The following is a 55,856-nucleotide window of genomic DNA, read 5'->3' as shown; positions in this document are numbered from 1 at the left end:
GCTTGGCCTTGTTGAAGCGCCGGGGACCGGCGAAGCGGGCGGCGGCCACGGAGAACAGCGAGAACCCCGCGGCGAGGGCGAACAGCCCGATGATCGGTGCGTAAGGCGAGAGCGTCATCGTTATCTCCTGCTCGTCCTTCCCTGCCTCGGTGGTTGGCGAAAATCACACTATTCACGTCCCTCCCGACCTCGGCCGGCGGGGGTCGATCTTTGTCGGGACCCGGCCGTCGCCGGCCGGGAACCGTTGTCAGACGGTGCCGTCTTCGCTCGCGACTGCGGGGCTCGCAAGCTCACTCCTCGCGCTCACACGGCGGGCGCGACCTTCGTCATCGCGTTGATGACCCGGTCCATCGAGTCGCCGCCGCGCGGGTCGGTCAGGTTGGCCAGCAGCTTGAGCACGAAGCGCATCAGCGTCGGGTGCGGCATGCCGTGCTTGGTGGCCATCCGCATGATCTCCGGACGGCCGATCAGCTTGACGAAGATGCCGCCGAGCCGGTAATAGCCCCCGAGGCGGGCCTTGAGCTCCTGCGGGTACGCCATCAGCGCCCGCTCCCGCTCGGCGCCGGCCGGCCGGGCGAGCGCCTGCACCGCGACCTCGGCGGCCAGCTCACCGGACTCCATCGCGTACGCGATGCCCTCGCCGTTGAACGGGTTGACCATGCCGCCCGAGTCACCGACCAGCAGCACGCCGCGGGTGTAGTGCGGAACCCGGTTGAAGCCCATCGGCAGGGCGGCGCCCAGGATCGGCCCCTCGGCATTGGCCTCGTCGGTCATCCCCCAGTCCTCGGGGGTGTTGGCCAGCCAGTCGGTGAGCAGCCGCCGGTAGTTGGTCTTGCCGAAGGCGGAGGAGGAGTTCAGCACGCCCAGGCCGACGTTGACCCGCCCGTCACCGAGGCCGAAGATCCAGCCGTACCCGGGGAGCAGGTTGTCGCCGCTGTCCTTGCTGCGCAGCTCCAGCCACGACTCCAGGTAGTTGTCGTCGTGCTTGGCGGGCGAGCGGTAGTAGCGCCGGACGGCGACCCCGATCGGCCGGTCCTCCCGCTTGGCGAGCCCGAGGGCGAGCGGGAAGCGGCCGGAGACGCCGTCCGCGGCGACCACCAGGGGCGCGTGGAAGGTGGCCGGCTCATTGTCCGGGCCGACCTCGGCCTGCACGCCGATCACCCGGTCGTCGGCGTCGAGCACCGGGCCGATGACGTTCACGCTGGTCTGCAGCTTCGCCCCGGCCGAGACGGCACGCTGGGCGAGCAGGTCGTCGAAGTCGAGCCGGGTGCGGACCAGGCCGTAGTTGGGGAAGCTGGCCAGGTCGGGCCAGTCCAGTTCGAGGCGTACCCCGCCGCCGATCACCCGCAGGCCCTTGTTGTGCAGCCAACCGGCCTCGGGCGAGGTGTCGACGCCCATCCGGATGAGCTGCCGCACGGCGCGCGGGGTGAGCCCGTCGCCGCAGACCTTCTCCCGGGGGAACTCGGTCTTCTCCAGCAGCAGCACGCGTACGCCGTGCCGCGCCAGGTGGTACGCGGTTGCCGATCCTCCGGGACCGGCGCCCACGACGATCACGTCGGCGTCGTTCTCCACCGCGGTCATCTGCGCCTCCTCCCGCATGCTCGTGAAATGCTTCACAAGCCGATCGGGTTGGAGTCTATGACCGGCGTTACACCCGTAGCCGGTGGGGGGTACCTAACTTCCTGGAAACCCGCCGGTCGGGGTCCACTTCGACGTCACGGACGGGTGCGGACGGCGGCGCCCAGACCGGCGTCGACCCGGATCGTCTCGGGCAGGTGGTCCCGCAGCGCACCCCCGGCGGCGCGGTCGAGCGCGGCGAGCACCTCGGCGACCACCTGACGCACGTCGGCGGGATCGGCGCCAGCCAGCTCCTTGAGCTGCGCGATGAGTTCCGCGGCGTCGTCGTCGGTGGCCGTCGGCGCGGCCGCCTGGTCTGGTCCCGTCATGCGGCGAGCATACGGGGCGAAATGGGACTAAGGCGGATATTCACGAAATAGCCGCTTGTCGCCATACCCCGTCTCGCGCACCGCGCCGCGGTCAGTCGCGGATCGCGCGGTGCAGCGCCACCACACCGCCGGTGAGGTTGCGCCAGGCCACCCGGCCCCAGCCGGCCGCGCCGATCCGCGCCCCCAGCGCCGCCTGGTCGGGCCAGGCCCGGATCGACTCGGCCAGATAGACGTACGCGTCGGGGTTGCTGGAGACCGCGCGCGCCACCGCCGGCAGGGACCGCATCAGGTACGACAGGTAGACCGTACGGAAGGCCGGGTTCACCGGGGTGCTGAACTCGCAGACCACCAGCCGGCCGCCCGGCCTGGTCACCCGGGCCAGCTCGCGCAGCGCGGCATCGGTGTCGTTGACGTTGCGCAGGGCGAAGGAGATGGTCACCGCGTCGAAGCTGGCGTCGGCGAAGGGCAGCCGGAGCGCGTCCCCGGCCAGCAGCGGCACCTGCGGACGGGTCCGCTTGCCGGCGTGCAGCATGCCCAGCGACAGGTCCGCGCCCACCGCGTACGCCCCGGAGTGGGCCAGTTCCTCGGTCGAGACGCCGGTGCCCGCGCCCACGTCGAGCACCCGCTCGCCGGAACGCAGGCCGAGCGCGGCCCGGGTGGCCCGCCGCCAGGACCGGTCCTGCCCGAAGGAGAGCACCGTGTTGGTCAGGTCGTAGCGGGCCGCCACGCCGTCGAACATCGCGGCGACCTCGTGCGGCTGCTTGTCCAGGCTGGCGCGCTGGCCCTGCGGGGTACGGCTCACCCCTCCACTCTGCCAGCCGACCCCGGCCGGACGGTCGACGGGTGCCGGTCGTCCCCGCCGAGGCGCCGAGAGACAGCAGGGGCGGGATGGTGACCCATCCCGCCCCTGCTGCCGTGCGTTATGTGGACGGCCCTCGCGGGCCGATGGAGGACGACCGTCAGGCGGTCGGCTTCTCGTCGCCCGGGGTCACCAGGACCACCCGGCGCCGACGGGCGACCAGGAACATCGCCCCACCCGCGGCCAGCACCGCCACGCCGACCCCGCCGAGCAGACCGGCGTTGGCGCCGGTCACCGGCAGGCCACCGCCGCCGTTGCCGTTGCTGTCCCCGCCGCCGGCGCCGCCCTGGGCGGCCACGACGACAGCGTAGCCGTCGGTGTTGTCGCTGGCGTCGAGGTCGTCGCCCTGGACCGGGGTCATGTTCGCCGGCATGGTCTTGATCTTCGTCGACTGCGGGGCGACGCCCTCCTTCGGCAGGATCGGCTCGACCTCGACGGTGCCACCGCTCAGGGCGCCCGCCTTGACGTCCTTGCCCACCGTCAGGATGTGGTAGAAGCGACCACCGGCGGTGACGTTGTCGCCGTCCTTCGTGTCCTGCTCCTGCGGGACGAACGGAAGGTTGTCGTAGGTGCAGAGGAGCTCGGCCAGGTCGGCGGTGTAGCCGCACTCCGACTCGAGCGGCTCGGCGAAGGTCACGCCCTTGGGCAGCTTGACCTTGACCTTGAGTCCGGCGGTCGGCAGGTCGCCCTGGTTCCACACCGTGTAGATGAGCCGCGCGGTGTCCCCGGCGTGCAGGTCACCGGCGAGCTCGATCTTGCCGCTCTTGACCGTGACGGCGTTCTTCACGTCGTCGGCCAGCACGGTGAGGTCGGCGCCGCTCTGCTTGGTGAACTCGACGGTGGTCGACCTGGTGTTGTTGCCCGCGTTGGTGTCGTCCTTGGACGCGATAGTGATGCTCACCGGGGCGCTGTACGCCTCGTCCAGCGAGTCGACCAGCTTGATCAGGAAGATCGGCACGTCGAGGGTCTCGCCCGCGCCCGGCAGGTCGGCCTGGGGGACGGAGCAGGTGATGGCCGTCGGCTGGTCGCCGTCGCCCTCGGCGGTGCAGTCGTCGCCGTTGACGGCGGGGATGACGCCGACCTTGCTCCAGTCGACCTTGGCGAACTCGGCGCGGACGGTCAGCTCGGACGGGGTGTTCTCGCCCTTGTTGGTCACCTTGGCAAAGGCGACCTTGTAGGCGGCGTTGTCAGCGACCCGGGTGCCCACCACGTCGAGCGAGAGGTCCGTCGCGGTGCCTGCGGCCTGGGCCGGCGCGCCGAGCGCGGTGAACGCGCCGGAGGCGAGCAGCGCGGCGGCGCCGAGCCGCACCAGCGGCCGGTTACGGAAGATCATGGGAAGGAGCCCCCCGTGGGGTGAAGGAAAGGTACGAGCGGGCACGTTAGCGGTACCCGATCACCCCCGCCACCCCGCGCGCCGAGGCTTCACCACCTGCACGACTAAGAGTCACTTAAGGATTGTCCGGATTGATGACTATTGTTGCGCGTAACCCCGGGCACCCCTCGGCTGAAGAGGCAGCACGAACAGCCCCTCCGGCAACCACACACTGACCGTTCGGCCGATCGCTCCTCAGCTCGGGACGGTCACCGACGGGCAGCGGGGCGTCGCGGGACGTCGATGGAAGGGTCAGTTGACCTCAACGAGGGGCAGCGACTTCCCGGCCCCGCCGCCCGGCAGGGCGATCGAGGAGAAGTGCGAGACCACCCGGTCGTCGCTCGGGTCGTCGGCCGGCGTCCGGTGCACGGCGAGACGGTGGTAGAGGGTGTCACGCTGCGCCGGGATCCGGCCGGCAGAACGGATCATCCCGATCAGCTCGTGCAGGTTGGAGCGGTGCCGGGCGCCCGCCGAGGAGATGACGTTCTCCTCCAGCATGATCGAGCCGAGGTCGTCCACGCCCATGTGCAGGGCGAGCTGGCCGGCGTCCTTGCCGGTGGTCAGCCAGGAGGCCTGCAGGTGCGGCACCGTCTCGAAGAAGAGCCGGGCCACCGCGACCAGCCGCAGGTATTCCAGCGTGGTGGCCTGGGTGCGGCCCTTGAGGTGGTTGTTCTCCGGCTGGTACGTCCACGGGATGAAGGCGCGGAAGCCCTTGGTGCGGTCCTGCACGTCGCGGATCATCCGCAGGTGCTCGATCCGCTCGGCGTTGGTCTCGCCGGTGCCCATCATCATGGTCGCGGTGGACTCGATGCCCTGCCGGTGCGCCAGCTCCATCACCTCGAGCCAGCGCGCCCCGGACTCCTTCAGCGGGGCGATCGCCTTGCGCGGGCGGTCCGGCAGCATCTCCGCGCCGGCCCCGGCGATCGAGTCCAGCCCGGCCACCTTGATCCGGGCGATGGCCTCGTCCAGGCCGACCCCGGAGACCTTGGCCATGTGCAGGATCTCGCTCGGCCCGATGGAGTGGATGGCGAGCTGCGGATAGGCCTGCTTGACCGAGGAGAAGAGCTCCTCGTAGTACTCGACGCCGTAGTCCGGGTGGTGGCCACCCTGAAGCATGACCTGGGTGGCGCCCAGCTCGACCGCCTCGCCGCACCGGCGCAGGATCTCCTCGGTCGGGTGGGTCCACCCTTCCTTGTGCTTGGGGGCCCGATAGAACGCGCAGAACTTGCACGCCGTCACGCAGACGTTCGTGTAGTTGATGTTGCGGTCGATCAGGTACGTGACGATGCCGTCCGGGTAGCGCCGACGCCGCACCGCGTCCGCCGCCTCGCCGAGGGCGTGGAAGGGCGCCTCGGTGTAGAGCAGCAGGGCCTCCTCGGGCGTGATCCGCCCGCCGTCCGCGCCGCGCTGCAGGATGTCGTCGATCTCCCGGCTCACCGTCACGCCCCGAGCCTACGTCGCCCGTCCGGGCGCCGACACGCCCCTCCGCTCCGGGTGACAATCGCCCCAGCACGGTTCAGTCCATCCCGAGCTCACATGTCACGCGTCGTAGTCGACCGTCAACTGGTCGGTCACCGGACTCGACTGGCAGGTGAGGACGTACCCGGCGGCCACCTCGTCCGGTTCCAGCGCGTAGTTGCGGGCCATGGTGACCGCACCGGAGACGATCTTCGCCTTGCAGGTCGAGCAGACCCCGCCCTTGCAGGCGTACGGCAGCTCGCCGCGGACCTTCAGCGCCGCGTCCAGCACCCGCTCGTCGCGGCCCATGGTGAAGGCCGACGAGCGGCCGTCCAGCACGATCGTCACCTCGGCGCCCGCGCCGGGCTCGTCGCCGGGACGGCGCACCGGCTCCGGCGGCGCGTCGACGTGGAACAGCTCGGTGTGCACCGCCGACTCCGGCAGCCCGCGGGCCGTCAGCACCGCCTTCGCGTCGACCACCATCTGGTACGGGCCGCAGAGGAACCACTCCTCGATGGCGTCCCCCGGCACGATGGTGTCGAGCAGCCGGCCCAGCCGGCCGGCGTCGATCCGCCCCGACAGCAGCGGCGACTCGCCCTGCTCGCGGGAGAGCACGTGCACCAGGTGCAGCCGGGTCGGGTAGCGGTCCTTCAGGTCGGCCAGCTCCTCGGCGAACATCACCGTGTTCGCCGTGCGGTTGCCGTACACCAGGGTGAAGGTGCTGGCCGGCTCGACGGCCAGCGCGGTCGCGACCAGCGCGAGCACCGGGGTGATGCCGGAACCGGCGACCACCGCGCCGTAGTGGCGGACCCGGTCCGGGGCGAACGCGGTGGTGAAGTGACCGAGCGGGGGCAGCACCTCGACGGTGTCGCCGTGCCGCAGCGCGCCGCAGGCGTAGGCCGAGAAGGCGCCGCCGGGGATCTCCCGCACCCCGATCCGCAGCCGGCCGTGCCGCGCCAGGTCGTCCGGCATGGAGCAGATCGAGTACGACCGCCGCACGTCCTCGCCGTGCTCTCCCGTGGAGCCGATCGGGCGCCGCACGGTCAGGTGCTGGCCGGCGGAGAACGCGAAGGTCTCCCGCAGCGCCTCCGGCACGGCGAAGGTGATCGCCACGGCGTCGTCGGTGAGCCGGTCGACGGCGGCCACGGGCAGCGGGTGGAAGGCCGGCCGGCGACGGACCGGTCGGGTGATGGTGACAGTCACAGCGCCTTCAGGTGGTCGAAGGGTTCGGAGCAGGAGCGGCAGCGCCACAACGCCTTGCACGCGGTGGAGCCGAACCGGCTGACCTGCTCGGTCTCCGGGGAGCCGCAGCGCGGGCAGCGCACGGCGAGGGTCAGCGGCACGACGGTGCCGGTCCGGACCGGCGCGGGCGGGGCGATGCCGGCGGCGGCGAGCTTCGCCCGGCCGCTGTCGGAGATCCAGTCGGTGCTCCAGGCCGGGCTGTAGACCGTCCGGACCTCGACGTCCGGGTGGCCGGCGGCGGTGAGCGCCCGGCGGACGTCCGCGCGGATCACGTCCATCGCCGGGCAGCCGGTGTAGGTGGGGGTGATGGTGACGACGACCCGGCCGGTGGCCGGATCCTCCTCGACCGCCCGCAGGATGCCCAGCTCGTCGATGGTGATGACCCGGATCTCCGGATCCACCACCGCCGCCGCGGCCGCCCTCGGGTCAGTCACCACTTCGCCCCCGGGTGCGCCCGGTGCAGCACCTGCATCTCCGCGAGCAGGTACGACAGCTGCTCGGTGTGCACGCCGTCCCGCCCACCGGCCGGCGCCCAGCCGTCCGCCGGCCTGGTCAGCGTCGCCTCGTCGAGCACGGCGGAGACGACGGTGTCGAAGTCGGCCCGCAGGGTGGCCTGGTCGACCGGCGCCGCCGGGTCCCCCGTGAACAGCTCGTGGGTGTACGGCCAGACCTGGTCGACCGCCGCCTGCATCCGGCGGTGCGACTCCTCGGTGCCGTCGCCGAGCCGCCGCACCCAGAGCGAGGCGTGATCCAGGTGGTACGCCGACTCCTTGCGCGCCTTGGCGCCGATCGCGGCCAGCCGCTCGTCGGCGCACCCGGCCAGCGCGGTGTACAGCGGCAACTGGTACGCGGACAGGAAGAACAGCTTCGCCATGGTCACCGCGAAGTCGCCGTTGGGCAGCTCGACCAGAAGGCAGTTGCGGAACTCCCGGTCGTCGCGGAGGTACGCCAGCGCGTCCTCGTCCCGTCCCGCGCCCTCCAGCTCACCCGCGTACGTCAGCAGCAGGCGGGCCGCGCCGAGCTGGTCGAGGGCGATGTTGGCCAGCGCGATGTCCTCCTCCATCTCGGGCGCGCGGGTGGCCCACTCGCCGAGCCGCTGCGCCGCGATCAGCGCGTCGTCGCCGAGCCGGAGAGCGAAGTCGAAGGGGCCGGTCACAGGTGAGCCACCCCGTCCGGCACCTCGTAGAAGGTGGGGTGGCGGTAGACCTTGTCGGCGGCCGGGTCGAAGAAGGCATCCTTCTCGTCCGGGCTGGACGCGGTGATCGCGCCGGCCGGCACCACCCAGATGGAGACGCCCTCCTGGCGGCGGGTGTAGAGGTCCCGCGCGTTGTGCAGGGCCAGCTCGGCGTCGGGGGCGTGCAGGCTGCCGACGTGGGTGTGCGACAGCCCGCGGCGGGCCCGCACGAAGACCTCCCACAGAGGCGAAGGATTCCCCGCGCTGAGCCGACCGGTTCGCTCGCTACGCTCGCTCACGCCGCCACCTTCTCCCTGTTCTCCGCCCGCTTGGCGGCGTACGCCGTGGCGGCCTCGCGTACCCAGGCACCGTCGTCGTGGGCGGCCCGGCGGTGGTCCATCCGCTGCCGGTTGCACGGCCCGTTGCCCTTGATCACCTGCATCAGCTCGTCGTAGTCGGGCTGGGTGTAGTCGTACGCCTGCCGCTCGTCGTTCCAGCGCAGGTCCGGGTCGGGGATGGTGAGGCCGAGGATCTCGGCCTGCTGCACGCACATGTCCACGAAGCGCTGGCGCAGCTCGTCGTTGGAGAACCGCTTGATCTTCCAGGCCATGGACTGGGCGGAGTGGGTGGAGTCGCCGTCCGGCGGGCCGAACATCGCCAGCGATGGGTACCACCAGCGGTCCACGGCGTCCTGGGCCATCGCCTTCTGCCCGGGGGTGCCGTGCGCCAGCACGTGCAGGATCTCGTACCCCTGGCGCTGGTGGAAGGACTCCTCCTTGCAGACCCGGATCATCGCCCGCGCGTACGGCCCGTAGGAGCAGCGGCAGAGCGGGACCTGGTTGACGATCGCCGCGCCGTCCACCAGCCAGCCGATCGCGCCCACGTCGGCCCAGGTCAGCGTCGGGTAGTTGAAGATCGAGCTGTACTTCTGCCTGCCATTCAGCAGCAGCTCGACCAGCTCGTCCCGGCTGATGCCGAGGGTCTCCGCGGCGGCGTAGAGGTAGAGGCCGTGGCCGGCCTCGTCCTGCACCTTGGCCAGCAGGATCGCCTTGCGCTTGAGCGAGGGGGCGCGGCTGATCCAGTTCCCCTCGGGCTGCATCCCGATGATCTCGGAGTGCGCGTGCTGGGCGATCTGCCGGATCAGCGTCTTCCGGTACGCCTCCGGCATCCAGTCGCGCGGTTCGATCTTCTGATCGGCCTCGACCACGTCGGTGAAGTACGCCTCGAGGTCCTCGCCGGGGGCCGGTCCGCCGCGCCGGGCCCGGGCGGCGGCCTCCCGCAGCGCCGTCTCCGCCGCCTCCACCTCGCCGAGCAGGCCACCGCCGGGCGCGTCCTCCGGGGCGGGGAAGTCGTTGCCATACATGGGGCCAGTGTTACAGCTTCCAGCGGAAGACACCAGAGGGTGTAACAGAAATCCGTACGCACCTTGCGTCACCGGTTGACCGCTTCGGGTAAGCCCCGCTGAGCTGCGTAAACCTGTGACATCGACCACCCACGGAACACGAATCCTCTCAAGCGCGGCATAGCGGCCGATTGCCCCGTCTCCACGGCGAGTTGAGAGGCGTCAGGTTCTGGCGTCCGGCCTGTCCAGAAGTAGACTTCCCCCGGCACACCGATCGGCTGCTGACGATCGCCACCGGCTCAAGGCCACTCCCCCGGCCTCGGCGATCAGGCCGAACCCATTCGGACATGCCGGTCCCCCCGGCCAGACATCTGGAGCTCATCCACTCATGCGACCTCGCGTGGCCATGGTGCTCGCCATCGTGGCGGTCCTCATCGGTGGCGTCATGCTGGTGCCCGCCGCGTACGCCCGCCTCTCCGGCGGCGACAGCATCGGCGGCATCGGCGGCGGGGAGAATGTGCCCGCCCCCGCGCCCACCACGCCGCCCCCGCCGACCCTGGCCGCCGGCCCGGTCTCGGTGAACTTCAAGGGGCAGTTCTTCTCCTGGGCGCTGATGGACCGGACGACCGGGGAGATCAGCGGTGCCCCCAACATGACCGCGACCAACTCGACCGAGTCGATGATCAAGATCTGGTTTGCCTCGGACTACCTCGAGCAGCTCGGCGACAAGCCCGTCCCGGCCGAGAAGCGCAAGCAGATCACCGCCGCGATCCGGGACAGCAACGACATCGCCGCCAACGCGCTCTACAAGGCGGCCGGTAGCGCGGCCTCGATCAAGCGGATGGTCAGCACCTGCGGGCTCACCGACACCAAGCCGGGCAACGTCCCCGGCTACAGCGGCTGGTGGAGCTTCACCCGGATGTCTCCCCGGGACGCGACCCGGCTCGGCGACTGCGTCGCCGACGGCAAGGCCGCCGGACCGAAGTGGACCAAGCTCGTGCTGGACGAGATGAGCAAGGTTCGCGGCAGCGTCGACGTCCAGCAGGCCAAGTCCGGCGGTGGCAAGTGGGGCATCGTCGACGGCCTGCCCGACGAGATCAAGGCCCAGGGCCCGGTGAGCATCAAGAACGGCTGGACGTCGCTCCTCTACGACGGGAACTGGCACGTCAACTGCTTGGCCGTCACCGACAAGTGGAGCCTCGCGGTGATGATGCGCTACCCCGACGGCAGCGGCCTGAAGTACGGCGCGAAGGTCTGCGCCAGCGTCGCCACCCAGCTGGTGACCCCGCAGCCCGGCGCCGCCCTGAAGGTGCCCCAGCAGCCGGTCGGGAAGCTCTGATGGCCGGCAGCCGGCGCCGTCCGGGCAACCATCACCGGCCCCTGATGTTCAGCGCGGTCGCCGTCGTCCTGGTCGGCCTGGTGCTGGTCTCGCTCCGCCTGGTCCCCGGCTCCCCGCTGCGCCCCGCCGCCGCCACCCACTCCGCCGGGCCGGCCGGCCGGTCCACCACCGGGCCCACCGACCGCAGCAACCGGCGTCAGCCGGCCCCGTCGCCGTCGCCCTCCCTGCAGCCGCTGCCGTTCCAGGCCCAGGAGCTCGACCTCAACATCAAGGGCTGGTACGCCTGGAGCGTGCTGGACAAGCGGACCGGCCAGATCATCGGCTCGAAGAACATGGGCGAGACCAGCACCACCGCCTCGATGATCAAGTCCTGGGTCGTCGCCGACTACCTGCGCCGGGCGAACGAGGCCGGGCAGACCCCGAGCGGCGCCAAGCTCGCCGACGCCACCAAGATCATTCGGGACAGCGACAACACCCGGGCCGAGCAGTTCTACAACGGCGTCGGCCGGGCCGCCTCGATCAAGCGGCTGATCTCGACCTGCAAGCTCACCGACAGCAAGGTGGCCAGCGACGGTGGCTGGAGCCGGACGAACCTGTCGCCGCGGGACACCGCCCGGCTCGGGCTCTGCATCTCCGACGGCCGCGCCGCCGGACCGAAGTGGACCAAGTGGCTGCTCAACGAGATGCGGCTGGTCCGGGGTGCGGGCGACTTCGGCATCCGCAAGGCGTTCCCGGCCGCGGAGCAGAAGACCATCGCCATCAAGAACGGCTGGATCGACCGGACCCGCGAGCAGGAGATGCACATCAACTGCCTGGCCGTCGGCGACACCTGGACGATGGGCGTGATGGTCCGCTACCCGATCACCATGGGCTACGAGTACGGTATGACGAACTGCCGGAAGATCACCGAGGCGCTGCTCCGCCCGGCCACCTGAGCCAGTTCTTCACTTCGCCGACGTGGCGGTGTCCCGGTAGCCGGGATGCCGCCACGTCGCCGTTTCAGCGGGAACCGGCCGGCCCCGACCCGCCGGGGTCAGCCGGCGAAGAACTCCGGGCCACCCTCGGGCAGGGCCGGAGCCTCGCCGAGCGCGGCGGCCCGCCGGGCGAACTCGCGCAGCCCGGCCACCTGCCGCTCGCCGAGGGAGAAGTCGAGGGTGCGGAAGTAGGTCGCCAGGGTCGCCGCGTCGAACGGCTCCCAGCGCGCGGCCGCCTCGGCGACCTGATCCAGCTCGGCGAGGCAGAGGTCACGCGAGCGAAGGAACGCCTCGTGCACCTCCTTGACCAGGCCGGGGTGGGCGGCGGCGAAGTCGCGACGGACCGCCCAGACGGCGAAGACCATCGGCAGGCCCGTCCACTCCCGCCAGGCCTGGCCGAGGTCGGTGACCTCCAGGCCCCGGCGGGGCGCCTCGTAGAGGGCGCGCAGCGCCACGTCCCCGATCAGCACCCCGGCGTCGGCCTCCAGCAGCATCTGGGTCAGGTCCGGCGGGCAGCGGAAGTACTCGGGATGGACGCCGTACCGCTCGCCGAGCAGAAGCTGGGCCAGGAGGACGCCGGTCCGGGAGGTCGAGCCGAGCGCGACCCGGCCGCCGTCCAGCTCGGCGAGGGGCTTGGTGGAGACCACGTTGACCGAGAGCACCGGGCCGTCGCTGCCGACCGCCAGGTCCGGCAGGAGCAGCAGCTCGTCGGCGTGCCGCAGGTACTCCACGTGCGAGATCGGCCCGATGTCCAGGTCGCCGGCGACCAGCGCCGCGCTCAGCCGGTCCGGCGAGTCCTTGTGCAGGTCGACGTCGAGCAGCGCGCCGGACCGCATCAGACCCCAGTAGATCGGCAGGCAGTTCAGGAACTGGATGTGTCCGACCCGGGGGCGGGCGATGCGGTCAGCCATGCCCCGACCGTATCCCCGCCGCCGACCGCAGGCTCACCGGGAGGGCGTCGGAGTGGCCAACTCCGCACCACTGGCCCGGTCGACCTCCAGGTGCACGACGCCGGGGAGCGCGGCAGCCGGGGTGGCGACCCGCTCCGCGCGTACCGCGCGCCGCACCGGCGCCGCCACGGCGGCGACCACCAGCAGGCCGACCACCCCGCAGGCGGCGACCAGCGGCCGAGGTTCGGCCACCTCCAGCAGCAGCCCGCCGACCAGGTAACCGGCCATTCCGGCCCCCTGGACCGCGGCGCCGAAGACGGCGAAAGCCCGGCCCCGGGACGCCTCGGGAACCCGCCGGGCGAGCAGCAGGTTGTTGAAGACATTGTCGCCGCCGTTGGCCACGCCGCCGAGCAGCCAGATCGGCACGAGCAGCAGGGCGGACGGCACCGCCGCCGAGGCCAGGACAGCCAGGCAGCAGCCGCCGAGCAGGGCCAGACCGGCACCGAGCAGCGCACCGTCGTCCGCCAGCCGCCGGGAGAGCCGGGCGAAGAGCCAGCCGCCGAGCACGATGCCGAGCGTCCAGGCACCGGTCACCACGCCGTACACGGTGGTGGTGCTGCCCAGGGTCTCCCGGATGAAGAAGACCTCGATCACGTTGATCGCTCCGACCGCACCCACCACCGCGGCGAGGGTGCCGACCATCACGAACAGCAGCGGGTCCCGGCGCAGCCGCCAGGTGGGATGCGCGCCGCCGGCGGCGGTCGGCTCCGGGCGCCGCCGGCCGCCCCGTCGGGTGCGGATGAGCAGCCCGGCCGCCACCAGCGCGAGGTAGCTGCCGGCGTCGACGAGCAGCGGCAGGCGTGCGCCGAACCCGCCGACCAGCAGCCCGGCCAGCGCCGGCCCGGCGAGCGCACCGAGGGTGCCGGCGGTCTGGTTGAGCGCGCCGGCCCGGGGCAGGTCCTCGGCCCGGACCATGGCGGGCACCAAGGCGGCGAGCACCGGCTGAGTGACCGCGAGACCGGCGGCGAGCAGCGCCACCAGGGCGATCACCAGGGCCGGATGCCCGGCATACGCCAAGGCGAGGCAGACTCCCGCCTGGGCGAGCCCGGTGACGGCCAGCAGGGTGCGGCTGTCGATCCGGTCGGCGAGCCGCCCGGTCAGCGGGGCGAGCGCCACCAGCGGCAGGGTTGCGGCGAGCAGCAGGCCGGAGACGGCCATGCCGCCCGCCCCGGCCGACTGGAGGGACAGGGTGAGGGCACTCGCGGCGAGAAAATCGCCACAGCTTGAGATGCCCCGGGCAGCCGTGGTCAGCCAGACGTCGGACCAACGCGACGGACCAGATGCGAAGGACATACTTCGAAAATAATGCTTCACATATGGTGGGCACAACCCCCGTCGCCGTCAATCGATGGGCAGCGTCCGGTACTGCACGGCGACGGTGCGGGCCCCCTCGGGTGGATCGGCCACCCGCAGACGGCGCCGGTACGGGCCCATCAGCTCGTGGATCGCCTCGTTCAGCCCGGCCAGTTCCGCTGCGGTGAGCAGCAGGAGCGTGTCGCTGAACCAGGCGGCGTGGTACCACTCGGTCGGCTCGTCCGGTGCCCGTCGAATCCATTCGCGGGTCCGCTGGCTGTCGCGCGCGAGGTGGGCCTCCACCAGGGCCAGCTCGGCGTCCCGTGCGTCCGGGTCGGCGGCCTGGCCGGACTCCACGGAGTAGGAGGGGCTGAACGACCGCCACACCCGCTCCCGGGCGTCACCCCGGCTCGGCGCCGGCTCGATCAGCCCGAACTTCGCCAACGCCCGCAGGTGGTAGCTCGTCGCGCTCGGCGACAGGCCGGCGATCTCGGCGCACTCGGTGGCCGTCGCGCCGCCCTCCAGCGAGCTGAGATGTTCCATGATCGCGAGTCGGGCCGGATGGGCCAGCGCCCGCATCACCTGCGGGTCGCTGATCGTCACCCGGCGCTGCTCGGGGCGCGCCTCGGTCATGCCCCTATGATCCCGCCCCCGCTCCGCCTGTGCCGACGGGCGGGCCCCGGTCGTGGGCGCGCGGGACGAGCCACCGCCGGGCCGGATCGGAAATGCGTGGCCGGCGGCGACGACGGGGCGTAACGTAGATCGCCGCGCGCGAGGCCGCGCGCCACCTCGCCACCGGGCACAGCCGGCACCGCGTCTGACGGAGCGCCGGGCGGCCCAGGTCAACCGATCACACGAACGCACCGGAAGGTCGCCTCGGATGACCCTTGCCGCCGACTCCCACCTCGCCAGCCCGCCCGCCCGACCCGACAACCCACCCGGCGACGACCTGGACACCCAGCTCGCCGCCGAACGCGCCCACCTGGACACCTCCCGGATCGCGCTGCGCCGGATGCGGGAACGCGCCGAAGCCCTCTTCGCCGGGGGCGAGCAGGTCGCCGGCGACCCGTACGCGGCGGAGATGCTGGGCCGGACCCTCGCCCGGCGGGTCGCCGAACTCGCCGACGACCCGACCACCCCGCTCTTCTTCGGCCGGCTGGCCTTCGGCACGGCGGATCCCGACCACGTCGGGCGGGAGTACCACGTCGGGCGGCGGCACGTCACCGACGCGGCGGGCGAGCCGCTGGTGCTGGACTGGCGGGCGCCGGTCTCCCGGTCGTTCTACCGGGCCAGCGCCCGCGACCCGCAGGGCGTCGCGGTCCGGCGGCGCTTCGGCTTCAGCAGCGGCCTGCTGACCAGCTTCGAGGACGAACACCTGGACCGGGGCGAGGAGCTGGGCACGGCCAGCCGGATCCTCACCGCCGAGATCGAACGCCCCCGCGTCGGGCCGATGCGGGACATCGTCGCCACCATCCAGCCCGAACAGGACGAGCTGGTCCGCGCCGACCTGGCCGACTCGATCTGCGTCCAGGGGGCGCCCGGCACCGGCAAGACCGCGGTCGGGCTGCACCGGGCCGCGTACCTGCTCTACCTGCACCGGGAGCGGCTGCGCCGCTCGGGCGTGCTGATCGTCGGGCCGAACCGGGCCTTCCTGTCGTACATCGCGGCGGTGCTGCCGGCGCTGGGCGAGGTCGAGGTCGCGCAGGCGACCGTGGAGGACCTGCTCACCCGGGTGCCGGTCCGGGCCGTCGACGACCCGGCCGTCGCCACCCTCAAGCACGACGTCCGGATGGCCGACGTGCTGCGCCGCGCGGTCGACGCGCACATCGGCACGCCGACCGAGCCGATCATGGTCTCGGACGGCTCGTTCCGCTGGCGGATCGGCCTCGACCCGTTGCACCGGGTGGTCGAGGAGACCCGCCGGGAAGGGCTGCCGTACGCGACCGGCCGGGAGCGCGTCCGGGCCCGGGTGGTGGGGCTGCTGCAACGCCAGTCGGAGGCGCGCCGGGCCGAGTCGCCGAGCGACCCCTGGCTGCGCCGGATGGGCAAGTCGAAGCCGGTCACCGCCTTCCTCGACGCGGTCTGGCCGGCGCTCACCCCGGAGGGGCTGGTGCACACCCTGGTCGCGGACCCCGACGCCCTCGCCGCCGCCGCGGACGGGCTGCTCAGCGCCGAGGAGCAGGCACTCCTGGCGACCGGGACGAGGCCGGGACGCACGCCGAAGGCGACGAAGTGGACCGCCGCCGACGCGGTGCTGATCGACGAGGCCGCCGGGCTGATCGAGCGGCCGGCCGGCTTCGGCCACGTGGTGGTCGACGAGGCGCAGGACCTCTCCCCGATGCAGTGCCGGGCCATCGCCCGGCGCAGCGAGCACGGCTCGATCACCCTCCTCGGCGACCTGGCCCAGGGCACCGCGCCGTGGGCCGCCACCGACTGGCGGGAGTCGCTGGCCCACCTCGGCAAGCCGGACGCGGTCGTGGTGCCGCTGAGCGTCGGCTTCCGGGTGCCGGCCGCGGTGGTCGAGTTCGCCAACCGGCTACTGCCGGCGCTGGCCGTCGACGTACCGCCGGCCGAGTCGCTGCGCCGCGACGGCGCGCTGGACGTGCGTAACGTGGCCGACCTGACCGTGGCGACGGTGGCCGAGGTGCGGGCGGCGCTCGCGCACGACGGCTCGGTCGGCGTGATCGCCGCCGACGACGCGGTGGACCGGCTCCGGGCGGCGCTCGCAGACGCGGGCGTCGAGACCGCGAGCGCCGAGGACGTGGCGACCGCGGCGCGCGTCACGGTGGTGCCCGCGACGCTGGTCAAGGGCCTGGAGTACGACCACGTCGTGGTCGTCGAGCCGGCCGCGATCGTCGCGGCCGAGCCGCGCGGGCTGCACCGCCTCTACGTGGTGCTGACCCGGGCGGTCTCCCGGCTCTCGGTGCTGCACACCGCGCCGCTGCCCGACCCGTTGGCCGGCTGAACGGCCCGCGCCCCGTCCGGGCGGCTCGACGGCCGATCGTCCTCGCCCGGCGGACCGGGGCGACGCCGGTGTGTCCCGTTCGCGACAGCGGCCCCCCACCGTTTGACTTTGTGCTTTAAAGTACTTTGCATGAACCCCGACGACGATCCGCCGCCGCTCGACGCCGCCAGCGCGATGCGGCTCATCCGGGAGCAACGGGCGGCCACCGCGCACAGCCTGGAACCCGACCCACGGCTGCACTACTGGCCCTGGGGAGTCGCCTGGCTGGTCGGCTTCGGGCTGTTCTTCCTGCGCTTCTCCCCCGACGGCCGGACCTTCGTCACCATGCCCGAGTGGCTTCCCCTGACCGCGCTCTTCGTGCTGCTCGGCGCCGCGTCGGTGGTCTTCACGGTGGGCAGCGCCCGCGCCTACCGGCAGGTCACCGGAGAATCGGCCCGGCGCGGCGGCTGGTACGGCGCCGCCTGGGGGCTGGGCTTCGTGAGCCTGTTCACGGTCGCCGGCCGAGTCTCCGACAGCCTCCCGCACGACCTGGCCGGGCTGCTCTGGTCCGCACTCGCCGTCGGGCTGACCGGCGCCCTGCACATGGCCGGCGGCGCGATCTGGCTCGACCGCACCCTCTTCCGGCTCGGCCTCTGGCTCACCACGATCAACATCGTGGGGGTGCTCGCCGGACCCGGCTGGCACGCCCTCGTGGTCGCCCTCGCCGGCGGCGGCGGGATGCTGGTCGCCGGCGAGCTGGCCCGGCTGCGCCGACGGAACCTCCCGTGAGAGAACTCGACCCGGTCATCCACGCCCAGGCCCGCCTGCGGGTCGTCGCCACACTGTCCACCCTGGGCGCGGGCGACCGGATCACCTTCCCCCGCCTACAGGAACTCCTCGGCATGACCGCCGGCAACCTCTCCGTCCACCTGCGCAAGTTGGAGGACGCCGGCTACCTCGAGATCGACAAGACGTACCGCGGACGCACCCCGACCACCCTGGTCCGCCTCAGCCGGCGCGGTCGCCTGGCGTTCGACGAGTACACCGAGAACATCCGCGCGCTGCTCCACCCCGACAGCAAGGAGACGTGATGATCCTCGCCCGCGCCGACCAGGTCAGCCGCCGGTACGGCGACGTGCTCGCCCTGGACCGGGTCGACCTGGAGGTCCGACCCGGAGAACTGGTCGGCCTTCTCGGCCCGAATGGCGCCGGCAAGAGCACCCTGATCAACCTGCTGGTCGGGCTGCGCCGGCCCACCGCCGGACGGGTGGAACTCCTCGGCGGCGACCCCCGCGACCCGAAAACCCGCCGGCAGCTCGGGGTCACCCCGCAGGAGACCGGCCTGCCCGGCACGCTCCGGGTCGGCGAGGTCGTCGACTTCGTCTCCGCGCACTTCCCCGATCCGGCGCCCCGGGGCGAACTGCTCGACCGGTTCGGCCTCACCGATCTGGTGCGGCGGCAGACCGGCGGCCTCTCCGGCGGCCAACGGCGCCGGCTCGCGGTCGCCCTCGCCTTCGTCGGCCGGCCCCGGCTGGTGGTCCTCGACGAGCCGACCACCGGGCTGGACGTCGAGGGGCGTCGCACCCTGTGGGAGGCGATCCGGTCCTTCCACGCCGACGGCGGCACCGTCCTGCTGAGCAGCCACTACCTGGAGGAGGTGGAGGCGCTGGCCCAGCGGGTCGTGGTGATCGGCCAGGGCCGGGTGCTCGCCGACGACAGCGTCGACGCGGTCCGGAGCTTCGTCGGGGTCCGCCGGGTCAGCCTGCTCGCCGACGACCTGCCGCCGCTGCCAGGCGTGGTGGCGACCGAGCACGTCGAGGGACGTACCCACCTGCTCACCACCGACGCCGACCAGCTGGTCCGCGACCTGGTCACCGCCGGGGTGGCGTTCCGCGAGCTGGAGGTGCGCCCCACCTCCCTGGAGGAGGCGTTCCTCGCCATCACCGCGGCCGCCGAGCCGGCCACCGCCCAGCCCACCCCCGTCTGAGGAGCCACCCGTGCCGCTCACCCTGGTCCACGCCCGCTACCAGTTGCTGACCATCATCCGGATTCCGGTGGCCGTGGTGGGCAGCGCGTTCTTCCCCGCCGCCGCGATGCTCTTCTTCGTGGTGCCGTTCGCCGGCGACGACCCCGCGGGGGCCACCTACGCCACCGCCGCGATGATCACCTTCGCGGTGCTGAGCGCCAACATCTTCCAGTACGGCGTCGGGGTCGCCGAGGACCGCGACCAGCCGTGGAACCCGTACACCCGGACCCTCCCCGCCGGACCGGGCCCCCGCCTGGCCGGGCGGATCCTGGCCGGCCTGGTGCTCACGTACGGGTCGATGCTGCCGGTTGTCGTAATCGCGGCGGTGGCCACGCCGGCCCGGGTCACCCCGGTCGAGTTCCTGCTGGGCGCGGTCGCCGTGGCCGTGGTGTCGGTGCCGTTCACGCTGATGGGCCTGGCCATCGGCTACTCGCTGCCGAGCAAGGCGGCGATCGTGGTCGCGCAGATCATCTTCTTCCCACTGGCCTTCGGCGGCGGCCTGCTCTCCTCGCCGAACGACGCGCCGGGCTTCATCAAGGCGATCGCCCCCTACCTGCCGACCAGGGGCGCGGTGGAACTGATGTGGGCGGCGACCAACGACTGGCGACTCAACCCGCTCTCCGTGGCGATGCTCGGCGTCTGGATCGTCGCGCTGGCGACGGTCGCCGTGTGGGCGTACCGGCGGGACGAGGGGCGCCGGTTCACCTGACGTTTTGTCCAAATCCGGCCCGGCGACCCTCGGGACGGTGCCACGATTCCGGCAGGGCGTGCGTCCGGGTACGCCCCCGTCGAGAGGGGTCAGCGTGAGCACCGTCGAGCCCGGCACGCCCTGCTGGGCCGACCTGGCCACCCCGGACCTGGCGGGCGCCAAGCGGTTCTACCCGCAGCTGTTCGGCTGGACCGGCCGGGTCTCCCCGGAACCGGAGGCGGGCGGATACACCGTCTTCCTCAAGGACGGCCGCACCGTCGCCGGCGCCGGACCGCCCGCAACCCCCGGCCAGGTGCCGATCTGGTCGACGTACGTGGCGACCGACGACGCCGACCTGGTCGCCACCCGGGTGGAGTCGGCCGGCGGGCAGGTGGTGGTCACCCCGTTCGACGTCTTCGACCAGGGCCGGATGGCGGTCCTCGCCGACCCGGCCGGCGCGGTGTTCAGCATCTGGCAGCCGATGGCGATGCCCGGCGCGGAGCTGTTCAACGTGCCGGGCGCGATGTGCTGGAACGAGCTGGTGACCCCCGACCCGGAGAGGGCGAAGGAGTTCTACGCGCTGGTCTTCGGCTGGCAGGCGGAGGAGCAGCCGATGGGGCCGATCACCTACACCGGCTGGCGCTGCGGGGCGCGGGTCGTCGCCGGCATGATGCCGCCGCTGGAGGAACTGCCGGCCGACCTGCCGGCCTACTGGTCGGTCTACTTCGCCGTCGAGGACGCCGACGCCACCGCCGCCCGCGCCGCCGAACTGGGCGGCACCATCCTCGTCCCACCCAGCGACAGCCCGGCCGGCCGCACCGCCGCCCTCCGCGACCCCTACGGCGCCCTCTTCTCCATAACCGCCCTCCCCTAACCGCAGGGGGTTATCGGGGGCGGATGGGGACTACCAGGGGGCCGTGGTCGCCGGGGATGACACGGACGTGGGCGCGGTAGTGGGTGGCGAGCAGGGGCTCGGTGAGGACTTCGTGGGGTGGGCCGGAGGCGGCGACCCGACCGTCGGCGAGCAGGATCATCCGGTCGGCGTACTCGCCGGCGATGGAGAGGTCGTGCATGGTGGCGAGCACGGTCAGGCCGTGCTCGCGGCGCAGCTGGTCGACCAACTCCAGCACCTCCTGCTGGTGGCCGATGTCCAGCGCACTGGTCGGCTCGTCGAGCAGCAGCAGGGTGGCGCCCTGAGCGAGGGCCCGGGCCAGGAAGACCCGCTGCCGCTCGCCGCCGGAGAGGGTGGCCAGCTCCCGGTGCCCGAACGCGCCGAGGTCAAGCCGGTCCAGCACCTCGTGCACGGCGGCCAGGTCGGCCGCCGACTCCCGCCCCAGCGGCGGGATGTACGGGGTCCGCCCGAGCAGCACGTAGTCGAGCACCGACATGCCGGCCGGCACCACCGGGGACTGGGCCACGGTGGCCACCACCCGGGCCCGGTCCCGGCGGCGGAGCGCCTGGATCGGCGCACCGAAGATCCAGATCGCGTCCGGCGCGGGCAGCAGGCCGCCGACGGCGCGCAGCAGGGTCGACTTGCCGGCGCCGTTCGGTCCGATCACGGTGACCCACTCGCCGGCCGCGACGCTCAGGTCGACGCCGGCCAGGATCGGCGCACCGCCGAGGCGGACGTGCAGGTCCCGCACCTCGACCGCGGGGGCGTCCGGCACGCCGCGGTCCGGCCGTGGCCGGGCGCTCATGTGAACACCCGGCGGGCGGTGCGCAGGACCAGGACGAAGAACGGGCCGCCGAGCAGGGCGGTGACCACGCCGATCGGGATCTCGGCGGGGGCGGCGGCGGTCCGGGCGACCACGTCGGTCAGCGCCAGGAACGCCCCGCCGAAGAGCATCGACAGCGGCAGGATCACCCGGTAGCTGGACCCGGCGAGCAGCCGCACGGTGTGCGGCACGATGATCCCGACGAAGCCGATCAGGCCGGAGGCGGAGACCGCGGCGGCCGTGCCGAGCGAGGCGGCGGCGATCAGCAGGTAGCGGGAACGCTGCGGGTGCAGGCCGAGGCTGGCCGCCTCGTCGTCGCCGACGGAGAGAACGTCGAGTTCCCGCCGGTGCAGCAGCACCACCACGGAGGTCAGCACGAAGTACGGCAGGACCAGCCGGACGTCGTGCCAGCCGGCGGTGGCCAGCCGGCCGAGCAGCCAGGAGTAGACCTGCTGGATGGTGTCGGAGTGGCGTTGCAGCAGGTACGTCTGCCCGGCAGCGAGGAACGCCGACACGGCCACCCCGGCGAGGATCAGCGTCGCGGGTGAGCGGTCCCGCCCGCCGGCCGCGCCGAGCAGGTACGTCATGGCGACCGCCCCGAGCGAGCCGACGAACGCGGCCAGGGGGATGGTGACCGGCATCCCGGTCAGCGCCCCGCCCGCGCCGGCGCCGAGCGCGATCACCGCGGTCACCGCGAGCCCGGCGCCGGCCGCAACGCCCAGCAGGTACGGGTCGGCCAGCGGGTTGCGGAACACCCCCTGGTAGCAGCCGCCGGCCAGGGCGAGGAGCGCGCCGACCAGCAGGCCGAGCACCACCCTGGGCAGCCGCAGCTCGGTGACGATGGCGATCTCGCGCTCGGTCAGCCCGCTGTTCAGGTGCACCCCCGGCAGCATGTTGAGCAGTTCGGCGGCGACGCTGCCGGGCGACAGACTGACCGGGCCGAGGGACACCCCGGCGACCAGGGCGACGAGCACGGCGACGACGCCGGCGGCCAGCCAGCGCTTGCGCAGCCCGGCCGGCCAGGACGCGTCGGGCGTCCCGGCCGGCCGGGGTTCGGTGGGTCGCACGGTCACCGATGGGTCACGCGCGCACCTTGGCGCTGGCGTCGACGATCGCCTTGAGCAGGTCGACGACGCGCGGGCCCCAGCGCGAGGCGACATCGTCGTCGAGGGCGACGATCTGGTTGTTCTTCACCGCGGTGACGCCGGCCCAGCCGCTGCGCGCCTTGACCGTGTCCGGGGTCTGCTTGCAGCACTTGGTGTCGGCCAGGAAGACGAAGTCCGGGTTGGCCTTGACGATGACCTCCTGGGAGAGCTGCGGGTAGCCGCCGTTCTTGCCGTCGGCGTCCGACGGGTCGGCGATGTTCTCCAGGCCGGCCAGCGCGTAGATCGAGCCGATGAAGGTCTTGCTGGTCGCGCTGTACAGCTCAGGGCCCAGCTCGTGGTAGTAGGTCAGCTTCTTCGCCCGCTGCGGCAGGTCCTTGGTCAGCGCGGCGATGTCGTCCTTCATCTTCCTGGTGACGTCGGTCGCCTCGGCGGGGTGGCCGGTGAGCGTGCCCAGGTCGGTGATCTGCTGGTAGCTGTCGTCGAGGGTGGTCGCCGCGGGGGTGAGCAGCACCGGGATTTTCAGCGTGGTGAGCTGGTCGACGATCTTGTTGGTGTCGTTGGAGAGCACCACCAGGTCGGGGCTCTTGCCGGCGATCGCCTCGGCGTTCGGCTGGAAGCCGGACAGGTCGCTCTTCGGCGCGTCGGCGGGGTAGTTCGACTGGTCATCGACGGCGGTGACCTGCTTGCCGGCGCCGATGGCGAAGAGCATCTCGGTCGCCGACGGCGAGAGCGAGACGATCTTCTCCGGGCGCTTCTCCAGGGTCAGCTTGCCGACGGTGACCGGGAAGGCGGCGGCCGCTGAACCGCCGCCGGCGGCGGGGGTGTCGGTCGAGGCCTTCTCGGCGCAGGCGCCGAGGGCCAGCGCGGCCACCGCGAGGGCCGCGGCGAAGATCCGGGGGGTACGTCTGGACATGGGTCCTCCTGTCGGTCGAGGAGCGTGGTGCTTCGCCGACAGGGACCGCTTTCGCGTGCCCGTCCGCGAGGCGCCCTTCCTCGAGAGCGCGTGTCGCGACCGCGCCGCAGGCGACCTGGCTCGTCCCCGCACACGTCGGCGTCGGCCGGAGCCGAGCCGTGCGGGGCATCACAGTTGCGGGACAGCGCCGGTTTCGCACCGGCTTCGCTGCGGGTTGGTCGGTGCCACGGTAGCGCACGAGCAGCGGAGATCGTCCGGACGGGAGGGGTGGGTGGGGCCCCAGCGGGGTGGAACCGGGGCCTCCTCGGGGTACGGGAGATCCCGTTGTCCGCACACTTCACCAGCAGTCACATGGTCATATCAACATTTGTCGTTGCCTTGAACCTCCCGACCGGATCCTCACGTCGGCAAAGATTTTCCATGCCTTGATGTCTTCCGAAACTTCCTGCCGCGCGAGATAGTGACCGACAAGGATGCCCGACCTCGCCTCACTCCGCGGAGTTCCCATGGTCAGACCAGCCCTGCGCGCGGTCGCCCTCGCCGGCGTCACCGCGCTCGCCCTGCTCGGCACCACCGCGCCCGTTTACGCCGACCACCACCTGCCGGCCGTCCAGCACGACGAGAACATCACCTTCCAGGAATGGTCGTCGCACCCCGACTGGCGTGCCGGCACCCACCAGGGGACGTACGCCATCCCCGGCCACCGCACCGGCATCACCATCGGCCAGCCGGCCGGCACCACCGAATTCACCGACGAGCACACCGGCGCCACCCGCACCTGGGAGTACGCCACCTGGACCTCCCCCCGACGGGAAATCGGCTTCGACGCCACCGAACTGGTCGCCTCGTGGAACGCCGAGACGCCCGCCGGCACCTGGCTCCAGGTCGAGCTGCAGGGGACGTACAACACCGACAGCCAGACCCCCTGGTACGTGATGGGTCGCTGGGCCTCCGGCGACCAGGACGTCAAGCGGGCCACCCTGGACGGTCAGGGCGACCCCTGGTCGAGCATCTGGACCGACACCTTCTCCATCGACGACGCGAAGGCCGGGGTGCTGCTGCGGTCGTACCAGCTGAAGCTCACCCTCTACCGCACGCCGGGCCAGACCGCCTCGCCCCGGGTCTGGATGCTCGGTGCGATGAGCTCGAACGTGCCGGACCGGTTCACCGTCACGCCGAGCAAGGGCGGGATCGCCTGGGGCACCGAACTGCCGGTGCCGCACTACTCGCAGAACATCCACACCGGGGAGTACCCCGAGTTCGATGGCGGTGGTGAGGCCTGGTGCTCGCCCACGTCCACCGCGATGGTGGTCGAGTACTGGGGCCGGAAGCCCACGGCCGAGGACACCGCCTGGGTCGACCCGAGCTACGCCGACCCCACCGTCGACCACGCCGCCCGGATGACCTACGACTACGAGTACGAGGGCGCGGGCAACTGGCCGTTCAACACCGCGTACGCGGCCAGCTTCCCGGGCCTGGACGCGCGGGTCACCCGGCTGCACTCGCTGGACGAGGTGGAGCGCTTCATCGCCGCCGGCATCCCGGTCGTCACCTCGCAGTCCTTCCTCTCCAGCGAGCTGGACGGGGCGAACTACGGCACCTCCGGACACCTCTTCGTGGTGGTCGGCTTCACCGCCGACGGTGACGTGATCGTCAACGACCCGGCCTCCTCCTCGGACGCCGAGGTGCGGAACGTCTACAAGCGGGACCAGTTCGAGCAGATCTGGCTGCGGACCAAGCGGCACCGGGCGAACGGCACGGTCGCCGGCGGCTCGGGCGGCATCGCGTACCTGATCAAGCCGGCCAACCGGCCGTGGCCCCACGTCCCCGGCTCCACCAACTGGTAGGACCCGACGGCGACGGGCCCGGCGCGATCGCGCCGGGCCCGTCGTTTTCCCGGTCTCAGCGCTGTACGGGCGTCCCGGCCAGCCGGTCGATCGCGGCCGCATGGCGGCGCCGGCGGAGGATCGTGGTGACCACGAGGACCACCCAGCCGACCGCGGCGAGCGCCGCGGCCACGGTGAACCCGGTGACCAGCAGCCAGGTCGACCCGCCCGCGGTGGCGAAGACGCCCTTGCGGGCCCCGGTGTCCCGGGCGTGAGCCGTGCCGCCCTGGGCCAGCCCGTCGGGCGCGTCGTAGAGGATGACGTGCTTGCGGGGCGCGCCGCCCTCGTCGGCCACGAAGTCGCCGTGCCAACTGCAGCTGCGGCGGCCGCACTGCTCGCTGACTGCGGTGAACGTGCCCGCCGCGCCGCCGCCGGACTTCGCCTGCCAGGCGGGGGCGAGGTCGGGCGCCGCGAAGGCGAGCCCCATGACGGCGATGACGGGGAGGCCGACCCAGAGGAAGAACTTCAGCCGCCAGTCGTTGATCTTCTCCAGCACGGTGGCGACCCTAGCGAAACCGGAGCCCTCGCGCTGCCCCGGTCGGGCGGCGGCTCAACGGTGCCGGTCGCCCGGCTCACTCTCGGCGGGTCCGTCGCCGGCGCCCTGGTCCTCGCCGGCCAGCGCCGAGCGAAGCCGCTCCTTCTCCCCGCGACGGCGCTCCGCCGCCTCGGCCATCTCGCCGGCCATCTCGTCGCGCCAGCCCTTGAGCAGGAAGAAGGAGAGCGCGGCGGAGAACACCAGCGCCAGCATCAGTCGTAGGAAAAGGTTCATGTCGACGAACCAGAGGGCCGCCAGCACGCCGACGAACAGCCCGATCCGGCCCAGCGTGTACTTGACCGCCGCGCTCACGTTCGCACTCCGTTCTCCGCCGCCCGGTTTCCCGGCGCGGAAGGTTCAGCCCGTCCGGCGGGCCAGCCAGTGGACGCCATGAAACCAGATCACCGCGTACGCCAGGGTGAAGACCGCCGCGGCGAGCGCGCCGGAGACCAGCGGCGGCAGCCCGGCGGCCAGTCCGGCCGCCAGCAGCCCGGCGAACACCCCGACCGCAGCGGCGACCAGCGCCGCGATCACCCGGGCCGCGCCGAACTCCCAGGCCCGGAAGTCGTCCCAGAAGAGCCAGAGCGGCAGGATCACCGCCAGCCAGCCGTTGGTATGACCGAACCCGCCGGCGCCCATCGAGGCGAACGCCCACTCGAAGAGCACCAGCGCCAGCACCCCGATCACCAGACCGGCGAGGCTCACCCCGAGCAGGTCACCCAGGGTGAGGATGCGCCCTTGGGAGTCCCGCCGGGGGAAGGCGCGCTGCTGCTGCTGCTCCGTCATCGGTCCGGGATCAGGCCCAGACCTGCTGCGGCTCGGCGCGCCGCTCGGCCAGCGACGGCGCCTTGTCGTACTCCCGCACCACGTTGTAGCGGGTGTCCCGCTCGACCGGCTGGAAACCAGCGTCCCAGATCAGGTGCAGCAGGTCGTCCCGGTGCATCGTGTTCGGGGTGCCGTACGAGTCGGCGTCGTGGGTGATCTTGTATTCCACGACCGAGCCGTCCAGGTCGTCCACGCCGAAGTTCAGCGACAGCTGGGCCACCGAGAGGCCGTGCATCACCCAGAAGTTCTTGAGGTGCGGGACGTTGTCGAAGAGCAGCCGGGAGACCGCGAAGGTCTTCAGCGACTCGGCCGGCGAGGCCATCGTGGTCCGGGCCTGGATCCGGTTACGGATCTTGCCGTCCGCGGAGTCGACGAAGTCGTGCTGGTAGCGCAGCGGGATGAAGACCGCGAAGCCGCCCGTCTCGTCCTGCAGCTCGCGCAGCCGCAGCACGTGGTCCACCCGGTGCCGGGGCTCCTCGATGTGGCCGTAGAGCATCGTCGCCGGGGTCTTCATGCCCTTCGAGTGGGCCAGCGCGTGGATCCGCGACCAGTCCTCCCAGTGGCAGGCGTGGTCGACGATGTGCTGCCGGACCTCCCAGTCGAAGATCTCCGCGCCGCCACCGGTCAGCGACTCCAGGCCGGCGTCCATCAGCTCGTCGAGGATCTCGTCGGCGCTCAGGCCGCTGATCTTCTCGAACCACTGCACCTCGGTGGCGGTGAAGCACTTGAGCTTGACGTTCGGCAGCGCCGCCTTCAGCTCGCGCAGCACCTTCGGGTAGTAGCGCCAGGGCAGGGTCGGGTGCAGGCCGTTGACGATGTGCAGCTCGGTGAGCTGCTCGTCCTCCATCTCCTTGGCCTTGCGGACCGCCTCGTCGATGCGCATCGTGTACGCGTCCTTCTCGCCCGGCTTGCGCTGGAAGGAGCAGTACGCGCAGGAGGCGGAGCAGACGTTGGTCAGGTTCAGGTGCCGGTTGACGTTGAACATCACCCGGTCGCCGTTCATCTCGGTGCGCTTGTGATGCGCCAGCCGGCCCAGCCAGGCCAGGTCGTCGCTGTCGTAGAGGGCGACCCCGTCCTCACGGGTCAGCCGCTCGCCCGCGTACACCTTCGCTTCGAGCTCGCGCTTGAGTCCGGCGTCCATCGAAAGCCACGTCCCTTCCACCTGCGGTCCCGGTCGAGCGTACGTCGGCCCTCCGACGAACCGGCGGGGCGGTCAACCCCAGCGACAAACTTCACCGGACTCTCCGCTCGTCGTCACCCTCCGCGCATCGACATCCCTGCCTCCGTGAGGTAAGACAGGGTGGGGCGGAACACACACTGGTACCGTCTCGGACCACCGCGCCCATCACGGCGCGGAACATGCCAGACCGGACGGGGAGCGGAATGGTCGACAGCGCAGAGGGCCGACGGCAACGACGCGGGAGTCCGGTCATCTCGCCGGTGCTGCGTCCGGCGCTCTGGTCCGCGCTGCTCGGCGCGGTGGCCGCCGCGGTGCTCGCCACCCCGGCCTGGGCCGAGCCACCGCTGCCCGACACCGTCCCCGACACCGGGTCCCGCCCGGTCGCCGTCGGCGGCCTCCGGCTGCCCAGCTCCGTGCCGGGCCTGCCCGGCTCCGTTCCGGGCGCGTTCGGCACGTCGCCCGGCCCGGCGACCGCCAACCCGGGCGACGGGCCGCTCATCGCGCAGATCAACGCGGCGGACGCGCTGGTCGGTCAACTCGGCGACGACCTGCTCCAGATCAAGGTGCAGCGGGACGAGGCACAGGCCCAGCTCGCCGTCGCCACCACCGATCTCCAACGGGCCCACAAGGCGCTCCTGCACGCCCAGGAGAGCGCCAAGGCCGCCGCCGCCGACGCGGTCAAGGCCGCCGCCGCGCTGCCACCGGGCGAGTTCGGCGCCGACCTGCACGACTTCAGCACGCTGCAGCGGATCACCCGCGGCGACAAGGCCGAGGGCGCGACCACCGCGGTCGCCGGCGAGGTGGCCCGGGCCACCGCCGCCGAGCAGATCGCCCTGGAGGCGCACGCCGCCGCCGAGGCGCGGGTCCGGGAGCGCGGCGCCTCGTACGCGACGGCCGAGGCGGCCCTGCACCGGCAGGAAGCCACGCTGCTGAAGCTTCGCAAGGACAACGCCGCGCAGCTGCTCGAGATCGAGAAGCGCGAGGACGCCGCCGAGCAGCAGATCGGCACGTCGTACGTCAGCAGCCAGAGCGTGAGCGGGCTGGTCGCCGACCCGCGGGCGCTGGCCGCCGTGCGGTACGCCCTGGCCCAGCTCGGCGACCCCTACCTCTGGGCGGCGGAGGGCCCGAACCGGTTCGACTGCTCCGGCCTGATGCTCGCCGCGTACCAGTCGGCCGGCTACCGCGACCTGCCCCGGGTCTCCCGGGACCAGTACTACGCCACCCGCTCCCGCACTGTGGACCCCACCGCCCTACTCCCCGGTGACCTGCTCTTCTTCGCCTCGGGCAGCAGCTGGCAGAGCATCCACCACGTCGCGATGTACATCGGCGGCGGCAAGATGGTCGAGGCGCCGCGGACGGGCGACGTCGTCAAGATCTCCATCGTCCGGTGGACCCGGCTCTACGCCGCGACCCGGGTCGTCGGCGCGGTGCCCGGCCCGGCAGTCCCGGTGCCGCTACCGACCCGGACGACCACCCCGCCGAAGCCGGGCACGACGCCGAAGCCGACCGCGACGCCGACGCCCAGCCGGACGGCCACTCCGAAGCCGACCCGGACGGCGACGCCGAAGCCCACGGCCACGAAGCCGAGCCCCAGCACCAGCCCGTCGACCTCGCCGTCGCCCAGCACGTCCCCCTCGCCGTCGCCGACGCCGAGCCCGTCCAGCTCGCCGTCCTCGTCGCCCAGCTCGGCGACGAGCACCGAGCCGATTCCGACCACGAACAGCGCCGCCCCCACCGGCGGCGCCTCGGAGGCCACCTCGGGCAGCCCGAGCGCCAGCAGCTGACCGCAACCGTCCGCTCCGGCTGTGCTGCCGGGCCGGAATGTGGCACGGTGAGATCCAGGCACTCCCGGTCCGCCCACCGCGGTCGGGTGCGAGCGTGGGCGTGGAGGGCAAGCATGGGCGAGCTAGAGGTTCCGGCGGGGACGGTCCATCCGGGATCCGTGCCCGACTCCACCGACCGGCCGGCCGATCCCGCTCCCGACCGGACCGCGACCGACCCGACGGACGACGGAGGCTCGGCGGGGACGACCCCCGGCGTGGCCCGCGGCCGGGTCAGCGTGGCCGGCACGGCCGCGCCGCCGGGCGCCGAACGGCCGGGCGCTCCGGCCACCGGCACCACGTACCGGGCGGGCAGCCCGGCTGAGGCGGCCCCTCCGTTGGACCGGCGTCAGCCCGGCGCCTCGGTCGCGCCGACCTCGACCTGGTCCGGCTTCGCGGCCGCCGGGGAGCCCGCCGACCCCGACCCGGACCGGTCGGCCGCCTCCCCGAAAGCCCTGGTCGACCCCGCGCCCGCCCCGACCGTCTCCGGATCCGCCCGGGCCGCCGCCCCACCCCCGCCGGAGGGCTCGACGCCGGGCCCGGTGGTACCGGAGCCGCGCGACGCGGCCGAGGTGGCCGAGGCGTCGCCCGCCCGGGCCAGCGCCTCCGTGCCGGGGCTGCGCCGGATCTCCGCCGACGAGGCGGGCGCCGCCGGCGCCGCGGTGGCGGCGAAAGCCGGCGGGACCAAGATCTACCGGGCGGGGCCGGTGAATCCCGAGCCGCCCGAGCCGGTGCAGCCGCCGGAGCCGGCCCTGCCCCCGGTGCCGCCCACCCCGGAACCCGAGCCGGCCCCCACGCCCGTACCGGGGCCGACCCCACCCTCCCCGGCGCCGCCCGTGCCGGAGCCGGAGCCCCCGTTCCCGACGCCACCGGTGCCCGCGCCGCCGCCGGCGCCCCGGCCGGTGCCCACGCCGCCGCCGACGCCCCGGCCGACGCCGCCAGGGCCGGTTCCCCCGCTCCCCGGGCCGCCGGTGCCGCCGCCCGCCCCGCCGATCCCCGCGCCACCGCCACCGCCGGGCCCGATGCCCGCCCCGCCGTTCCCGCCCCCGCCCGCCATGGCAATCCCGGCGGGCGGGCCGGTCTCCGCCCCGCTGGTGGTGCCGGCGCCCGCGCTGCCGAGTTGGCCACCGCCGACCAACCCCACCGACCACCGCACCGTGGCGTCCGGTCGCGGCCGGGTCCACCCGTACCCGACCAGCGCGCCGCCGGCTGCGGACCGCCCGGTCAGCGCGCTGCCCGCCGCCGGGCGCTCCGGCCTCCTCCCCTACCAGGGCGGCCCGGACCTGTCCGGCACGGCCTACGGCGGCACCGAGGGGCCGGGCTTCGCCACCGTGTCACTCCCGCGGGGCAACCCGCTGGAGAATTCCGGCTCGCTGACCGGGCACATCCTGGCCCAGGGCTGGGCCGAGGACGCCCCGGCGACCCGGTCCAGCAACACGAAGGTGGTGATCGTGCTGGCCGCCTCGCTGGGCCTGCTGATCGCGATCAGCCTGCTGGTGGTGTTCCTGGCCAACGACGCGCTGAGCGGGATGATCGGCAGGTGACGGGTCGGGCGGGAGCATGGTGAGCCCGCCCACTACGGCCTCGCGGCGAGGTGGCGGGTTCGGCATACCGCCGTACACTTATCCAGATCACTGACCCGGCGCGCCTGTTGCGCCCATGGGCGATCTTGCGGGCGATTCGGCGGCATTCAGCCGCAGCGGGCCATCGCGAAGATGCGCCCCGCTCGAAAGGCATTTCTTGACCACCTTCGCTGACCCCGGCATGTCCCCGTCCGCCCACGACGCCCCGGCTCAGGAGCACCCCGCCGACGCCGACACCCCCGACTTCGCCGCGCTGGGGCTGCCCCGGCAGCTGGTCGCCACGCTGACCCGCCAGGGCATCACCACCCCGTTCGAGATCCAGCGGGCCACCCTGCCGGACGCCCTCGCCGGCCACGACGTGCTCGGCCGGGGCCAGACCGGCTCCGGGAAGACCCTCGCCTTCGGTCTGCCGCTGATCTCCCGGCTCGCCGAGCGCAACCGGGCCCGGCCGCTGCACCCGCGCGGCCTCGTCCTGGTGCCCACCCGGGAACTGGCCATGCAGGTCAACGACGCGCTGATGCCGCTCGGCAAGGCCGTCGGCATCTTCGTCAAGACCGCCGTCGGCGGCGTGCCGTACGACCGGCAGATCGACGCGCTCCGCCGGGGCGTGGAGATCATCGTGGCCACCCCCGGGCGGCTCGGCGACCTGGTCGCGCGCGGCATCTGCAACCTGGACGACGTCGAGATCACCGTGCTCGACGAGGCCGACCAGATGGCCGACATGGGCTTCCTGCCGGAGGTCACCGAGCTGCTGATGAAGACGCCGGCGGACGGCCAGCGGCTGCTCTTCTCCGCCACTCTGGACCGTGACGTCGACTCGCTGGTCAAGCGGTTCATGACCAACCCGGTCACCCACTCGACCGCCCCGTCGACCGCGTCGGTGTCCACCATGGACCACCACCTGCTGCTGATCCCGCCGCACGACAAGTTCCCGGTGACAGCCTCGATCGCCGCCCGGGACGGCCGGACCATGGTGTTCGCCCGGACCCAGCTCGGCGTCGACCGGCTGGTCGAGCAGCTCGCCGCGGTGGGCGTACGCGCCGGTGGGCTGCACGGCGGCAAGACCCAGCGGATGCGCACCAAGACCCTGGCCGAGTTCCGCGAGGGCCGGGTGAACGTGCTGGTCGCCACCGACGTGGCGGCCCGCGGCATCCACGTCGACGGGGTCACGCTGGTGCTGCACGTCGACCCGCCGAAGGACCCGAAGGACTACCTGCACCGGGCGGGGCGTACCGCCCGGGCCGGCGAATCGGGCGCGGTGGCCACCCTGGTGCTGCCGAAGCAGCGCCGGACCACCCTGGCCATGATGGAGAAGGCCGGTGTCGCTCCGGCCGAGGCTCGGGTCCGGTCCGGCGACCCGGCCCTCGCGGAGCTGATCGGCGCGCGCGAGCCCAGCGGGGTGCCGGTCCGCGAGGAGCCGCAGGAGCGCGGCCGCTACGGCGACCGCGCGTCCGGCCCGCGCCGCTCCGGCGACCGGGACGGCCGGCGCTTCGGCGACCGGGGCGACCAGCGCTTCGGCCGCCCGTCGGGCGAACGACGCTTCGGCGACCGGCCGACCGGCGAACGACGCTTCGAGGACCGGCCGACCGGCGAGCGACGTTTCGGCGACCGGGATCCCCGGGGCGAGCGCACGTTCGGCGAGCGGGGCGGCGACTTCCGCTCGGCGGACCGCCAGGGCGGGTTCCGTTCCGAGGGGCGGCCGCGCGACGACCGGCCGCGCGACGACCGGCCGCGCGACGACCGGCGGGGCTTCGGCGGGCGACCGCCGGCGCGTACCCACTGATCTGACGTCCGGACGCCGCCGTGGAGCACCCGCTCCGCGGCGGCGTTTCCGCATCCCGTGCCGGTGCCCGCGCCGTGGCGTAACGTCCGGTTCATGCCCACCATGCCGAAGTCGCTCTTCTGGGCCAGGACGGACACCGCCGGGGCCGAGTACGTCGGGTTCGACGACCGTCAGGGGCTGGCCGCGCGGGGCACCGCGCTGGCGGTGGACCCGATCCCGTACACCTGCCGGTACCAGCTGACGATCGGCCCGGACTGGGCGGCCACCCGGCTGGAGGCGGAGGCCGAGGGGGCGGGCTGGTCGCGGAGCGTACGGCTGGAGCGGGCCGGGGACGGCTGGCGGGTGCGGGCCGGCGAGGAGGGTGACCTGGACGCGGCGTTGCGCGCGGCCGGGCACGCCCCGGCCGGGCTGCCGGGCACGGACGACCCGGACCGGCTGGCCGACGCGCTCGACATCGACCTGGGCGGCTCTCCGCTCTTCAACACCCTGCCGCTGCGCCGCCTCAACCTGCGCCGGGCGCCCGCGGACATGGCGCGACGGGTGACCGTCGCCTGGGTGCTCGTGCCGAGCCTGGTGGTGGTCTCCGCCGAGCAGGTCTACACGTCGCTCGGGCCCGGCCGGGTGCGCTTCGCCAGCGACACCTTCACCGCCGACCTGGACGTCGACGCGGACGGCTTCGTGGTGCGCTACCCGGGCCTGGCCGAACGGATCGACCCACGCTGAGCCGGGTCAGGCCGGCCAGGCGCCGGTGGCCAGGAAGCGGTCGATGGTGGCCAGGTGCGGGGTGAGGTCGAGCCCCTGCCGGGCAACCCAGTCGTCGGCGTAGTACGTGTCGGCGTAGCGGTCGCCGGCGTCGCAGATGAGGGTGACCACGGAGCCGGTGCGCCCCGCCGCCAGCATCTCGGCGATCAGCCCGAACGCGCCCCACAGGTTGGTGCCGGTCGAGCCGCCGACCAGACGGCCAAGCACCGTCGAGCCGGCCCGCATGGCGGCCAGCGACGCGGCGTCCGGCACCTGGACCATCCGGTCCACCACCGAGGGCAGGAAGGACGCCTCGACGGACGGCCGCCCGATGCCCTCGATGCGGGAGCCGCGGTCGGTCCGCACCGACCAGTCGGCGGCCTGCCAGGCCGGGTAGAAGGCGGAGTTCTCCGGATCGACCACGCACAGCTTGGTGGGCAGCCGCCGGTAGCGGGCGTACCGGCCGATGGTGGCGCTGGTGCCCCCGGTACCGGCGCCCACCACCACCCAGACCGGTACGGGATGCCGCTCCAACGCGAGCTGCGCGTAGATGGACTCGGCGATGTTGTTGTTGCCCCGCCAGTCGGTGGCCCGCTCGGCGTAGGTGAACTGGTCCATGAAGTGGCCGCCGGAGTCCTCGGCGAGCCAGCGCGCCTCGATCACCACCTTCGCCGGGTCCTGGACCAGGTGGCAGCGCCCGCCATGGAACTCGATCTGGGCGATCTTCTCCGGCGAGGTGGAGGCGGGCATGACCGCGATGAACGGCAGCCCCAGCATCCGGGCGAAGTACGCCTCGGAGACGGCGGTCGAGCCGGAGGAGGCCTCGACGATGGTGGTGTCCGGGCCGATCCAGCCGTTACAGAGCCCGTAGAGGAAGAGCGACCGGGCCAGCCGGTGCTTCAGCGAGCCGGTGGGGTGCACCGACTCGTCCTTCAGGTAGAGGTCGACGCCCCACTCCCGGGGCAGCGGGAAGGGCAGCAGGTGGGTGTCGGCGGACCGGTTGGCGTCGGCCTCGACCGTGGCGATCGCCTCGGTCAGCCATGTCCTGCCTGCCTCGTCGCACCGGTCCAGATGTGTCACGTCGGCAAGGTTACAAGCGAGGTCAGCTCGGGTCCGGCCCGGCCCGGCGGCGCTGCCGGCGCTGTCCGGCCCGGCCGGCGGCCCGGACCACCGGCGTCAGCGCGAGCGCCAGCCGGGGCAGCGCGTCGAGGAGCCGTACCTGGGCGCCGCGCCAGCGCGGCAGGCTGACCACCGGCCGCGGCCGGCGGGCCAGCCGCGCGGCCCGCGCGGCCACCCGCTCCGGCGTCAGCATCGACCCGGTGAAGGACGCCAGCGCGCCGGGGTCGTCGAGCCGGTCGTGCAGCATCGGCGTCCAGATCCCGTCTGGGCATAGACACGACACGTGTACGCCCCGGAGCCCGGCCATCCGCAGGTCGGCCAGGGTGCCCAGGCTGAACGCGAGCAGGGCGTGCTTGCTGGCGGCGTAGACCGTCTCGCCGGGGGCGGCGATCAGCCCGGCGAGGGAGACGATGTTGAGCACGTGCCCGTGCCCCTGAGCCCGCATGATCTCCAGCGCGGCGAGGGTGCCGGTCATCGCTCCGAGCGCGTTCACCTCGGTCACGCGCCGGCGGGTCGCCGCGTCGTGCGTCCAGGACGGCCCGGTGACCAGGATTCCGGCGTTGTTCACCCAGAGCCCCAGCCCGGCGGGCACCGCCTGCGCCGCTTCGGCGGCGACCGCGGCGCAGGCCACCTCGTCCCGCACGTCGAGCGACCGGGACCAGCCACCGAGCGGTTTCGCGGCGGCGGCCGCCGCGTCGGCGTCCAGGTCGGTCAGGAGCACGGTCCAACCGTCGGCGTGCAGCGCGGCGGCGATCGCCCGGCCCAGACCGCCGGCCGCCCCAGTCACCACGGCCGCTCCGGTCCCCGCGGCCGCTCCGGGCTCTGGCGTCGTCACCGGCGCACCGTATCGCCGGACTCCCGCCGGCGCCAGAGCCGCTGCCCAGCGCTCCGGTCGTCGCGGACGTTGCCTGGTGGGCGATACGCGATCCCGACGGCGGGCGCGGCGGGCCCGACCTGATACCCGGGGGCACGGGCAGCCTCGGGGCCGGGGCCGGACCCCGCCGGTGCGGGCGGGTCAGGGGGCGGCGGCAGGCTCGATCGGCCGGGGACGGTTCTCCCACTTGGTCGACAGGGCGATCCCCGTGCGGGTGGACGCCACGCCCGGGGTGCGGTTCAGCCGGACGATCAACTGCTCCAGCTCGGCGATCGTGCCCACCCGCGCCTTCAGCAGGAACGACTCGACGCCGGCCATGAAATAGCAGGACTCGATCTCCGGCAGCTGCCGGAACGCCTCAAGCACGTCGTCGGTGTCCCCGCCGGAGTCCTCGACGATGCCGATCAACGCGGTCACGCCGAGTCCGATCGCCTCCGGCTCCACCTCGGCCCGGTACGCCCGGATGACCCCGCTGGACTCCAGCTTGCCGACCCGCTCGTGCACCGCCGGGGCGGAGAGGCCCACCTGGCGGGCCAGCTCGGCGTACGACAGCCGGGCGTTGCCGCGCAGCAGCTCAACAAGGTTCAGGTCGATCGCGTCCACGGAGAGTGACCCTATCCGTTCGGGCGTAACGCTCGACGCTCGGCATCAGTTGAACGTGACAACATGTACCCATTCACAAACTGATGGTCATGGGAGTTCTCTGCCGGTACCATTTACTAACTTCTCAAGCCGTGCGTTTTTCGCGTTTTGGCGGACAGGCCAGGTCGCTGGTGCTGTAATTGCCATACGTCCCTCATGACGGCTCTGGGCTCGCACCGGCCGGGGGCAGTGTGTTCAGCCGGGGGCTTCGTCGACGCGAGGAGGGGGCTGTGGACACTGGAGATCGCCTGCTGACACCGGGTGAGGTCGCCGCGCTGTTTCGGGTTGACCCGAAGACTGTGACGAGATGGGCGGCGGCCGGCCGGATAGGCAGCATCCGGACTCCAGGCGGGCATCGCCGGTTTCGGGAATCCGAGGTGCGGGCCCTGCTTGAGGGGGAGGGCATGCTGGACGAGGCGGAGGACATGGGCAAGCCACGCAACATGGGTCCGACCGCTTCGACCGGCCCCGGACCGGCCAACGCCGGCATGTACTGACTGCGGATCGGCACGCGGACCGGCCGTCAGGTCCGGTCCGCGTCCCGTTGGGCCGCGGCCAGCTCGCCCGCCCAGCGTCGGAAGAGCGTGTGCGGTACGCCGAGCGCGTCCAGCACCTTGCCGGCCACGAAGTCGACCAACTGCTGCGCGGAGGCGGACGCGCCCGCACCGTAGAACCCCGGACTGGCCGGCAGCACGACCGCCCCGGCGTCGTGCAACGCGATGAGGTGCTCCAGGTGGCTGCGGGTCACCGGCGTCTCCCGCGGCACCACCACCACCGGCCGCCGCTCCTTCAGGTTGACCTCGGCCGCCCGCTGCAGCAGGTCCTTGGAGAGCCCGATCGCGATGCCCGCGCAGGCCGCCGTGCTCGCCGGCACGACCGCCATGCCGCGTACCCGGTAGGAGCCGCTGCTCGGCCCGGCCGCCAGGTCGCCCGCCGGCCAGTGCCGCACGTCCGCGCCGGTCAGCTCGCGGCCCAACCAGGCGGTCAGGTCGTCGGCCCAGTGCCCGTCCCGGAAGGGCCGGCCGGTCTCGTCGAGGATGGTCAGCCGGGCGGCCCGGGAGACGATCAGGTCCACCGCCTCACCGGCGTCTAGCAGGCCCCGGACGACGGCCGCCGCGTACGGCGTGCCGGAGGCACCGGAGACGCCGACCACCCATGGTTCACGCATGCGACAAGCCTGCCTGGTCGGGGACGGGGGCGGGCGGGCACCCCCGCCGTACCGGTCCGGAGCGTCCCCCTTGTCCCGGGACCGCCACCGTTGTCCCGACGGGCCACGGCCGTCGGGGCGACCTGCCATGCTTCCGTCGGCGATCCACCGCCAGGGAGGGATCGGGATGACGGAGGCGGTGCTCTGGTCGCTGCGGTCCGACTGTCCGCTCGCGCCCCGGATCTCCCCGCACGCCGACCGCACGCAGCGGTGGCTGCTCGACCAGCTCGTCCGCCTCGACCTGCCGCTGGACGCGGCGGCTCTGGACCGGCTGGGCCGGGCGGGCTTCGCCCGGTACGCCGGCCGGCTCTACCCGGACGCCACCGAGTCGGACCTGCGTGTGCTGACCGCCCTGTTCACCTGGTTCTTCCTGGTCGACGACGCGTGTGACCGGCCGGACCGGCTGACGCCGCCGCAGATCCGCGCGCTGCGGGACGGGGTGCTCGCCCTGCTGTACGAGGGGCCACGGGCTCGCCATTCCGGCTTTTCGGGTCCGCTGCGGCGGCTGCTCGTGCAGGCGTGGCGGGAGCCTCGACGGCGGATGCCGGCCCGCTGGCGGCTGCGCTTCGCCGACGCGGTCGCCCACCACCTGGACGGAGCCTGGCGGGAGGCCGTCGCCAAGTCCACCGGCCGGGCCCCCGGGGTCGAGGAGTACGTGAAGCTGCGCCGGGCCACCTCGGCGGCGTACGTGTCGTACCCGCTGATCGAGTTCGCGACCGGCCGGCCGCTGCCCGACGCGGTCTACCACCATCCCGCGCTGCGCCGGGTCGCCGAGCTCGGCAACGACCTGCTCTCCTGGTTCAACGACCTGGCATCGCTGGAGCAGGACCGGGCCGACGCCGGTGGCCACAACCTGGTGCTGGCGATGGCGACCGAGCACGGGGTGTCGGTGGCGACCGCGGTGGGGCTGGTGGCCGAGCGCTGGCGGGCGGGGATGGCCCGGTTCGTGGTGCTGCGCGCCGCGGTGCCGTCGTTCGGTCCGACGCTGGACGAGGCGGTCACCGCCCACCTCGACGGGGTCGCCCACGCGGTGCGCGGCACGGTGGACTGGACGCTGGAGAGCGGCCGCTACCCGGTCGCCCCCGAGTCCTGAGCCGGCGGCTCAGGGTCGCAGGTCGAGGCGGACCACCAGGTCGAGCAGGGCGAAGACGAAGAGCACGATGCCGACGAAGCCGTTCGCGGTGAAGAACGCCCGGTTGACCTTGCTGAGGTCGGTAGGGCTGACCACCAGGTGCTGGTAGCCGAAGGCGACGGCGGTGAACGCCAGCCCGATCCACCACAGCCAGCCGAAGCCGACCAGCGCCCCGAACCAGATGAAGAGCGCGAAGGTCACCACGTGCGCGACGGTGGAGGCGTGCAGCGCGAAGCGCAGCCCGTAGCGCGCCGGCACGCTGTGCACCCCGATCTCGCGGTCGACGTCGGCGTCCTGGCAGGCGTAGATCAGGTCGAAGCCGCCGATCCAGAGGCCGACGGCCGCGCCGAGCAAACAGGCCGGCCAGGAGCCGGCGAGGGTGCCGGTGACCGCGAGCCAGGCGCCGACCGGGCCGACCGCCTGGGCGATGGCGAGGATGGCGTGCGGCCAGTTGGTGAACCGCTTGCCGTACGGGTAGACGACCAGCGGGATCACCGCGAGCGGGGCGAGCACTAGGCAGAGCGGGTTGAGCAGGGCGGCGGCGGCGAGGAAGACCACCAATGCGACGGCCGCGCCGGTCCAGGCCGTCCGCACGCTCACCGCCCCGGTGACCAGCTCCCGCCGGGCGGTACGCGGGTTCCGCGCGTCGATCCGCCGGTCCAGGATCCGGTTGGCGGCCATCGCGAAGGTCCGCGCGCCGACCATCGCCACGGTGATCAGCAACAGGTCCAGCCAGCGCACCCGCCCGCCGTCGACCTGCATCGCGGTCAGCGCCGACAGGTACGCGAAGGGCAGCGCGAAGACGGAGTGCTCGATCGCGACCAGCTTGAGGAAGGACTTCACCCGGCCCGGCCGTTCGGCCGGCGCGTCCAGAACGGCCATCAGATCCCGTACTCCTTCCAGCGCTTGTCGACCAGGGCGGTGACCTCCGGCGACATGGTCATCTCCTCGGGCCAGCCCCGGGTGTAGCCCTCGGTGGGCAGCTTGCGGGTCGCGTCCACGCCCACCTTGCCGCCCCAGAACTGCTGGTACGACGCGTGGTCGAGGTGGTCCACCGGCCCCTCGGTGAGGAGCAGGTCGCGGGCGTAGTCGACGTTGCCGAAGGCGCGGAAGGCGACCTCGTTGTAGTCGTGCACGTCGCAGTCCTCGTCGACGATCACGATCAGCTTGGTCAGCGACATCAGGTGGGCGCCCCAGATCGCGTTCATCACCTTCTGCGCGTGCTTGGGGTAGCGCTTGCGGATCGACACGATCGCGCAGTTGTGGAAGACGCCGGCGGCGGGCAGGTCGTAGTCGATGATGTCCGGGATCAGCAGCTTGAGTAGCGGCTGGAAGATCCGCTCGGTGGCCTTGCCCAGGCCGTGGTCCTCCTGCGGCGGCTTGGAGGTGACGATCGAGTGGTAGACCGGGTCGCGCTGCATGGTCATCGCCTCGATGTGCAGCACCGGGAACGGCTCGACCGGGGTGTAGAAGCCGGTGTGGTCGCCGAACGGCCCCTCGGGCAGCCGCTCGCCGGGCTCCAGGTACCCCTCCAGCACGATCTGGGCGTGCGCCGGCACCTGCAACGGCACGGTGAGGCAGTCGACCATCTCGACCCGCTCGCCGCGCAGGAACCCGGCGAACAGGTACTCGTCGATGTCGCCGGGCAGCGGTGCGGAGGCGGCGTACGAGACCACCGGATCGCAGCCGATCGCCACCGCGACGGGGAGCCGCTGGCCGAGCCGCTCGGCGACCGCGTGGTGGGCGGTGGAGTCCTTGTGGATCTGCCAGTGCATGCCGAGGGTGTTCCGGCCGTGCTGCTGCAGCCGGTAGAGGCCGAGGTTGCGCTTGCCGGTCTCCGGGTGCTTGGTGTGGGTGAGCCCGTAGTTGTGGAAGATCCCGCCGTCGTCGGGCCAGACCTGGAGGCCGGGCAGCCGGTTCAGGTCGACGTCGTCTCCCCGGTAGACCACCTGCTGGCAGGGCGCGGTCTTCACCTTGCGCGGGGGCACCGACTTGAGCTGCATGACCTTGCCGAGGCCCTCGCGGATGCCGGACCAGCCGACCGGCAGCTCCGGCTTGATCAGCGCACCGATCCGCTCGCCGATCTCGTCGAGGGAGTCGACGCCGAGTGCCATCGCCATCCGCTTCTCGGTGCCGAACAGGTTGATCGCGACCGGCATCTCGCCCCGGGTGGGCCGCTCGAAGAGCAGCGCCGGACCGCCGGCCCGGACGGTCCGGGTGACCACCTCGCTGATCTCCAGGGTGGGGTCGACCGGGACGCTGACCCGCCGCAGCTCGCCCGCGCGCTCCAGCGCCGCGAGGAAGTCCTTGAGATCGGTGTACGGGAAGCCACGAGCCGCCATGTCAGCCAGTCTCCCGCACCGGCCTCCCGGTCGCCCAAGCCGGGTGGTGTGACGCGGCCGATGCCGCCGTCGGCCGGCATGGCCGGGCCACCGCCGGGTAGTCGAGCCGTCCGGCGATGGAGGAGGCGGCGATGGGCAACGGGCAGCTCCCGACGGGGTTTGCCGAGCAGCGGGCACGGGTCGGCGAGGTCACCCTCAACTACGTACGGGGCGGCAGCGGTCCCCCGCTGGTGCTGCTGCACGGCTATCCGCAGTGCCGGCACATGTGGCGGCACTTGCTGCCCGAGCTGGGGCGGTCGTTCGAGGTGGTGGCGCCGGACCTGCGCGGCTTCGGCGAAAGTGACGCCCCGGCCGGCGGGTACGACAAGAAGAGCGTCGCCGCCGACCTGCACGGGCTGCTCACCGGGCTCGGCCTGACCGGCGACATCCGGCTGGTCGGGCACGACCTGGGCACCATGGTCGCGTACGCCTACGCCGCCGCCCATCCCGGCGCGGTGTCCCGGCTGGTGCTCACCGAGGCGCCCATCCCGGACGAGAGCATCTACGCGTTCCCGGCCCTGACGGCCGCCGGCCCGGCGGTGTGGAACTTCGGCTTCTTCAACCTCACCAACGGCCTGCCGGAGCAGCTGATCACGGGCCGGGAGACGCTCTGGGTGGACCGCTTCAGCGACTCGATCATGGTGAACAAGGGCAGCATCGGCCCGGACGACATCGAGGAGTACGCCCGGCACCTGCGCGACCCGGATCATCTGCGGGCCAGCTTCGACTGGTTCCGGGCGTTCGGGCAGGACGTGGCGGACAATGCGGCGTACCGGTCGACGAAGCTGCCGATGCCGGTCCTCGCCGTCGGCGCCCGGGCCAGCCTCGGCGAACAGGTAGCCGAGCAGGTCCGCCGGTACGCCGACACGGTCACCGGCGAGGTGGTCGAGAACTGCGGCCACTGGCTCTTCGAGGAGCGGCCGGTCGAGCTGACCGCCCTGCTGCTGCCCTTCCTGCGCGGCTGACGCCTCAACCCGCCGGCTGCCAGGCGTACGCGGCGAGGGGCGGGTCGAGCGGACGACCTGCGGGCGGTCGCCTCGGCCAACTTCTTCCGTCTCGACGTCTCCGGCTGGTTCGGCGGCTGACCCGACGGGCCGACGCCCCGCCCGGTTACGCACGGTCGCCCTCACCCAGCCCGCCAACCATCCGATCGCGCCCTTTGCTCTGCTTCACCAGAGGCAACAGGAACGGTCGGTAACTGTTGCGTCCGCTGCAGCAGAGCAAAGCGGAGCCAGGAGGGCTCCCCGGTCAGGGCTGTCGAACCGAAGAGGCCTGGTCAGAGGTTTCGACGGATCGAGGAGGCGGCGATGGTGCCGATTTCCCCAGGAAACCGATCACTGTGCGTACGGCAATGGTTTTCGGCCGCCGCTCGTCACGTCGCCGGGCTGGCGGTCACCAGTCGGGGAACCGCTGCTGGCGGAGATCCGGGACGCGGTGGCCCGGAGCTGCACGGGGTCGACGACGATCCGGCGAACGACACCGCCCCGGTGACCGTGAGCTGACCCGGAAACGACGCGACCGCCGGGAGCCACGCGGCTCCCGGCGGTCAGCGCAAGCAGGTCAGTTGACGCCCGCGTACGAGTGCAGGCCGGTGAAGAAGAAGTTCACCCCGAAGAGGTTCATCAGCATCGTCAGGAAGCCCAGGATCGAGATCCAGGTGGCGACGTTCCGCTTGATGCTCGGGGTGGCCCGGGCGTGCAGGTAACCGGCGTACACCACCCACGAGATGAACGCCCAGGTCTCCTTCGGGTCCCAGCCCCAGGCCCGGCCCCAGGCCGCCTCGGCCCAGATCGCCCCGGCGATCACCGCGAAGGTGAAGATCGGGAACGCGAAGGCGTGCAGCGCGAAGGTCATCCGCTCCAGCCCGGCCGCCGCGGGCAGCCGGCGGGCCAGGGTGTACGGGAAGCTGCGCCGCCCCTGCTCCCAGCCGGCCCGCATCAGGTACGCCGCCGCCGGCACCACACCCAGCAGGAAGATGCCGGAGGCGAAGACGATCGTCGACACGTGGATGACGAACCAGTACGACTGGAGCGCCGGCATCAGCGGCGAGACCTGGACGAAGAGCTTGAACTGGGCGAACGCAAGCAGCAGCACCATGACCAGGGTCAGGAAGAGCCCGAGCCGGCGTAGCGACGGCTGCTTCCAGAGCACCGCGAGCCAGGCCGCAGCCCCGATGAAGGTGACGGTCAGCACGAACTCGTACATGTTGCCCCAGGGCATCCGCTCGGCGGCGACGCCCCGGGTGACCACGGCGCCCAGGTGCAGGGCGACGGCGAGCGTGGTGAGCCAGGTGGCGATCCGCCCGGCCAGGGCGGCCCGGGCTGCCGAGCGGCTGAGCCGGCGCTCGGCCGGGGTGACCGGCTCCTCGACCGTCCCGCCGGCACCGCCGACGCCGGCGCCGACCAGCTCGCGGGCCGGGGTGGCCGCCTTCGCCGACACCGCCCGGGCGTTGCCGAGGGCGTACTCGACGGCATGGCTGATCATCGCGACGAGGTAGGTCAGGGTCGCGTACATGATCAGCTGGTCGGAGAGTGCGGACATCACTCGACTCCTTCTCGCGCCCGCTCGTCGGCGCTGACCGCGGCGACCAACTGGGCGAACTCGTCGGCGAACCCTGGATGCTCGGTGCGCGGCAGCCCACCGGCCTCCACCAAGCTACTACCGCTCGTCGGAGATCCACTGTCCGGGGGCGTGACCCGGAACCAGACCCGCCGCCGCCGGGCGAAGAGGGAGCCCATCAGGCCGGCGAGCAGCACCACGCAGGCGCCGAGCATCAGCGTCTGCCCGGGGGCGTACCGGACGGAGAGGGTGACGTACGGCTTGGTGCCGAGGAACTCCAGCGTGCTGCCGTCGTCCAGGGTCCACTTCTCGCCGAGGCCGAGCTTCTTCTCGCCGACCTGCTTGAGCTTGCCGTTGTCGACCTGCCGCTGGTCCAGCTTGTAGACCGACCCGGGGATGCCGGCGTCCAGCCCGAGGTTGCCCCGGTACGCGGCCAGCACCACCGCGGGGTTGCGCTCCTCGGGGAACTTCGACGTGACGAACGGCGCGGTGTCCGGGGCGGTCGGCAGGTAGAGCCCGTCGAAGGCGACCTGCTGGTCGGCGCCCCGCTTGCCGGTCTTCGGGTCGACGTTGGCGTCCGGGAAGGCGGCCACGCCCTCGCCGGTCAGGCCGATGTCGCCGGTGGTCAGGAACGGCACGGTGCTGGTCTGGGCGCGGCCGTACTTGTCGGTGTACTTCAGGATCGGGGCGTACCCGTGGCCCAGCAGGTAGACGTTGGCGGTGCCGAGCCGCAGCGGGGAGTTGACCGAGAAGTCGCCGTTCCGTTTCGACCCGTCCGGCTCGTCCACGGTCACCCTGGCCCGGAAGCTGGCCGGCTGCCCGGACGGGAGGTACGTCGCATGGAAGTCGTCCAGGGTGAGGCAGAACGGGGGCAGGTCGCCGCTGTCCACGCGCGGGCCGAGCGACGCCTCGCTGTACTGCTGCCGGGTGTTGCAGAAGGCGTTCTCCGCGCCGGCCACCAGCAGCCGGTTGCCGTGCCAGCCGTACCAGGAGCCGAGCGCGACCCCGAGCAGCAGGGCGACCAGCGAGGTGTGGAAGAGCAGGTTGCCGGTCTCCTTGAGGTAGCCCTTCTCGGCGGAGACCTCGTTGCCGCGGATTTCGACCCGCCAGCGGCGGCGGCGCAGCACGGCGGCGATGGCCGCCGGGTCGGCGGCGGCCGGGGCTTCCAGCACCGCGTGCTGGGGCAGCCGGTCCAGCCGCTTCGGCGCGGCCGGCGGCCGGGAGCGCAGCGCCCGCAGGTGGTCCCGCATCCGTGGCAGGACGCAGCCGACGAGCGAGGTGAAGAGCAGCAGGTAGATCGCGGAGAACCAGATCGAGCCGAAGACCTCGAAGGCGCCGATCCGGTCGAGCTTCGGGGCCAGGTCGGGGTGGTCGACGAAGTACTGGTTGACCTTCTCCGGGTTGACCCCGCGCTGCGGCAGCACCGAGCCGGGGATGGCGGCGACCGCGAGCAGGAAGAGCAGGATCAGCGCGGTACGCATGCTGGTCAGCTGCCGCCACGAGTTGCGCAGCAGGGCCAGCGCCGGGTTGACCCGCCGCCGGGGCGCCTCGGCGGGCGGCGTCGCCGGCCGGTCGTCCACGGTCGTCATCAGATGCTCACCTCGCCCACGCCGACGTGCGTCTGCAGCCAGATCACGAAGTCCTGCCAGCCGCCGGTGACCAGCGCCAGGCCGATCAGGATCAGCAGGGCGCCGCCGATCCGGGTCACCCAGCGGCTGTTGCGCCGGACGGCGCGGAAGACCCCGAGCAGGCGGTGGAAGCCCAGCCCGAAGACGACGAACGGTATCCCCAGCCCGAGGCAGTACGCCACGGCCAGCACCACCGCCCGGTCGGTGTTGCCGCCGACCGTGGCCATGCCGAGCACCGCGCCGAGCGTCGGGCCGGTGCAGGGCAGCCAGCTCAGCGCGAAGACCGCACCGAGGACCGGGGCGCCGAGCAGCCCGGCGGCCGGCAGGCGGTGGATCCGGAACTCGCGCTGCATCCCCGGCACCACGCCGAGGTAGCCGAGCCCGAGCACCACGACCAGCCCGCCGATGACGATCTCCAGCGCGCGCTCGTGCTGGAAGAAGACCTTGCCGACGCTGGAGAAGAGGATCGCGGTGGCGGTGAAGACGGCGGTGAAGCCTGCGATGAAGAGCAGCGTCCCGGCGAGCACCCGCCCCTTGACCGCGGCCGCCGGCCGGGCCGCTACGGCCACCCCGCCGGTCGCCACGGCGACCCCGCCGCCGGTCGGGGCAGCCTCCCCGGCAGCCGGTGCCGGCGCGGTCCGCGCCCGGCCCTCGAGGTCGGCGCCGGCCAGACCGGTGACGTACGACAGGTAGCCCGGCATCAGCGGCAGGACGCACGGGCTGAGGAAGCTGACCAGGCCGGCGAGCGCCGCCGCGCCGATCGCCAGCAGCAGCGGCCCGGACTGGGCGACCTCGCGGAACGTCTCGCCCATCAGCGGGATCCGGAGGCTGCTTGCTCGGCGGCGATCCGCTCGACGATGGGGCGCAGGCCGTCCTGGGTGACCGCGGCCCGGATCACCGTGGCGATCCGGCCGTCCCGGTCCAGGACCACGGTGGCCGGGATGGTGTTCGGCGGGATGTCCAGGGCCAGCGCGAGCCGGCTGGCCGGGTCGAAGAGGCTCGGGTAGGTGACCCGACCCTCCTCGAACGCGACCGCCTTGTCCTTGCTGTCCTGCACGTTGATGCCGAGGAAGGTCACCCCGGAAGCCTTGGTGGCCTGGTAGGTGGTCTCAAGGTCGTCCGCCTCGGCCCGGCAGGGCGCGCACCAGGAGCCCCAGAAGTTGAGCACCACGACCTGGCCGCGGGCCTGCGAGACGTCGTAGTTGCCGCCGGCGAGCAGCTCACCGGCGATCTTCGGGGCCGTCGAGCGCTGGTCCGGGGCGCACTCGACGATGCCGGCCTTGCTGGCGCACTTGCTCTCCTCGCTGCCGGAGGAGCAGCCGACCAGCGCCGTCCCGGCGGCGACGGCGGCGAGCAGGGCGGCGATGATCCTCCGGGAACGCATCAGGCTCCCTTGGCCGTCCGGGCGGTCGGCGAGATCGCGATCAGGTGCGCCGCCGGCTCGGAGTAGCCGATGCCGACGACCTTGCCGCCGTCGAAGTGGAACGAGGTGAGGCTGGCCAGCCCGCACTGCCGCTTACGCGGGTCGTGCCAGAGCCGCTTGCGCTCGACGTACCGGCGCAGCGTCCAGATCGGGAGCTGGTGGGAGACCAGCACGGCCTCGCGCCCCTCGGCGGCGACCCGGGCGGCGTGCAGGGCGGCGAACATCCGTTCGGCGATGGTCTGGTACGCCTCCCCCCAGGACGGGGTGACCGGGTCGCGCAGCACCCACCAGTTGCGCGGATCGCGGAACGAACCGTCGCCCGGGGAGACCTTCTTGCCCTCGAACCAGTTGGCGCTCTCGATCAGCCGCTCGTCCACCCCGACCGGGAGGCCGAACTGCGCCGCGATCGGCTCGGCGGTCTGCTGGGCGCGCTCCAGCGGGCTGGCCACCACGTGCACCACGTTCCGCTCGGCAAGCCCCTGCGCGGCCGCCTTGGCCATCTGGACGCCCAGCTCGGAGAGCCGGAACCCGGGCAGCCGGCCGTAGAGGACGCCCTCCGGGTTGTAGACCTCGCCGTGCCGCAGCACGTGGACCACCGTCTTGCTCACGTTCCCTACCCCCCGTGACCCGCCGCTGCCGCCGCCGTCGCCGCGCCCGGCAGGGCGGCGGCGATCTGCTCCAGGGCGGCGTCGTCCAGCGCCGCCGACACGAACCACGACTCGAACGCGCTCGGCGGCAGGTAGACGCCGGCGGCGAGCATCGCGTGGAAGAACGCCTTGAAGGCGGGCACCTGCTGGGTGCGCGCGCTGTCGTAGTCGACCACGTCGGCGTCGGTGAAGAAGATCGAGAACATGCTGCCCGCGTACGACAGACGGTGCGGGACCCCGGCGGCGGCCAGCGCGTCGCCGGCGAGCTTGCCCACGACGGCGGCCGTCTCGTCGAGCCGGCGGTAGAGCGCGTCGTCGGCGAGCCGCAGGGTGGCCAGGCCGGCGGCGCACGCGAGGGGGTTACCGGAGAGCGTGCCGGCCTGGTAGACCGGGCCGACCGGGGCGAGCCGCGCCATGATCTCCGTGCGCCCGCCGAAGGCCGCGGCGGGCAGGCCACCGCCCATGACCTTCCCGTACGTCCACAGGTCGGCGTCGCAGGCGTCGAGGCCGTGCCAGCCGGCGCGGGAGACCCGGAACCCGGTCATCACCTCGTCGACGATGAGCAGCGCGCCGTGCGCGTGGGCGATCCGGGCCAACTGCTGGTTGAAGCCGTCGCGGGGGGCGACCACGCCCATGTTGCCGGCGGCCGCCTCGGTGATGATCGCCGCGATGTGCGGCCCCTCGGCCGCGAAGGCCTCCTCCACCGCCCTGACGTCGTTGTACGGCAGCACGATGGTGTCGCCGGCCGCCGCGCCGGTCACCCCGGGCGAGTCGGGCAGGCCGAACGTCGCCACGCCGGAGCCGGCGGCGGCGAGCAGGGCGTCGGAGTGGCCGTGGTAGCAGCCGGCGAACTTGATGATCTTGGCTCGCCCGGTGAAGCCGCGGGCCAGCCGGATCGCCGACATGGTCGCCTCGGTGCCCGAGTTGACCAGCCGGACCTGCTCGACCGGGGTACGCGCGACGATCTCGGCGGCCAGCTCCACCTCGCCCGGCGTGGGCGTGCCGAAGCTGGTGCCGTACGCGGCGGCGGCCTGCACGGCCTCGACCACCTCGGGGTGCGCGTGGCCGAGGATCAGCGGCCCCCAGGAGCAGACCAGGTCGACGTAGCGCCGACCGTCGGCGTCGAACATCCAGGGACCCTCCCCCCGGACCATGAAGCGCGGGGTGCCGCCGACGGCACGGAACGCGCGCACGGGGGAGTTCACCCCGCCGGGCACGATGGCCTTGGCGCGGTCGAACAGGGCCTCGGAGGCCGGCGCGTCGGCCGGATAGCGGCCGGATCCGGCGGAAAAGGTATCGGTCACGATGCCGCCATTGTGTCAGCGCCGGCCGGCGAATCGGCAGCCACCCCGCACCGGGGTTACCGGGCTCACCCGCCACGCGGGACGGAGATCGGCGGCGGAGGGCGGCCGTCGCCCGGTCGGACCGCACAGTCGGGGGCCGCTCGGCGGGCCGGGTGGTCGAGATCGCGATAGGCTTACCGGGTGGATCGTACCGAACTGTCCATCACGGTACACCGGAGCGGCGATGAAGTGGTTCTTCGCCTGGCCGGTGAGATCGACATGCTCACGGCCGCCCAGCTGTCGGCAGTCGTCAATGAGGTGCTGGTCGACCCCCCGCCGCGCATCGTGCTCGACCTCGGCGGGGTGACCTTCTGCGACTCGCAGGGGCTCGGCACCCTCGTGGTGCTCAGCCGCAAGGCCAGCCACGCGCACTGCCTGCTGGTGCTGAGCAACGTCGGCGACTTCCTGCTCCGCGTCCTCGACATCACCGGCCTCCGCTCCGCCCTGATGATCCGCAACGAAACCGCCCCCTGACCCGGGGTCCAACCCCCGGGTCCCCCCCGCTGGTCAGGTGACGGGGGTGTCGCGGCGGCGGAAGGCGGTCAGGCCGACCGCCGCCATCAGCAGGGCGACGACGGACAGCAGCCAGAGCGGGGTGGCGTGCCAGTGGTCGCCCAGCACCTGCGGGGTGTGGGTGAACGGGGAGAGGTCAAGCAGCCACTGGCTGAGCTCCAGCACCGCGCCGAGCTGACCGAGCAGCACGCAGACCGCGAGCACCGCCCAGGCCGCCGGGGCGAACCGGGGCAGCAGCCCGTAGAGCAGCACCGCGAGGCCGGCCAGCACCCAGGCCGCCGGCAGCTGCGCCAACCCGGCCCCGACCATCCGGGGCAGCTCGCCCGGGACGTCGTGGACGCTGATCCCGTAGGTGAGGCCGGTCGCGAAACCGGTGACGGCGAGCACCACCGCCGGTCCGACCAGGGCGATCAGCGCGTGCGACAGGAGCCAGCGGGCCCGGGACACCCCGGTGGCCAGCAGCGGCTCGGCGCGCCCGTCGGTCTCCTCCGACCGCATCCGCAGCGCGGCCTGGATGCCGTAGCCGGCGGCGGCCAGCCCGGCCAGGCTCAACGTCGCCCCGAGGTACGCCTCGGCCAGCCCGGCGGCACCACCGATCCTGGTCATGATCTGCTCCAGCTGGGGGTTGCCCTCGACCGAGCTGCCGGCGGCCTTCGCCGCTCCGCCGAGAATCAGCCCGAGCAGGCCGAAGCCGACCGACCACCAGAGGATCTGCCCCCGATGCAGGCGCCAGGCCAGGCCGAACGGCCCGGCCAGGGCCCGCCCGGCGGTAGCCGGCCCGAGCCGGGGCGGCATCAGCCCGGCGCCCAGGTCGCGGCGCACCGACAGCGGGTACGCGACCGCGGCGAGCAGCGCGGACAGCACCAGCGGCAGCGCCAGCACCCACCACCGGTCGCCCTCGTACGCGCGGACGCGCGGGGCCCAGCCCAGCGGGGAGAGCCAGCTCAACCACTCCCGCTCCGCCGCGTCACCGGCGATGCGGAGCGCGAAGGCCACCCCGAGGACGGCGATCGCGATCCCCCGCGCCCCGCCCGCCGTCTCGGTGAGCTGGGCGGCGAGCCCGCCGACGGTGGCGAAGACGACGCCGACCAGCGCGCCGGCGAGCCCGTACGCCAGCGAGCCGGCGGCCGGCAGGCCGGTGGCGACCAGCCCGGCGGCGGTGAGCAGGCCGAGCAGCAGGTCGGCCGCGTACGTCACCAGCAGCGCGGCGGTCAGCCCGGCGTACCGGCCGAGCACGGTCCCGCCGAGCAGTTCCCGGCGGCCGGCCTCCTCCTCGGTCCGGGTGTGCCGGATGACGGTGAGCAGGCTGGCCAGCGCGATGATCACCAGCAGGAAGCCGCCGCGCTGGGCGGTCAGCGCCCCGACGCTCTCGCCGTACACCGGGCCGAGCAGCGCGACGATCGACGGGTTGCGGGCGGTGCCGGCGGCGTACGCGGCCCGCTCGGCGGCGGTCGGGAAGAGCGCGAAGAAGCTGGCCGCGTACGACATCGGCAGGACGGCGAGGATCAGCACCCAGAGCGGCAGCAGGACCCGGTCCCGCCGCAGGATCAGCCGGACCAGGTGGCGGGTGCCGGTGAGCGTGCTCATCGGGTCGCCTCGGTCCCGGTGGACTCGTAGTGCCGCAGGAACAGCTCCTCCAGCGTGGGCGGCTGGCTGACCAGGCTGCGTACGCCGATCTCGGTGAGCCGGCGCAGCGCGGCGTCCAGCGCGACGGTGTCCACGTCGAAGCGCACCCGGTTGCCCTCGACCCGCAGATCGTGCACGCCGGGCAGGGTGGCGAGGCCGTCCAGCGGGCCGGCCAGTTCGGCGTCGATCGAGGTGCGGTGCAGGTGGCGCAGCTCGCCGAGGGTGCCCGTCTCCACGTTCCGGCCGTTGCGGATGATCGTCACCCGGTCGCAGAGGGCCTCCACCTCGGCGAGGATGTGGCTGGAGAGCAGCACGGTTCGGCCGTCCTGCATCGCCCGGTGCACCCAGTGCTGGAAGACCTCCTCCATCAGCGGGTCCAGCCCGGAGGTGGGCTCGTCGAGGATGAGCAGCTCGACGTCGGAGGCGAGGGCGGCGACCAGGCCGACCTTCTGCCGGTTGCCCTTGGAGTAGGCCCGGCCCTTCTTGCGCGGGTCCAGCTCGAAGGACTCCAGCAGCTCGGCCCGACGTTTTGGGTCCAGCCCGCCGCGCATCCGACCGAGCAGGTCGATCACCTCGCCGCCGGAGAGGTGGGGCCAGAGGGTGACGTCACCGGGGACGTAGGCAAGCCGCCGGTGCAGGGCGACGGCGTCCCGCCAGGGGTCACCGCCGAGCAGTCGGACGGCCCCCGCGTCCGCCCGGAGCAGACCCAGCAGCACCCGCATGGTGGTCGACTTGCCGGAGCCGTTGGGGCCCAGGAAGCCGTGCACCTCGCCGGCACGGACGGAGAGGTCGAGTCCGTCGAGCGCCCGGGTCCGGCCGAAGGTCTTCACCAGGCCGCACACCTCAATCGGTGTTTCCATGTTTTGGAAGCTACGCTTGTTTCACAGACTTGTGAAGACTGTGAGATCTGAGGCACGATCGGGTCCACGACGCGCAACGAGGAGCAACCGCCGATGCCTGACGACCGCCACACCGCCCGGAACGACGAGGAGATCCACCTCTTCGTCGAACGGATGGCGATGGCCTTCGCGGACGTCGGGTTCCCCCGGATGGCAGCCCGGGTGCTCTTCACCGTGATGAGCGCCGACGGACCGCTCACCGCCGCCGAGATCGGCGAGCGGCTGGGGGTGAGCGCGGGGGCCGTCTCCGGGGCGGTCCGCTACCTCACCCAGTTCGCCATGCTGGTCCGCGAGCCAGTCAAGGGCTCCCGGCGAGACCGATACCGGATGCCGGACAACCCCTGGTACGAGGCGACGGTCACCAAGACCGGGCTCTACAAGAACTTCATCGACATCGCCACCGGCGGGGTGGACGCACTGGCCGGGCGGGCAACCCCGGGCGGCGAGCGGGTCAGCGAGATGCGGGACTTCTTCCTCTTCGTACAGGAGGAGATCGATTCCCTCGGCGAACGCTGGCGGGCCCGGCGCGCCGCGACGGGCCACGGCGGCCGGGCCGACGCCTGAGGCGTCAGGAGGTGCTGCCCCAGCGGGCCTGCTCGAGGAGGTCCACCGCGCGGTCCCGCGCCTCCGGGCCGTCGTCCGCGCGCAGCAGGCTGATGGCCTCGTCCACCGCGTCGGTGAGCACCCGCCACTGGGCGTCCCGCTCCCGCACCACGTCCGACTGGGCGGCGAGCTGCCGGGTCTTCACCCACAGCTCCACGAAGACCGACACCTTCGCCCGCAGCACCCATGGGTCGAACGGCTTGGTCAGGTAGTCCACCGCGCCGACCGCGTAGCCGCGCAGGGCGAGCTGGGCGTCCTTGTCCGCCGCGGTGAGGAAGATGATCGGCACGTGCCGGGTACGCTCCCGCCGCTTGATGTGGCTGGCCGTCTCGAAGCCGTCCATGTCCGGCATCTGCGCGTCGAGCAGGATCACCGCGAAGTCGTCCACCAGGAGCTGCTTCAGCGCCGCCTCGCCGCTCTCCACGGCGACCGACTGCACCGGGAGCCCCTGGAGGATCGCCTCCAGGGCCATCAGGTTCTCCCGCCGGTCGTCCACCAACAGCGCCTTGGCCGTCTGTGTCACGAATTCTCCTCGCCTAGGCTGCCGCTGATCCAGGACGCCATGAGCTCGATCAGCTCGTCCAGGTCTACCGGCTTGGTGATGTAGTCGCTGCCACCGGCCGCGAGCGCCGACTCCCGGTCCCCCGGCATCGCCTTCGCGGTCAGGAAGACGATCGGCAAGTCGGCGAAGCGGTGGTTGCGCCGGATCTGCCGGGTGGTCTCATACCCGTCCTGGTCCGGCATCATCGCGTCCATCAACACGATGTCCACCTCCGGATGCTCGGCCAGCAGGCGGACCCCGTCCGCCCCGTTGTCCGAGTACAACACGGTCATCCCGTGCAGTTCCAACGCGGAGGTCAGGGCGAAGACGTTGCGGACGTCGTCGTCGACGATCAGCACCGTCACCCCCTCCAGCCGCCGGGTCGCCGGGGTCTCCGGCGGCTGCGGCAACTCCATCGGCATGAGCAGCGACGACGGCAGGCCCGCGCGGCTCGGCGACGGCGGCTGCGGCGCCACCACCGCGTCCGGCGCCAGCACGTCCGGTACGAAGAGGGTGAACGTCGAGCCCTGCCCGGGCGTCGACGAGACGGTGATCGTGCCGCCCAGCAGCCGGGCCAGGTCCCGGCTGATCGACAGGCCCAGCCCGGTGCCGCCGTACCGGCGGCTGGTGGTGCCGTCGGCCTGCTGGAACGCCTCGAAGATCAGCGACAGCTTGTCGTCCGAGACCCCGATGCCCGTGTCGATCACCGAGAACGCGATGACCTGCCGAGCGTTCGTCAGCGCCGGGACGTCGAAGACCACGTTCTCCGCGGCCGGGGCGATCCGCAGCGTCACCGCGCCGTGGTCGGTGAACTTCACCGCGTTGGAAAGCAGGTTGCGCAGGATCTGCTGCAACCGCTGGGCGTCGGTGACCAGCGCCGGTGGCAGGTCCTTCGCGACCCGTACCTGGAAGTCGAGGCCCTTCTCCTCGGCCTGCGGGGCGAACGCCTGCTCGACGTACCCGCGGATCTCGGAGAAGCGGACCTCGGTCGGCTCGACGTCCATCCGACCCGCCTCGATCTTGGACAGGTCGAGGATGTCGTCGATCAGGCGGAGCAGGTCCGAACCGGCGCTGTGGATCGTCCGGGCGAACTCGATCTGCTTCCGGCTGAGGTTCTGCTCCGCGTTCTCGGCCAGCAACCGGGACAGCAGCAACAGCGAGTTCAGCGGCGTACGCAGCTCGTGGCTCATGTTCGCCAGGAACTCCGACTTGTACGCCGACGCCCGGGTGAGCTGCTGCGCCTTATCCTCCAAGCCGAGCCGGGCCAGCTCGATCTCCCGGTTCTTCGTCTCGATGTTCCCCTTCTGCTCGGAGAGCAGCTGGGCCTTGTCCTCCAGCTCGGCGTTGGTCCGCTGCAACTCGGCCGACTGCTCCTGCAGCTCGTGGGCCAGCCGCTGGGACTGGGCCAGCAGCTCCTCCGTACGGCGGTTGGCCTGGATGGTGTTCACCGCCAGACCGAGGGTGAGCACCAGCCGCTCCAGGAACGACAGGTGCAGCTCCGAGAAGGGGGTCACGCTGGCGAACTCGATCACGCCGAGCAGCTCGCCCTCGAAGAGCACCGGGAGCACCACCAGGTCCGCCGGAGGCGTCTCGGCCAGCCCCGAGCGGAGGACGAGCCGACCGTCGGGCTGGGCGTTGACCCGGATGGTTCGGCGGGAGAGCGCGGCCTGCCCGACCAGCCCCTCCCCCGGACCGAAGGTCACGTCGTGTCCCCGCGCCACGTAGCCGTACGCCGCGGTCAGCCGCAGCCGCATGCTGCCGTCGGAGCTGTCCGTCAGGAAGAACGCGCCGAGCTGCGCGTCGACCAGCGGGGTCACCTCCATCATGATCATGCGGCAGACCTCGCCGAGGTCGCGCTGGCCCTGGAGCAGACCACTGATCCGGGCCAGATTGGAGTCCAGCCAGCCCTGCTCGGCGTTCTTCTTGGTCGTCTCCCGCAGGGTGACGATCATCTGGTTGATGTTGTCCTTCAGCTCGGCGACCTCGCCCTGCGCCTTGACCGCGATCCGCTGGGTCAGGTCGCCCCGGGTCACCGAGGTGGAGACCTGGGCGATCGCCCGGAGCTGGGTGGTGAGGGTCGAGGCGAGCTGGTTGACGTTCTCGGTCAGGTCCCGCCAGGTGCCGGAGACGCCCTTCACCTGCGCCTGACCGCCCAGCTTGCCCTCGATGCCGACCTCACGGGCCACCCGGGTCACCTCGTCAGCGAACGACGAGAGCTGGTCGACCATGGTGTTGACGGTGCTCTTCAGCTCCAGGATCTCGCCCTGGGCGTCCACGGTGATCTTCTGGCCGAGGTCGCCCTTGGCCACGGCGGTCGTGACCGAGGCGATGTTCCGCACCTGGGCGGTCAGGTTCGACGCCATCGAGTTCACGTTGTCCGTCAGGTCCCGCCACGTACCCGAAACGCCCCGGACCTCCGCCTGGCCACCGAGCTTGCCCTCGGTGCCCACCTCACGGGCCACCCGGGTCACCTCGTCCGCGAACGACGACAGCTGGTCCACCATCGTGTTCACCGTCGACTTCAGCTCCAGGATCTCGCCCTGCGCGTCGACGGTGATCTTCTGCGACAGGTCGCCCTTCGCCACCGCGGTGGAGACCTGGGCGATGTTGCGCACCTGGGCGGTCAGGTTGGACGCCATCGAGTTGACGTTGTCGGTCAGGTCGCGCCAGGTGCCGGCGACGCCGCGTACCTGGGCCTGGCCGCCGAGCTTGCCCTCGGTGCCCACCTCGCGGGCCACCCGGGTCACCTCGTCCGCGAACGACGAAAGCTGGTCCACCATCGTGTTGACCGTCGACTTCAGCTCCAGGATCTCGCCCCGCGCGTCCACCGTGATCTTCTGCGACAGATCACCCTTCGCGACGGCCGTGGAGACCTGCGAGATGTTGCGGACCTGGCTGGTCAGGTTGCCGGCGAGCTGGTTGACGTTCTCCGTCAGGTCCCGCCAGGTGCCGGAGACGCCCCGCACCTGAGCCTGACCACCCAGCTTCCCCTCGGTGCCCACCTCGCGGGCCACCCGGGTCACCT

55 protein-coding genes and 1 riboswitch (1 of these 56 running past the window's edge) are annotated in these 55,856 nt (G+C 72.6%); of the genes, 18 read left to right on the top strand and 37 right to left on the bottom strand.

The window, feature by feature from the left end; all coding sequences use genetic code 11:
* From SLP03_RS07150 to paaA, 11 genes are all read right to left on the bottom strand, one after another.
* Window positions 1-118, bottom strand: the beginning of a protein-coding gene (locus tag SLP03_RS07150) for an NADH-quinone oxidoreductase subunit A (protein ID WP_319459727.1). It extends 248 nt beyond the left edge of the window; the window shows 118 of its 366 coding nt (coding positions 1-118); it begins with the start codon at window positions 116-118; its stop codon lies beyond the left edge, outside the window.
* A 185-nt stretch (window positions 119-303) separates the two neighbouring features.
* A complete protein-coding gene (locus tag SLP03_RS07145) occupies window positions 304-1,581 on the bottom strand; it encodes a geranylgeranyl reductase family protein (RefSeq protein WP_319459726.1) in 1,278 nt (425 codons plus the stop codon).
* Window positions 1,582-1,715: 134 nt separating this feature from the next.
* Window positions 1,716-1,946, bottom strand: a complete 231-nt coding sequence (locus SLP03_RS07140; RefSeq protein WP_319459725.1) for a hypothetical protein — start codon at window positions 1,944-1,946, stop codon at window positions 1,716-1,718.
* A gap of 91 nt (window positions 1,947-2,037) precedes the next feature.
* Window positions 2,038-2,748, bottom strand: a complete 711-nt coding sequence (locus tag SLP03_RS07135; protein ID WP_319459724.1) for a demethylmenaquinone methyltransferase — start codon at window positions 2,746-2,748, stop codon at window positions 2,038-2,040.
* A 157-nt stretch (window positions 2,749-2,905) separates the two neighbouring features.
* On the bottom strand, window positions 2,906-4,138 hold the full coding sequence (locus SLP03_RS07130; RefSeq protein WP_319459723.1) for a hypothetical protein: 1,233 nt from the start codon (window positions 4,136-4,138) through the stop codon (window positions 2,906-2,908).
* 291 nt (window positions 4,139-4,429) lie between these two features.
* Window positions 4,430-5,620 carry a cyclic dehypoxanthinyl futalosine synthase gene (gene mqnC, locus SLP03_RS07125; protein WP_319459722.1) on the bottom strand — a complete coding sequence of 397 codons (1,191 nt, stop codon included), beginning with the start codon at window positions 5,618-5,620 and terminating at the stop codon, window positions 4,430-4,432.
* A gap of 96 nt (window positions 5,621-5,716) precedes the next feature.
* Window positions 5,717-6,838, bottom strand: a complete 1,122-nt coding sequence (paaE, locus tag SLP03_RS07120) for a 1,2-phenylacetyl-CoA epoxidase subunit PaaE (RefSeq protein ID WP_319459721.1) — start codon at window positions 6,836-6,838, stop codon at window positions 5,717-5,719.
* Entirely contained in the window at window positions 6,835-7,311 is a 477-nt protein-coding gene (gene paaD, locus SLP03_RS07115) for a 1,2-phenylacetyl-CoA epoxidase subunit PaaD (protein ID WP_319459720.1), read from the bottom strand. The genes paaE and paaD overlap by 4 nt, the downstream gene beginning before the upstream one ends.
* Window positions 7,308-8,033 carry a 1,2-phenylacetyl-CoA epoxidase subunit PaaC gene (gene paaC, locus SLP03_RS07110; RefSeq protein ID WP_319459719.1) on the bottom strand — a complete coding sequence of 242 codons (726 nt, stop codon included), beginning with the start codon at window positions 8,031-8,033 and terminating at the stop codon, window positions 7,308-7,310. The genes paaD and paaC overlap by 4 nt, the downstream gene beginning before the upstream one ends.
* Window positions 8,030-8,350: a 1,2-phenylacetyl-CoA epoxidase subunit PaaB gene (gene paaB / locus SLP03_RS07105; protein WP_319459718.1), complete on the bottom strand. Its 321-nt coding sequence runs from the start codon at window positions 8,348-8,350 to the stop codon at window positions 8,030-8,032. The genes paaC and paaB overlap by 4 nt, the downstream gene beginning before the upstream one ends.
* Entirely contained in the window at window positions 8,347-9,414 is a 1,068-nt protein-coding gene (gene paaA / locus SLP03_RS07100; protein WP_319459717.1) for a 1,2-phenylacetyl-CoA epoxidase subunit PaaA, read from the bottom strand. The genes paaB and paaA overlap by 4 nt, the downstream gene beginning before the upstream one ends.
* A gap of 367 nt (window positions 9,415-9,781) precedes the next feature.
* On the opposite strand from paaA, the gene SLP03_RS07095 reads away from it, so the two are divergent.
* Window positions 9,782-10,732: a serine hydrolase gene (locus SLP03_RS07095; protein WP_319459716.1), complete on the top strand. Its 951-nt coding sequence runs from the start codon at window positions 9,782-9,784 to the stop codon at window positions 10,730-10,732.
* On the top strand, window positions 10,732-11,667 hold the full coding sequence (locus SLP03_RS07090) for a hypothetical protein (protein ID WP_319459715.1): 936 nt from the start codon (window positions 10,732-10,734) through the stop codon (window positions 11,665-11,667). Before SLP03_RS07095 ends, SLP03_RS07090 begins: the two co-directional genes overlap by 1 nt.
* A gap of 98 nt (window positions 11,668-11,765) precedes the next feature.
* Here SLP03_RS07090 and SLP03_RS07085 read toward each other — a convergent pair whose 3' ends face one another.
* From SLP03_RS07085 to SLP03_RS07075, 3 genes are read right to left on the bottom strand one after another with little or no spacing between them, the layout of a single operon-like run.
* Window positions 11,766-12,617 carry a menaquinone biosynthesis protein gene (locus tag SLP03_RS07085; protein ID WP_319459714.1) on the bottom strand — a complete coding sequence of 284 codons (852 nt, stop codon included), beginning with the start codon at window positions 12,615-12,617 and terminating at the stop codon, window positions 11,766-11,768.
* 33 nt (window positions 12,618-12,650) lie between these two features.
* On the bottom strand, window positions 12,651-13,949 hold the full coding sequence (locus SLP03_RS07080) for an MFS transporter (RefSeq protein WP_319459713.1): 1,299 nt from the start codon (window positions 13,947-13,949) through the stop codon (window positions 12,651-12,653).
* 48 nt (window positions 13,950-13,997) lie between these two features.
* Window positions 13,998-14,582 (bottom strand): winged helix-turn-helix domain-containing protein, encoded by a 585-nt coding sequence (locus tag SLP03_RS07075; RefSeq protein WP_319459712.1) that lies wholly within the window; start codon window positions 14,580-14,582, stop codon window positions 13,998-14,000.
* 247 nt (window positions 14,583-14,829) lie between these two features.
* Between SLP03_RS07075 and SLP03_RS07070 the strand changes: the two genes are divergently transcribed.
* From SLP03_RS07070 to SLP03_RS07045, 6 genes are all read left to right on the top strand, one after another.
* Window positions 14,830-16,914: an AAA family ATPase gene (locus SLP03_RS07070; RefSeq protein ID WP_319459711.1), complete on the top strand. Its 2,085-nt coding sequence runs from the start codon at window positions 14,830-14,832 to the stop codon at window positions 16,912-16,914.
* A 129-nt stretch (window positions 16,915-17,043) separates the two neighbouring features.
* Entirely contained in the window at window positions 17,044-17,682 is a 639-nt protein-coding gene (locus SLP03_RS07065; protein ID WP_319459710.1) for a transporter, read from the top strand.
* Entirely contained in the window at window positions 17,679-17,984 is a 306-nt protein-coding gene (locus tag SLP03_RS07060; protein ID WP_319459709.1) for a transcriptional regulator, read from the top strand. The genes SLP03_RS07065 and SLP03_RS07060 overlap by 4 nt, the downstream gene beginning before the upstream one ends.
* On the top strand, window positions 17,984-18,880 hold the full coding sequence (locus SLP03_RS07055; RefSeq protein ID WP_319459708.1) for an ABC transporter ATP-binding protein: 897 nt from the start codon (window positions 17,984-17,986) through the stop codon (window positions 18,878-18,880). Before SLP03_RS07060 ends, SLP03_RS07055 begins: the two co-directional genes overlap by 1 nt.
* A gap of 10 nt (window positions 18,881-18,890) precedes the next feature.
* On the top strand, window positions 18,891-19,628 hold the full coding sequence (locus SLP03_RS07050; RefSeq protein WP_319459707.1) for an ABC transporter permease: 738 nt from the start codon (window positions 18,891-18,893) through the stop codon (window positions 19,626-19,628).
* A gap of 94 nt (window positions 19,629-19,722) precedes the next feature.
* On the top strand, window positions 19,723-20,481 hold the full coding sequence (locus SLP03_RS07045) for a VOC family protein (protein WP_319459706.1): 759 nt from the start codon (window positions 19,723-19,725) through the stop codon (window positions 20,479-20,481).
* A 10-nt stretch (window positions 20,482-20,491) separates the two neighbouring features.
* Here SLP03_RS07045 and SLP03_RS07040 read toward each other — a convergent pair whose 3' ends face one another.
* From SLP03_RS07040 to SLP03_RS07030, 3 genes are read right to left on the bottom strand one after another with little or no spacing between them, the layout of a single operon-like run.
* Window positions 20,492-21,304 (bottom strand): ABC transporter ATP-binding protein, encoded by an 813-nt coding sequence (locus SLP03_RS07040; RefSeq protein WP_319459705.1) that lies wholly within the window; start codon window positions 21,302-21,304, stop codon window positions 20,492-20,494.
* Complete coding sequence (locus SLP03_RS07035; protein WP_319459704.1) at window positions 21,301-22,395, bottom strand: iron ABC transporter permease; 1,095 nt, start codon at window positions 22,393-22,395, stop codon at window positions 21,301-21,303. The genes SLP03_RS07040 and SLP03_RS07035 overlap by 4 nt, the downstream gene beginning before the upstream one ends.
* Window positions 22,396-22,402: 7 nt before the next feature.
* On the bottom strand, window positions 22,403-23,341 hold the full coding sequence (locus SLP03_RS07030) for an ABC transporter substrate-binding protein (protein WP_319459703.1): 939 nt from the start codon (window positions 23,339-23,341) through the stop codon (window positions 22,403-22,405).
* Window positions 23,342-23,455: 114 nt separating this feature from the next.
* A riboswitch (cobalamin riboswitch) is annotated at window positions 23,456-23,544 on the bottom strand.
* Window positions 23,545-23,847: 303 nt separating this feature from the next.
* On the opposite strand from SLP03_RS07030, the gene SLP03_RS07025 reads away from it, so the two are divergent.
* Window positions 23,848-25,188 (top strand): C39 family peptidase, encoded by a 1,341-nt coding sequence (locus tag SLP03_RS07025; RefSeq protein WP_319459702.1) that lies wholly within the window; start codon window positions 23,848-23,850, stop codon window positions 25,186-25,188.
* 55 nt (window positions 25,189-25,243) lie between these two features.
* On the opposite strand, the gene SLP03_RS07020 is transcribed toward SLP03_RS07025, so the two are convergent.
* Genes SLP03_RS07020 through mqnE form a run of 4 tightly spaced genes read right to left on the bottom strand, consistent with a single transcriptional unit; the run spans window position 25,244 to window position 27,728 of the window.
* Entirely contained in the window at window positions 25,244-25,723 is a 480-nt protein-coding gene (locus SLP03_RS07020) for a hypothetical protein (protein ID WP_319459701.1), read from the bottom strand.
* A gap of 54 nt (window positions 25,724-25,777) precedes the next feature.
* Complete coding sequence (locus SLP03_RS07015; RefSeq protein ID WP_319459700.1) at window positions 25,778-26,074, bottom strand: DUF4229 domain-containing protein; 297 nt, start codon at window positions 26,072-26,074, stop codon at window positions 25,778-25,780.
* Window positions 26,075-26,119: 45 nt separating this feature from the next.
* Window positions 26,120-26,548 carry a hypothetical protein gene (locus tag SLP03_RS07010; RefSeq protein ID WP_319459699.1) on the bottom strand — a complete coding sequence of 143 codons (429 nt, stop codon included), beginning with the start codon at window positions 26,546-26,548 and terminating at the stop codon, window positions 26,120-26,122.
* Window positions 26,549-26,558: 10 nt separating this feature from the next.
* A complete protein-coding gene (gene mqnE, locus SLP03_RS07005) occupies window positions 26,559-27,728 on the bottom strand; it encodes an aminofutalosine synthase MqnE (protein WP_319459698.1) in 1,170 nt (389 codons plus the stop codon).
* A gap of 242 nt (window positions 27,729-27,970) precedes the next feature.
* On the opposite strand from mqnE, the gene SLP03_RS07000 reads away from it, so the two are divergent.
* The 4 genes from SLP03_RS07000 (at window position 27,971) to SLP03_RS06985 (ending at window position 33,676) form a co-directional block, all read left to right on the top strand.
* Entirely contained in the window at window positions 27,971-29,551 is a 1,581-nt protein-coding gene (locus SLP03_RS07000) for a C40 family peptidase (protein WP_319459697.1), read from the top strand.
* A 158-nt stretch (window positions 29,552-29,709) separates the two neighbouring features.
* Complete coding sequence (locus SLP03_RS06995; RefSeq protein WP_319459696.1) at window positions 29,710-31,131, top strand: hypothetical protein; 1,422 nt, start codon at window positions 29,710-29,712, stop codon at window positions 31,129-31,131.
* 196 nt (window positions 31,132-31,327) lie between these two features.
* On the top strand, window positions 31,328-32,953 hold the full coding sequence (locus tag SLP03_RS06990) for a DEAD/DEAH box helicase (RefSeq protein WP_413644483.1): 1,626 nt from the start codon (window positions 31,328-31,330) through the stop codon (window positions 32,951-32,953).
* 102 nt (window positions 32,954-33,055) lie between these two features.
* Window positions 33,056-33,676: a putative glycolipid-binding domain-containing protein gene (locus tag SLP03_RS06985; protein ID WP_319459794.1), complete on the top strand. Its 621-nt coding sequence runs from the start codon at window positions 33,056-33,058 to the stop codon at window positions 33,674-33,676.
* 6 nt (window positions 33,677-33,682) lie between these two features.
* Here the strand turns inward: SLP03_RS06985 and SLP03_RS06980 are convergent, their stop codons facing one another.
* The 3 genes from SLP03_RS06980 to SLP03_RS06970 form a co-directional block, all read right to left on the bottom strand.
* Window positions 33,683-34,774, bottom strand: coding sequence for a PLP-dependent cysteine synthase family protein (locus tag SLP03_RS06980; protein ID WP_319459695.1), 1,092 nt, complete (start codon window positions 34,772-34,774; stop codon window positions 33,683-33,685).
* 22 nt (window positions 34,775-34,796) lie between these two features.
* Window positions 34,797-35,648: an SDR family oxidoreductase gene (locus SLP03_RS06975; protein WP_319459694.1), complete on the bottom strand. Its 852-nt coding sequence runs from the start codon at window positions 35,646-35,648 to the stop codon at window positions 34,797-34,799.
* Between the two features lie 180 nt (window positions 35,649-35,828).
* Window positions 35,829-36,290: an Lrp/AsnC family transcriptional regulator gene (locus SLP03_RS06970; protein ID WP_319459693.1), complete on the bottom strand. Its 462-nt coding sequence runs from the start codon at window positions 36,288-36,290 to the stop codon at window positions 35,829-35,831.
* A 269-nt stretch (window positions 36,291-36,559) separates the two neighbouring features.
* Between SLP03_RS06970 and SLP03_RS06965 the strand changes: the two genes are divergently transcribed.
* Window positions 36,560-36,826, top strand: coding sequence for a BldC family transcriptional regulator (locus SLP03_RS06965; protein WP_130330775.1), 267 nt, complete (start codon window positions 36,560-36,562; stop codon window positions 36,824-36,826).
* 26 nt (window positions 36,827-36,852) lie between these two features.
* On the opposite strand, the gene SLP03_RS06960 is transcribed toward SLP03_RS06965, so the two are convergent.
* Window positions 36,853-37,497 (bottom strand): UbiX family flavin prenyltransferase, encoded by a 645-nt coding sequence (locus tag SLP03_RS06960; protein WP_319459692.1) that lies wholly within the window; start codon window positions 37,495-37,497, stop codon window positions 36,853-36,855.
* Between the two features lie 166 nt (window positions 37,498-37,663).
* On the opposite strand from SLP03_RS06960, the gene SLP03_RS06955 reads away from it, so the two are divergent.
* Window positions 37,664-38,629 carry a terpene synthase family protein gene (locus tag SLP03_RS06955; RefSeq protein WP_319459691.1) on the top strand — a complete coding sequence of 322 codons (966 nt, stop codon included), beginning with the start codon at window positions 37,664-37,666 and terminating at the stop codon, window positions 38,627-38,629.
* A 9-nt stretch (window positions 38,630-38,638) separates the two neighbouring features.
* Here SLP03_RS06955 and mqnP read toward each other — a convergent pair whose 3' ends face one another.
* A complete protein-coding gene (gene mqnP / locus SLP03_RS06950; RefSeq protein ID WP_319459690.1) occupies window positions 38,639-39,550 on the bottom strand; it encodes a menaquinone biosynthesis prenyltransferase MqnP in 912 nt (303 codons plus the stop codon).
* A complete protein-coding gene (locus SLP03_RS06945) occupies window positions 39,550-41,010 on the bottom strand; it encodes a menaquinone biosynthesis decarboxylase (RefSeq protein ID WP_319459689.1) in 1,461 nt (486 codons plus the stop codon). The genes mqnP and SLP03_RS06945 overlap by 1 nt, the downstream gene beginning before the upstream one ends.
* Before the next feature lie 131 nt (window positions 41,011-41,141).
* On the opposite strand from SLP03_RS06945, the gene SLP03_RS06940 reads away from it, so the two are divergent.
* A complete protein-coding gene (locus SLP03_RS06940; protein WP_319459688.1) occupies window positions 41,142-42,014 on the top strand; it encodes an alpha/beta hydrolase in 873 nt (290 codons plus the stop codon).
* 595 nt (window positions 42,015-42,609) lie between these two features.
* Here SLP03_RS06940 and ccsB read toward each other — a convergent pair.
* Genes ccsB through hemL form a run of 6 tightly spaced genes read right to left on the bottom strand, consistent with a single transcriptional unit; the run spans window position 42,610 to window position 48,610 of the window.
* Window positions 42,610-43,590 carry a c-type cytochrome biogenesis protein CcsB gene (gene ccsB / locus SLP03_RS06935; RefSeq protein WP_319459687.1) on the bottom strand — a complete coding sequence of 327 codons (981 nt, stop codon included), beginning with the start codon at window positions 43,588-43,590 and terminating at the stop codon, window positions 42,610-42,612.
* Window positions 43,590-45,197: a cytochrome c biogenesis protein ResB gene (locus SLP03_RS06930; protein WP_319459686.1), complete on the bottom strand. Its 1,608-nt coding sequence runs from the start codon at window positions 45,195-45,197 to the stop codon at window positions 43,590-43,592. Before SLP03_RS06930 ends, ccsB begins: the two co-directional genes overlap by 1 nt.
* On the bottom strand, window positions 45,197-46,048 hold the full coding sequence (locus SLP03_RS06925; RefSeq protein ID WP_319459685.1) for a cytochrome c biogenesis CcdA family protein: 852 nt from the start codon (window positions 46,046-46,048) through the stop codon (window positions 45,197-45,199). Before SLP03_RS06925 ends, SLP03_RS06930 begins: the two co-directional genes overlap by 1 nt.
* The gene (locus tag SLP03_RS06920; RefSeq protein ID WP_319459684.1) at window positions 46,048-46,620 is read right to left on the bottom strand and encodes a TlpA disulfide reductase family protein; all 573 of its coding nucleotides are present in this window, start codon (window positions 46,618-46,620) and stop codon (window positions 46,048-46,050) included. Before SLP03_RS06920 ends, SLP03_RS06925 begins: the two co-directional genes overlap by 1 nt.
* Window positions 46,620-47,267: a histidine phosphatase family protein gene (locus tag SLP03_RS06915; RefSeq protein WP_319459683.1), complete on the bottom strand. Its 648-nt coding sequence runs from the start codon at window positions 47,265-47,267 to the stop codon at window positions 46,620-46,622. The genes SLP03_RS06920 and SLP03_RS06915 overlap by 1 nt, the downstream gene beginning before the upstream one ends.
* A gap of 5 nt (window positions 47,268-47,272) precedes the next feature.
* Window positions 47,273-48,610: a glutamate-1-semialdehyde 2,1-aminomutase gene (gene hemL, locus SLP03_RS06910; RefSeq protein ID WP_319459682.1), complete on the bottom strand. Its 1,338-nt coding sequence runs from the start codon at window positions 48,608-48,610 to the stop codon at window positions 47,273-47,275.
* A 180-nt stretch (window positions 48,611-48,790) separates the two neighbouring features.
* Between hemL and SLP03_RS06905 the strand changes: the two genes are divergently transcribed.
* Window positions 48,791-49,123 carry an STAS domain-containing protein gene (locus tag SLP03_RS06905; protein ID WP_319459681.1) on the top strand — a complete coding sequence of 111 codons (333 nt, stop codon included), beginning with the start codon at window positions 48,791-48,793 and terminating at the stop codon, window positions 49,121-49,123.
* A gap of 33 nt (window positions 49,124-49,156) precedes the next feature.
* Here the strand turns inward: SLP03_RS06905 and SLP03_RS06900 are convergent, their stop codons facing one another.
* Both SLP03_RS06900 and SLP03_RS06895 read right to left on the bottom strand, forming a co-directional pair.
* Window positions 49,157-50,749 (bottom strand): ABC transporter permease, encoded by a 1,593-nt coding sequence (locus SLP03_RS06900; RefSeq protein WP_319459680.1) that lies wholly within the window; start codon window positions 50,747-50,749, stop codon window positions 49,157-49,159.
* Window positions 50,746-51,648, bottom strand: coding sequence for an ABC transporter ATP-binding protein (locus tag SLP03_RS06895; protein ID WP_319459679.1), 903 nt, complete (start codon window positions 51,646-51,648; stop codon window positions 50,746-50,748). The genes SLP03_RS06900 and SLP03_RS06895 overlap by 4 nt, the downstream gene beginning before the upstream one ends.
* Window positions 51,649-51,741: 93 nt before the next feature.
* Between SLP03_RS06895 and SLP03_RS06890 the strand changes: the two genes are divergently transcribed.
* Window positions 51,742-52,251 (top strand): GbsR/MarR family transcriptional regulator, encoded by a 510-nt coding sequence (locus tag SLP03_RS06890; RefSeq protein WP_319459678.1) that lies wholly within the window; start codon window positions 51,742-51,744, stop codon window positions 52,249-52,251.
* 4 nt (window positions 52,252-52,255) lie between these two features.
* Here the strand turns inward: SLP03_RS06890 and SLP03_RS06885 are convergent, their stop codons facing one another.
* Both SLP03_RS06885 and SLP03_RS06880 read right to left on the bottom strand, forming a co-directional pair.
* A complete protein-coding gene (locus tag SLP03_RS06885; protein ID WP_319459677.1) occupies window positions 52,256-52,813 on the bottom strand; it encodes a two-component system response regulator in 558 nt (185 codons plus the stop codon).
* Window positions 52,810-55,856 (bottom strand): HAMP domain-containing protein (locus SLP03_RS06880; RefSeq protein WP_319459676.1); only part of this gene is annotated, 3,047 nt, incomplete at its 5' end. The genes SLP03_RS06885 and SLP03_RS06880, both read right to left, overlap by 4 nt.

This window comes from Micromonospora sp. RTP1Z1 (assembly GCF_033804685.1).
In the GTDB taxonomy this organism is placed as follows: domain Bacteria; phylum Actinomycetota; class Actinomycetes; order Mycobacteriales; family Micromonosporaceae; genus Micromonospora.
The sequence above is the reverse complement of the archived record's forward strand: the minus strand, read 5'-3'. Positions and strand labels throughout refer to the sequence as shown.

Excerpts from the sequence above, each read along its gene's own strand:
- SLP03_RS07145 (WP_319459726.1), bottom strand. The coding sequence starts at position 1,581 with ATGACCGCGGTGGAGAACGACGCCGACGTGATCGTCGTGGGCGCCGGT.
- SLP03_RS07140 (WP_319459725.1), bottom strand. The coding sequence starts at position 1,946 with ATGACGGGACCAGACCAGGCGGCCGCGCCGACGGCCACCGACGACGAC.
- SLP03_RS07130 (WP_319459723.1), bottom strand. The coding sequence starts at position 4,138 with ATGATCTTCCGTAACCGGCCGCTGGTGCGGCTCGGCGCCGCCGCGCTG.
- paaA (WP_319459717.1), bottom strand. The coding sequence starts at position 9,414 with ATGTATGGCAACGACTTCCCCGCCCCGGAGGACGCGCCCGGCGGTGGC.
- SLP03_RS07095 (WP_319459716.1), top strand. The coding sequence starts at position 9,782 with ATGCGACCTCGCGTGGCCATGGTGCTCGCCATCGTGGCGGTCCTCATC.
- SLP03_RS07090 (WP_319459715.1), top strand. The coding sequence starts at position 10,732 with ATGGCCGGCAGCCGGCGCCGTCCGGGCAACCATCACCGGCCCCTGATG.
- SLP03_RS07085 (WP_319459714.1), bottom strand. The coding sequence starts at position 12,617 with ATGGCTGACCGCATCGCCCGCCCCCGGGTCGGACACATCCAGTTCCTG.
- SLP03_RS07080 (WP_319459713.1), bottom strand. The coding sequence starts at position 13,949 with ATGTCCTTCGCATCTGGTCCGTCGCGTTGGTCCGACGTCTGGCTGACC.
- SLP03_RS07075 (WP_319459712.1), bottom strand. The coding sequence starts at position 14,582 with ATGACCGAGGCGCGCCCCGAGCAGCGCCGGGTGACGATCAGCGACCCG.
- SLP03_RS07070 (WP_319459711.1), top strand. The coding sequence starts at position 14,830 with ATGACCCTTGCCGCCGACTCCCACCTCGCCAGCCCGCCCGCCCGACCC.
- SLP03_RS07065 (WP_319459710.1), top strand. The coding sequence starts at position 17,044 with ATGAACCCCGACGACGATCCGCCGCCGCTCGACGCCGCCAGCGCGATG.
- SLP03_RS07055 (WP_319459708.1), top strand. The coding sequence starts at position 17,984 with ATGATCCTCGCCCGCGCCGACCAGGTCAGCCGCCGGTACGGCGACGTG.
- SLP03_RS07040 (WP_319459705.1), bottom strand. The coding sequence starts at position 21,304 with ATGAGCGCCCGGCCACGGCCGGACCGCGGCGTGCCGGACGCCCCCGCG.
- SLP03_RS07030 (WP_319459703.1), bottom strand. The coding sequence starts at position 23,341 with ATGTCCAGACGTACCCCCCGGATCTTCGCCGCGGCCCTCGCGGTGGCC.
- SLP03_RS07025 (WP_319459702.1), top strand. The coding sequence starts at position 23,848 with ATGGTCAGACCAGCCCTGCGCGCGGTCGCCCTCGCCGGCGTCACCGCG.
- SLP03_RS07010 (WP_319459699.1), bottom strand. The coding sequence starts at position 26,548 with ATGACGGAGCAGCAGCAGCAGCGCGCCTTCCCCCGGCGGGACTCCCAA.
- mqnE (WP_319459698.1), bottom strand. The coding sequence starts at position 27,728 with ATGGACGCCGGACTCAAGCGCGAGCTCGAAGCGAAGGTGTACGCGGGC.
- SLP03_RS07000 (WP_319459697.1), top strand. The coding sequence starts at position 27,971 with ATGGTCGACAGCGCAGAGGGCCGACGGCAACGACGCGGGAGTCCGGTC.
- SLP03_RS06985 (WP_319459794.1), top strand. The coding sequence starts at position 33,056 with ATGCCGAAGTCGCTCTTCTGGGCCAGGACGGACACCGCCGGGGCCGAG.
- SLP03_RS06960 (WP_319459692.1), bottom strand. The coding sequence starts at position 37,497 with ATGCGTGAACCATGGGTGGTCGGCGTCTCCGGTGCCTCCGGCACGCCG.
- SLP03_RS06955 (WP_319459691.1), top strand. The coding sequence starts at position 37,664 with ATGACGGAGGCGGTGCTCTGGTCGCTGCGGTCCGACTGTCCGCTCGCG.
- mqnP (WP_319459690.1), bottom strand. The coding sequence starts at position 39,550 with ATGGCCGTTCTGGACGCGCCGGCCGAACGGCCGGGCCGGGTGAAGTCC.
- SLP03_RS06945 (WP_319459689.1), bottom strand. The coding sequence starts at position 41,010 with ATGGCGGCTCGTGGCTTCCCGTACACCGATCTCAAGGACTTCCTCGCG.
- SLP03_RS06940 (WP_319459688.1), top strand. The coding sequence starts at position 41,142 with ATGGGCAACGGGCAGCTCCCGACGGGGTTTGCCGAGCAGCGGGCACGG.
- ccsB (WP_319459687.1), bottom strand. The coding sequence starts at position 43,590 with ATGTCCGCACTCTCCGACCAGCTGATCATGTACGCGACCCTGACCTAC.
- SLP03_RS06930 (WP_319459686.1), bottom strand. The coding sequence starts at position 45,197 with ATGACGACCGTGGACGACCGGCCGGCGACGCCGCCCGCCGAGGCGCCC.
- SLP03_RS06925 (WP_319459685.1), bottom strand. The coding sequence starts at position 46,048 with ATGGGCGAGACGTTCCGCGAGGTCGCCCAGTCCGGGCCGCTGCTGCTG.
- SLP03_RS06920 (WP_319459684.1), bottom strand. The coding sequence starts at position 46,620 with ATGCGTTCCCGGAGGATCATCGCCGCCCTGCTCGCCGCCGTCGCCGCC.
- SLP03_RS06900 (WP_319459680.1), bottom strand. The coding sequence starts at position 50,749 with ATGAGCACGCTCACCGGCACCCGCCACCTGGTCCGGCTGATCCTGCGG.
- SLP03_RS06895 (WP_319459679.1), bottom strand. The coding sequence starts at position 51,648 with ATGGAAACACCGATTGAGGTGTGCGGCCTGGTGAAGACCTTCGGCCGG.
- SLP03_RS06890 (WP_319459678.1), top strand. The coding sequence starts at position 51,742 with ATGCCTGACGACCGCCACACCGCCCGGAACGACGAGGAGATCCACCTC.